We start from the raw sequence: 42,009 nt of genomic DNA, 5'->3' as shown, positions 1-42,009 counted from the left end.
GGGAGCAGGGGAAGATGAGGGAGATGGGGGAGGTGAATGATCAATGATTAGAAAAGAGTTTTATGTGTAGGGGCGGGTTTCACTACTATCGTTTTTTGCCCACCCTAATGTAACTAAACCCGCCCTGTCTAAATGATGAATTCCTGAATAAATGACAAATGACGAATGACGAATGACACATGACAAATGACAAAATTTTTGGCATGTTACCCGAAGACCAAGGGCAATCGTTACGGGAAATCTGGGATGAATTTGAAGCCGTAGCCACGCCGACAGCCCGATTTGCCGTCGCTCTAGACCGTTTACAACCCCTGCTGCTAAATTACCAGAATCAGGGTGGAACCTGGCAGCTACATGGTATTACTGAAGGTCAAGTGATGCAACGTATGGAACCTGTGCAAGAGGGTACACCTCAGCTATGGGAATTGGTTGAGCAAATTGTGGCGGACTGTATTGAAGCGGGTTATTTACAAAATGCGCGATCGCTCTCCACCAAGAGTCAAGTAGACTAGAATATTATGTCTATTGTTGTGGCTCAAAATCTGAGCAAAGTCTACCCCGTAGCGGTCAAACAACCCGGTATTAAGGGGACTCTCACCCACTTTTTGCGCCGAAAGTACCGCTCTGTCGTTGCTGTACAAAATGTTTCCTTTGAAATTGGTACGGGGGAAGTGGTGGGATTTCTCGGTCCCAATGGTGCCGGTAAAACCACGACGTTGAAAATGCTCACCGGACTGGTTCACCCTTCCGGGGGTGAGGTTAAGGTGGCGGGTCATCAGCCATTTCAGCGGGAATCCAACTTTTTGCAGCAGATTACCCTAGTCATGGGTCAAAAGCAACAACTGCTTTGGGACTTACCCGCCTTGGATTCCCTGAGAATCAACGCCGCCGTTTATGGAATTTCTCACAACCAGTTTCAACGTCGTGTCGGGGAACTGGCAGAAATGTTATCTTTAGAAGCCAAACTCACGCAACCCGTGCGGAAACTCTCCCTCGGAGAACGCATGAAAGCTGAATTACTGGCGGCGCTTTTGCATCAACCCCAAGTCTTATTTTTAGATGAACCGACGTTGGGATTGGATGTTAATGCACAATTAGCGGTGCGGAATTTCTTACGCGAGTACAACCAGCGCACGGGAGCCACGGTTTTATTGACCAGTCACTACATGGCAGATATTACGGCGCTGTGTCAGCGAGTGCTGCTAATTTATGAAGGACAGATGATTTATGATGGCAGCTTGGAGGGACTCCTCAATCGCTTTGCTCCCTATCGGGAGGTGAAAGTAGAACTGGCTCAACCCTTGTCAAAAGAGGAGTTATCAGGTTATGCAGAAATAGAAGCGGTGGATGGGTTAGCAGTACGTTTCCTCGTACAGCGTGAAAAGCTGACAAGTACCGTGGCTCGGATTTTGGCGGATTTAGAGGTGATAGATTTAACGGTTAGTGACCCCCCCATCGAAGAAGTCATCGGTCGGGTTTTCCGAGCCGGAGTTGTTTCGTGATTTTTGGTCATTGGTCATTGGTCATTGGTCATTGGTCATTTGTCATTTGTCATTGGTCATTTGTCCAGAAATTAATCATTTGGACAGGGCGGGTGTAGGGTGCGTTAGCGTTCGCGCAGCGTTCCCGTTCGCGAAGCGTTCCCGTTCGCGAAGCGTTCCCGAGGGGTAGGGTAGGGTAGGGTAGGGTAGCGTAACGCACCATTTCAAACGATAGTAGTGAAACCCGCCCCTACATAGAAAACTTTTTTCTAGTCATTAATTATTTACCTTCCCCATCTCCCCCACCACAATACTGATTCAGCAGCGTCTAATTACTATGAAGCGATTAATTTATACCAGTAAGATATTTCTATCTGTGTACTATGCTCACATGTTGGAATACCGAGCAGAGCTTTTTTTTTGGATACTGTCTAACAGCTTGCCGCTGATTCTTATGGGAGTTTGGATGCAGGCATCTCAAGCCGGGGAGTTTGAACTAACTCCTGAAGAATTTATGCGTTACTTCCTATCCGTTTTTATCGTTCGCCAGTTTACTGTGGTGTGGATGATTTTTGATTTTGAACGAGAAGTGGTAGAGGGCAGACTATCTCCTAAACTCCTGCAACCCATTGATCCTGTATGGCATCATGTTGCAGGTCATCTATCTGAACGCTTTGTTCGCCTACCTTTATCGGTTATACTTTTAGGTTTGTTCTTTCTCCTCTATCCCCCAGCCTTTTGGTTGCCTGGTTTGGGTGATATACTATTGTTTATATTCATCACGACAATGGCATTTGCCCTACGATTTTTAATCCAATATACCTTTGCCTTATTTGCATTTTGGACAGAGCGAGCCAGTTCACTGGAACAATTTTGGTATTTATTCTATTTGTTTCTGTCAGGAATGATGGCACCGTTGGAAGTTTTTCCCCCTACAGTCCGAGCCGTTGCCGAGTGGACACCTTTCCCTTACTTGGCTCATTTTCCCGCCGCGTTGTTAGTGGGGCTACCTGTTAATATTGTCCAAGGAATTTTGGTTATGGTGGGTTGGGGATTGTTATTTTTTGGCGTCAATCGCTGGTTGTGGCGCAAGGGATTGAAGCAGTATTCGGGAATGGGAGCTTGAGATGGGTGGAGGTGCAGCTAACTTTTCACGCCATTTAGAAAAATCGATATCAAACCTAACCCCCCAGCCCCCTTCCCTGCGAGGGAAGGGGGAGGACAGCGGATGCTTCGCTTTTTTTGCACGGAAGGGGAGAATTCAAAGCCTCTTTCCTTGTAGGAGAGAGGTTTGGAGAGAGGTTTTCCAGATCCCGTGAAAAGTAAAGGAGATGCAGGGGGGCTGGGGAGATGAGGGCGGGTTGAGTAACATTAAGGTAACAATATAATAGCCAAATCCGCCCCTGCACATCGGTCAGGGCGGGTTTTGAACAAACGTTCTTATCCACAGCTAAAAGAAAGTTCCTAAACCCGCCCATACAAACCATTTTCCCTGAGCAAAGTTAAGGGCTAGCTAATCTCCAATCACTATTTTTGATCAAATTTGGCAACAGCATTTTGGAAGGACTGCTGTAAATCCAGCCAAGCGGCTTCTACACCAATTTTGATATCTTCCCAAGCATCTTGACTAGCCGCCTGGAGTTCTTCCAGTTTCTTTTGTACGGCAACCTGTCTGGTTTGCAGTTCCTCAAGATGGCTATTGTACTGAATCTGAGCATCAGCCTGGGCTTGGGCTGCCTTGGCTTTCATTTCATCAACCTGAGCATTTAGCTTGTTTAACTCAGCTTGCACTTTGTCTCGGTATATCTGTTGCTGGTCTGGTTCGGTAGCCATAAGAATACCTCGTTAACGTCAAAAACTTAACCTAAATATACCTCGAAAAGGCTGGATTAAACCATAAATTTTTAATTCCTCACTCATTATTGAGGGATTCGTCGGGTTCATGCATCTATCTATTGAATGATATAATCCAGTTCTGTCTTCTATCTAGGGAGATAACTAATTTACTGTAGCGTCTGATACGCTCAGTTGAAATAGGGGTGATGCACTTGCCCCGATTTGTTTGCAGTGATTATTCAACGGGGAAATGGCAGAACAAGCTCTAACGCAGGAAACCCATGCCGATTCCTACAAAAACCGGGGTCGGAACTGGTGGAATAAGCTCACCGCCTTAATTGCATGGGCGAATATCCTGCTGGCATTATTCAATCTCAGCTATATCCCATTGCGGGATGTTTATGTGCGAGAATTTCCTAAGATTGTGACAGTCTATGACCCGGTTAAAAGTATTGAGCCTCATCCGGATACCCAACGTTACCTCAATACCGTTGATGCTTTAACCGTACAAATCTCCCAACAGGGACTGCAAGCACCGCCAATTGAACCAGTCTTGCAAGAGTTGCGCCAACAAAGTAATGACCTGATTGAAGAGAACCCATTTTTGGCAGCCAACAAGTTTGGTACATTCGCTAAACTGAAGCGGCGAATGCGCGATCATCTGAATACGGAATCAGCCAAGCAAGCCTTTGCAAGATTTTGGCGACAGGAGTATCTAGCGCAAGTAGGCTGGGAAAACGCCCTCTCATTCTTTAACAGCGATATTCGACCGCTACTAAACAGTAACTATTTTCGACCCACCGATGAAAATGGTCAACTCGTTGATAACTTCTGGCGTATTGACCTTTATTTTATTGCCTTTTTTGGGATTGAGCTTTTATTCCGTACCTTCTTTATTTCTCGACGCCAAGAGAAGTTGACATGGGGAGATACCCTCTGGCGGCGCTGGTACGACATGCTGCTACTCCTTCCCACCTGGCGCTGGTTACGGATTATTCCGGTATCTGTGCGATCGCATCAATCAGGATTGTTCAATATGGAGCGAATTTTAGCACAAGTCACCCATGAACCAGCAGCGTATTTGGCAGATCGGGTATCGATGTTTTTGATGGTGCGACTGATTAATCAAACCAAAGAATCTGTTGACAAAGGAGATATGGCGCGTGCCATATTGCAACCTGAGACGTATGTCCAAGTTAGCGATATTAATAAAGTCGATGCCATCACCGATCGCCTCTTAGAACTCTCTATTTATAAAGTTTTACCGCAAGTTCAACCCGATTTACAGGCATTATTACATCATAGTCTCAAAGGAGCGCTGCAACAATCAGATTTTTACACCGGATTGCGACAAGTACCGGGAATGAAAGGGTTGCCCAAAGAGGTTATGGAAAACCTTTCCAATTATTTAGCTAAGACAACCTACGAAGTCCTGGCTACCTCTTATTCTGATTTACAAGGGCGACAACTGTTTGACCAACTGAGTCACAATTTTAAGTACGCCCTGCGGGAAGAATTACAGGATGAGGCAACACAGCTAGAACTTCAGTCGTTGCTGTCTGACTTGTTAGAAGAACTGAAGATAAATTATGTACAACGTTCAACCGATGAAGATCCCGAAGCCACTTTAGAAGAAGCCGATCAACTGCGTCAAGAGATGGAAAATCCCAAAATTCAGTAGTTTTTCACATTCTACAGGTCAAATTCTTCCCTACGCCCAAATGGGCGTAGATGCTAGTATTTAAAAGGATAATAAAGGCAGCGATCGCGAGTGGTAACTATGACATCGACAAAACTCTCTCCTCGATTAACAATTCCCCGCTTAGAAAACGGCGACAAACTCAACCGTTTTGAATTTGAGCATCGCTATTCGGCTATGCCTGATCTGAAAAAAGCCGAATTAATTGAAGGAATCGTTTATATGGCATCTCCCCTCAGGATTACGCAACATGGCGAACCCCATGCTCATATTATGCTGTGGCTAGGCTTCTACACAAGTTTCACTCCTAATCTGCAATTGGGCGACAATTGTACAGTTAGGCTGGATCTGGATAACGAACCTCAACCGGATGCTATTCTGAGAATTAAAGTCGGTGGACAATCAACAATTAGCGACGATGATTATATCGAAGGTGCGCCTGAGTTGATCGTAGAAATTGCGGCTAGTAGTGTTTCCATTGATTTGCACCAAAAACTCAATGTGTATCGCCGTAATGGAGTACAAGAGTATTTAGTGTGGCGAGTTGAAAACGGTGAATTGGATTGGTTTAGGTTAAGGGAAGGAGACTATACTAAACTTAAACCTAATCGCGAAGGGATTCTGTGTTCAACTGTTTTTTCAGGATTGTGGCTAGATAGAGCCGCGTTATTAGCTGGAGATTTAGCCAAGGTTTTAGACGTATTGCAGCAGGGATTAGCCAGTCAAGATCATCAAGATTTTGTTCAAGACTTGGCATCACTTCAGTAGGTGTTAGGTGTTAGGTTTTAGGTGTTAGGTTTTATAAAGTAGAAACGCGATCGCAATGGATTATCCTGATATCGATATTGCACCTCTCATTGATCATGCCCTCCTCTCGCCCACGGCGACACCCGAACAGGTGGAAAAATGGTGTCGTGAAGCTGATCGATTTCAGTTTGCCACAGTCTGTGTCTATCCAGTGTACGTCAAACTCGCGGCTGAACTCTTACACAACAAAACGCCCAAGGTTTGTACCGTAATTGGCTTTCCCAGTGGTGCTACCACAACTGCGGCTAAACTCTACGAAGCCCAAGAAGCAGTAGAAAATGGCGCGACGGAATTGGATGTCGTGCTTCATTTAGGGGCATTAAAAACCGGGAACACCGACGCTATCTATCGCGAAATTGCCCCAATCTGCGAGGAAACCGGGCAAACCGTCAAAGTTATCTTAGAAACAACGCTTTTAACTGACACTGAAAAACAACTCGCCGCCGAAATCTGCATTGATGCTGGGGCGCAATATCTCAAAACCAGTACAGGTTGGCATGGAGGTGCAACAGTGTCGGATGTCAAATTTTTGAAAGACTTAACAAAAGGACAAATCGGGATTAAAGCTTCAGGAGGTATCCGCACCATCGAACAAGCGTTAGATTTAGTCATAGCCGGAGCAACCCGATTAGGAACCTCTCGTGGACCAGAGTTGTTGCAACAGCGTGAGGAAAAAGGCGAGGAATGAGGTTTAAGTATGTAGGGGCGGGTTTGACCAATAATGTGGCGACTCAAACCATTAACGGAACTAAACCCGCCCCCACCAAATCCGAGAGTCTTGACATGAATGACAAATGACAAATGACAAATGACAAATGACGAATGACAAATGACAAATGACAAATGACGAATGACAAATGACTAAAACCTATAACGCCACGGGGATTAATCTAAAAAGTATGCCGCTAGGTGAAGCCGATCGCCTAGTCACGATTTTAACGCCAGAGTGGGGATTGATTCGGGTAGTGGCACCAGGTTCCCGCAAACAGAACTCGAAATTGGCGGGTAGAATGGGCTTGTTTGTGGTGAATCAGTTATTGATTTACAAAGGGCGATCGCTTGATAAAATTACTCAAGCTGAAACCTTGGAATCCTATCCAGGATTGGCGAAGGATTTAGGGAAACTAGCTGCAAGTCAGTACCTAGCGGAATTAGTCTTATGTCATGCTCTAAGTGAGCAACCCCAAGCCGAATTGTACGCTTTGTTTAATGAGCATCTGCGGCGATTGGAACAGTTACCCCCCTTAAGCAGCAGTCCCTCCGGAACATCTCTCCTTTTGGCACACCTTTGCCAGGGGATTTTTCACCTATTGGCGTTAGCTGGGATTGCGCCGCAAGTGCAACAGTGTTGTATCTCTCAGCACCCGATTCAGCCTGATTTTACGGATCAGAATTGGCAGGTTGGGTTTAGTGTGGAGGTGGGTGGAACCTATCGTTTAGCGGTAGAGGCGTCTCAACCTCAGAGGGTACTCCATCCCGTTGCTAGCCGTAGCCATGGTGTCGATCAATCCCCTCTGCCACGGTTGACCTGTAAACTGAATGCCATTGAATTAACAATAGTACAACAGCTCGCGGCGGCTGAGTTATCCCCGTCATGCCTAGATGCGATCGCGCCCCTCTGGGTAAAAGTGGAGCGCATGTTACGGGATTATGCCCAGTATCACTTTGGTCGTTCCATTCGTTCAGCTACGTTAGTAGACGCCTTGGCGATGTCTGCCGAATCATAGACTCGCCATACATCATAATTTACCGGACACCGCGTATCTTTAGACAAGGGCGAGTCGAGACAGGTTAATTCTCACACCGCCATATTTGTGCAGCGACTCGCCCCTACAACCGCAATAATCCCGAACATCCTGCAAATCATGGCAATCGATTCCCAATAAATAATTTGTGGTCTAATTAGCATCTGTCTACAAACGAACATAGACGGTTTTTACGGCGAAAGCAGTCCTCCACGAAGTCAAAAGCCCACACTCTACCTGATTAGAGATTAGCGCTGGGTAGTTCACATGCGATGATAGAGAAAGTGTAGTTTCATACAAAACCGATCAAAATACCTGGAGTGGACGATTCACCCATTGGGGTTAATCAGCCACAGCAGCCAACTGAAGAGTAAAGAATGCGATTATCTGAATCTGAATCCAAACGAGTTAACCAACATCCTGCCCAAAAAAAGTCATCGTCTGCGACTAAGCGCAATTATCGAGAACCTCACCAGCCGCCGCGTCAAGCAGAGAACGTCCCGGCGAAAACGGCTGAACCAACTGCTGAACCAGGCAAACAGGGGTTTGTACCCGTTCTGAAAAATGGTAATTTCTTAACCTTGTGGAGTGGTCAGGTTTTTTCTCAGCTTGCCGATAAAATCTATCTGGTGTTGATGATTGCCTTGATTGCTAGCCACTTTCAGCAGGCGGGAACCAGCATCAGTGGTTGGGTTTCAGCCTTGATGATTGCGTTTACGATTCCGGCTGTCCTGTTTGGTTCCTTGGCGGGGGTGTTCGTGGATCGCTGGTCAAAAAAGGCGGTACTTGTCTCGACGAATCTGCTGCGAGGTGTCTTGGTTTGGTCAGTTCCGGCGGTGTTATGGCTGACTCAGGATTGGAGTCCCATCTATAAGTTGCCCGTCGGCTTCTATGGCTTGTTGATTATCACATTCTTAGTTTCGACCTTAACCCAATTTTTTGCCCCGGCTGAACAAGCGGTTATTCCGTTGATTGTCAAGCGTCGTCATTTGCTCTCGGCGAATTCCCTTTATACCACGACGATGATGGCATCTTTGATTATTGGATTTGCCGTGGGTGATCCGTTATTAGCCTTGACCGATAAATTAGTAGCGCAGTTAGGGATTGACTGGCAATTTGGCAAGGAATTCGTCGTTGGCGGGGGGTATGCGATCGCGGGATTGTTGCTGCTAGTGCTGAAAACGGGTGAAAACACGGAACCGACTGAAGGTGAAACCCCCCACGTATTTGCCGATATCTGGGAGGGACTGCTTTACCTCAAACGGCAACGGCGCGTCCGCAATGCCATGATTCAATTAGTGATTTTATTCTCCATTTTCGCCGCCTTAGCCGTGTTAGCGGTACGACTTGCCGAAACCCTTCCAGGGATGAAAGCCTCCCAATTTGGCTTCTTACTGGCAATGGGCGGTATTGGAATGGCTGCGGGTGCGGCGATTCTGGGACATTGGGGTCAGCATTTTACCCACAATCGCTTGAGTCTCTATGGATCAATCGGCATGTCAGCGGCGCTAGTGGGGTTATCAGTATTTACTCATAGTCTCTGGATGGCGTTAGGAATGACTGCCCTGTTGGGGATGTGTGGGGCGATGGTAGGGATTCCCATGCAAACCACTATTCAAGCCGAAACCCCGGAAGAGATGCGAGGGAAGGTGTTTGGACTGCAAAATAATGGCGTAAATATTGCCCTGAGTCTGCCCTTAGCCTTAGCGGGTTTAGCCGAAACCTGGCTGGGTTTAGCTCCCGTCTTATTCAGTTTAGCCATAATTGCGATCGCGGGAGGGTGCTTAAACTGGTATATTTCCGGTACAGGATCAGCGATGTTAACCCACGCTGACAAATAGAGACTCACGATTCAACTTGAATGCATATCGCCTGGATCGGAAAAAAATCACCCTTTTGTGGCAATGTCACTTACGGTCGAGAAGTTACTAATGCTTTACTCGACCGGGGATACCAAGTTAGTTTTCTCCATTTTGCCCACGACGAAACCGTCGCAGATCCCCTGTGTTCGGGTTGTCAGGAGGTATCCCTCCCTTGCTTGTATAAATCCCAAGTTTATACGATTCCCTCTCCTAAAGCGAGTAAGGTTTTAAAACAGGCTCTACAGCAACTGCGCCCGGATTTAGTCCATGCGTCTCTCACTTTGTCTCCCTTAGATTTTCTGCTTCCAGAAATCTGTGAAGACCTGAATTTACCCCTCGTTGCCACATTTCATCCCCCCTTTGATGGCAAACGCCGCAATTTTAAATCGGGAACCCAACTGGTTGCCTATCAACTCTATGCCCCGTTTCTGGCACACTATGATCGGGTGATTATCTTTTCTCAACTGCAACGGGATTTGCTGGTGCGTTTGGGAGTTCCTCGCCATAAACTCGCCGTAATTCCCAATGGAGTTGATGTGCAGAAATATGCTCCTGGCACATCGAATTTGAAAGTCCGATTTGATGCCCAACGTCTATTTGTTTATCAAGGTCGCATTGCTACAGAAAAAAATGTAGAGGCGTTACTCAAGGCGTGGAAACAGTCGGAAATGGTTGATAGGTGCAAGCTTTTGATTGTTGGGAATGGATCTCTGGTTCCCACGTTAAGACCTTTTTATGATAGATCCGATGGGATTCTCTGGTTAGGATTTGTGGCAGATGAACAGCAGCGGATTGAGATTCTGCAAGCCGCCGATGTATTTATTTTGCCGTCGTTATTAGAAGGACTTTCCTTATCATTACTCGAAGCCATGGCTTGTGGTTTGGCTTGTGTCGCCACCGATGCGGGGGCGGATGGTGAGGTTTTAGAAGGTGGTGCGGGTATTATTCTGAATACCCATCGGGTCACGTCTCAATTGAATACCCTTTTGCCCTTGTTACGAGATCATACGGAATGGACAACGCTTCTGGGTCAAAAAGCTAGAGCTAGAGTTTTAGAACGCTATACCCTGAGTGGGAATATTAGTCAATTAGAAATTTTATATAAAGAGGTGTTGAAAGGGACTCAGGCTTACTTTACTCATCCTAGTCCCTCGTCCTTATGAGCAATGCCAATTCGGGGGAGTGGGAGGGCAGAGGAAGCAGAGGAAGCTGGGGGAGCTGGGGGAGCTGGGGGAGATGGGGAAGCTGGGGAAGATTGTGTAGGGGCGGGTTTCACTATTATCTTTTCGGTTACACCCAGATGAAACTAAACCCGCCCCGACGTTACAAAGGACAAAAGACCTAAATCGAATGTTACTGACTTAAGCTGGGTTCGTAGTAGGCACTTTAGTGCCAGAAGCGCTTAAGCGCTTACTACAAACTCTAAAGTCAGTGGCATTCGACCTAAATCACTCTGTTGGATGAGTCTAATGGGTGATGTTGAACTCGTTACTTCTGCCATATCTTAAAGAAAGGTTACATCTTCCCCAGCTTCCAGACGTGCCGTGGCACTGCATCGCCTCCTCATAACAAATCCACCTTTATACATTTATACCTTGAGTCTTGTTGCCTGTTGCCTGTTGCCTGTTGCCTGTTGCCTTGTCCTCACCATAAAGGGAGATAGATGGTTGACCCGGATATAGTATCAACCAACCGCTTGGTCAAGATTGCGCTACAATGTAAAGTAGTGTTAAGTAAAGTAACCAGATATTTATTAAATTAGTCTTTACAACACCAGTACCCTCGATCCGTCCAAGAGGAATAACCGTGACTCAGACAGCACCAAATCCCAAGAAAAGCCAGTTGAATCGTTCTTCTATCGCCAAGCCTGCCGAACTAAAACAGGATGTCGATGTTGTCTTCTATCTACCTGACGCTGAAGCCGACACTTATGAACAGGATGCAGGTTCCTCTCCCCAATCTGGAACCGAGAACGCAAAAAAAGGCTGGCTATCTGGTGGAAAAGGGCTGTTTTTGGGTATCGGCATTGGTGTCCTCTTAGCGTTAGGGGCGACGCGCTTAGTCTCGTCTCAACAGTCAGACGCCCCAATAGCAGAACCTCCCGTCGCCACATCATCTGCCCCGAGTCAAAGCGTAACTGTAGCCCAAGTTACATCCGAGAGTGTCAACCGCCGCTTAGACGCCACCGGAAGTGTCGCTGCTTTTGAAATGAGTCCCGTCTTGTCTCAGGCGACAGGCTTACAAATTCAACAGGTGTTGGTGGAAGAAGGACAGGTTGTCAAAGCTGGACAGTTATTAGCCCGTCTGGATGATTCGGTACTCCAGGCACAATTACGCCAAACCCAAGCATCTGTGGCTCAAGCCGAAGCCCGCCTCGCGGAACTTCGGGCGGGTTCCCGTAGTGAAGAAATTGCCCGTGCTAAAGAATCCGTCAGCAGCGCTGAATCTGCCGTTGCAGCCGCCGAGTCAGACTTAGAATTAGCTAGAACCCGGGTCGATCGCAATAAAATACTCCAAGCTGAAGGTGCTATTGCCCGCGATCGCTTAGATGAAGTCTACAATCAAGAACGCAGCTATCGTTCCCAACTCGAACAGGCACAAGCCCGGTTACGAGAAGCCAACCAGCAACTTGCTCAACTTCAGGCTGGACCCCGGCGGGAAGTGATTACCCAAGCCGAAGCCCAACTCGCCCAGGCACAGGCGCAGGTGCAATCGACGATGGCACAACTCAACAACACCCGCATCGTTGCCCCCGTGAGTGGTAAAATAGCTGAACGGAATGCCCGTGTGGGAGATGTCACCTCTGGTTCCCAAACCCTATTCAAAATCATCGAAAATGGACGTTTAGAACTGATTGTTAACGTCCCCGAAACCCAACTTCCCCAAATTAAACCGGGACAATCGGTAACGATTACCTCAGATGCGGATAGTAGCTTGCAACTGTCGGGTAACGTTCGGGAAATTGACCCGATGATTGATGAAGCATCCCGTCAGGCGCAGGTGAAGATCGATTTACCCGCCTCAGCATCATTAAAACCGGGTATGTTTTTACGGGCGTCAATTACCACCTCAGCCGCCCAAGGGTTAACAGTACCCGCCAAAGCTATTTTGCCTCAAAGTGATGGTAGTGCGATCGCCTATATTGTGCAACCCGATAATACGGTTAAAGCCCAGTCTGTAGAGGTGGGTGAACTTCTAGGTGATAATCGGGTGGAAATTAAAAGTGGGTTGTCTCCTAGCGATCGCGTTGTGGTTAAAGGTGCAGCTTATCTCAAAGATGGCGATAACGTGAATGTTGTCAACTGATTGGGTAAACAGTCCCAAACAAGTACGGGAGAACATTCTCATCCCGTAACCATCCCGTCACTCTATTTTTATGATCGTATCGTACTGGCGTGACCCACCTAAAATGGTGAAATAGATTTGGTTCGTAGTGAGGGCTTTAGCCCTCTCCAGCTAGGCGTTAAAGCACGCTTTGTGCTTACTACAAACAAAGTCCTATTTTAACCCGGTCACGCCAGTACTAAACTTTAGACTCAATCCAAAGCGGAGTTTGGGTTATACTCAACGTAGGAGGACTAAGCTGTTTTTCCTGGACACTGATCATGAGATTTATTAGTCCCAAAACTGACTTTGCGTTTAAGAAAATTTTTGGCTCAACACGCAGTCAAAAAATCCTCATCAGCTTTCTTAACGCTATCGTTTATGAAGGCAAAAATACTATAAAATCATTAGAAATAATCGATCCCTATAATCCGGGGAGTACCAGCACGCTTAAAGATACTTATCTCGATGTGAGGGCAGTTTTAGATAATGGCTCTACAGTAATTATTGAAATGCAAGTCTTAAACGTTGAAGCATTCGAGAAACGAGTGATTTACAATATTGCCAAGGCTTATGCAAACCAATTAGATATGGGAGAAACTAATACAACCTTACGACCATTTATTGCTTTGAGTATTGCTGATTTTTTGCTGTTTAAAAATAGCTCACAAATGATTAATCGGTTTCGACTCAAGGAAGAAAAACAGCTATTTAACTATCGAGACGAGTTAACATTGATTTTTATAGAGTTGCCAAAATTCAATAAAGAACTATCAGAATTAGAAACCCTTAGTGATAAATGGATTTATTTTCTCAAAGCTGCCCCCAGTTTGGAGAGGGTTCCCGAATCCCTAGGGGAAGTACCGGAAATAGAAGAAGCGTTAACTATTGCCAGTCGTGCTAATTTAAGTAATCAAGAATTAGAGGAGTTGCACAAGCAGGAAGTATTTATCGGAGATAGGAAGGGTGAGATTGCTCTTGCAAAAATTGAGCAGAATTTAAAATTTTTTTCCCTGGTCATCGAACAGAAATTTGGAGCAGTTAATCTAGAAGTAATGACTACTATAGAGAAATTGTCGTTGTCAGAATTAGACTGTTTGGTTGAGACGATTTTGACATTTAAAGCCATGGAAGACTTGGAACGTTGGTTAGATAATTAATTTCAATTACAACAATTACACTCACCTTAAACTTGATGGCGCTAAAGCGCAACTACATACAAACGAAGTTTATGTCTTTTAACCTATCCGCTTGGTCAATTAAAAAACCTGTTCCGACGATTGTCTTATTCCTAATTTTGGGCATCTTTGGTTTGGTGTCCTTTTTTCGCTTAGGAATTGACAGTAATCCGAATATCGATATTCCCGCCGTGATGGTAACAGTTACCCAACCCGGTGCGGGACCAACAGAACTAGAAACCCAAGTCACCAAGAAAATAGAAGATTCCGTGGCGGGGTTGGGAAATATTGATGAACTCACCTCCACGGTGACGGAAGGGAGTTCCACCACTACTGTTAGTTTTGTCCTCGGAACGGATAGCGATCGCGCCACGAATGATGTGCGGAATGCGGTTGCCCAAATTCGTCAGGATTTACCCCAGGATGTGAATGAACCGATTGTTAAACGCTTGGAGTTTGCGGGCGGTTCGATTATGACGTATGCGGTGGCGTCTGAGACGCGATCGGTTGAACAATTAAGCGATTTAGTCGATCGCACAATTAGCCGCGCCCTGCTGAATGTACCGGGTGTGGCGCAAATTGACCGTTTGGGGGGTGTGGATCGGGAGATTCGGGTTGATCTTGATCCGAGTCGTTTGCAAGCTTATGGGATTACCGCCACCCAAGTGAATGATCAAATTCGGAATTTGAATATTGACTTACCCGGAGGGCGGGGAAATGTCGGCGGAAGTGAGCAAAATATTCGGACTTTGGGAAGTGCAGAAACGGTTGAGGAATTACGAAGTTATCGGATTGTTCTGCCCAATGGTGCGACGGTTCCCTTGTCCAGTTTAGGGGAAGTAGAGGATAGTTTTGCTGAACAGCGACAGGCGGCGTCTTTGAATGGGGAATCCGTGGTTGCTTTTTCGGTGCGGCGGAGTACGGGTAGCACCTTAGTCACGGTGGAAGAAGGGGTGCGCGAAGCTGTTTCAGAATTGGAAAAAACCCTCCCCGATGATGTGACTCTGGCACTCATTTTTACCCGTGCCGATGCAATTCGGGATTCCTATCAAGCCACAATTGATGCCTTAATTTTAGCCTGTATTTTAACAGTGATTGCCGTCGGTTTGTTTTTGCGGGATTGGCGAGTCACACTGATTACGGCTACAGCGTTACCCCTATCGATTATTCCTACATTTGGGGTGATGAAACTCTTGGGGTATACCCTCAACGGGATGACATTATTGGCGTTAGCTTTAGCCGTGGGTAACTTAGTCGATGATGCGATTTGTATGATTGAAAACATCGACCAGCACTTAGATATGGGGAAAAAGCCCTTTAACGCCGCATTGGATGCTTCACGGGAAATTGGGTTAGCGGTGGTGGCGACAACGGCAACAATTGTGGCGGTGTTTCTTCCGGTGGCATTTATGGGGGGTGTACCGGGTCAGTTTTTCCAACCGTTTGGCGTCACTGTTGCTGTTTCCACGATGTTTTCTACATTGGTGGCTTGTACAATGACACCGATGTTGAGTGCTTATTTGCTGAAATCAAAAGGGAATAGGCAACAGGCAACCCTTCAACTTCGTTCAGGGCAGGCAGGCAACAGGCAACAGGGGCAAAAACGAATTCACCCTTACCGCAATCTACTCACTTGGGCATTACGTCATCGGATTACAACTTTATTAATTGCGGTTGCTTTCTTTATCGGTAGTTTACAACTGGTGCCGTTAATTCCCAAGGGGTTATTTGATAGCGGGGATACGGGGTTGAGTACAGTTATGGTTGAACTTCCTCCTGGATCAACCTTGAGTGAAACTGAAGCGATTATGCAACAACTCAACCAATCGTTGCAAGAAAATCCGGCGGTTGAAAAAGTTTTTACTACGGCGGATAAGATCAATTCGGGTACAGTCTACGCCAACCTGCTATCCAAGGATGAACGAGAGATTTCCCAGCAGGAATTTGAACAACAAATGCGCCAGGTGTTTCAAACCATTCCGGGGGCGCGGATTAGTTTCCAAAGTCAAGGTGCAGGGGGAGGAGGTAAGGATTTATCGATTGTTCTCAAGAGTGAAAATGCCCCAGCGCTGACGCAAACAGCGGAAACCTTGGAGAAGCAAATGCGCGATATTCCGGGATTGGTGGAAGTGACATCCAGTACCAGTTTAGTTAAGCCGGAAATTGTGATTCAGCCTGATCCAGAACGGGCAGCGGATTTGGGCGTTTCTGTAGGCGCGATCGCACGCACGGCATCGTTAGCGTTAATTGGCGATAATGAGTCGAATCTGGCGAAGTTTGATTTAGCGGATCGGCAGATTCCAATTCGGGTACAACTTGATCCAGAAACTCGCGCCGATATTAGTACGCTGAAAAATTTACAGGTTCCCAGTCAAACCGGGAATTTGGTTCCGATTAGTGCGGTGGCGGATATCCGTTTAGGAAGTGGTCCAGCGCAAATTGACCGTTTTGATCGCAATCGTCAGGTATCGGTGGAGGCGAATTTAGAAGGAATTTCTCTGGGGGATGCGTTAGAAACGGTTAAAGCATTGCCCGCAATGAATCCCCTCCCACCCGAGGTATCCGAGGAACCGGCTGGGGATGCCAAGATTATGCAGGATATTTTTACCCGGTTTGCTACCGCATTAGGGGCGGCGATTCTCTCGATTTATGCGATTCTGGTGTTGCTGTATAGCAATTTCTTGTATCCGTTTGGGATTTTAGTTGCCCTACCGTTATCCATTGGTGGGGCGTTACTGGGGTTGTTAGTCACGCAGAAAGAGTTAGGCTTGTTTGCCCTAATTGGTATTGTTTTGCTGATGGGATTGGTGACTAAAAATGCGATTTTATTAGTAGACTTTGCTTTAGCTGGGATAAAAGAAGGAAAACCCCAGTTTAAGGCAGTTGTTGAGGCGGGGGTGTCTCGGTTACGCCCAATTCTAATGACATCGGTGTCTACAATTGCGGGAATGATGCCCATTGCCTTAGAATTAGGGGCGGATGGTGAGGTACGCAGTCCGATGGCGATCGCGGTAATTGGTGGGTTTACGACTTCAACTTTGTTAACGTTGGTGGTGGTTCCCGTGTTATTTACTTATGTGGATAACTTATATCGCTGGATTCGGGGATTATTTGGGGGAAAGAAAAAGCAGGTTCAGTTATAACTAGGGGCTGCTGAATAAGTGTTGTGGTGGGAATAGGGAATAGGGAATAGGCAATGGTTTTGAGTCCCTGTTGAGTCAGGATTCTTCTGCGATCGCGGGATAGGGAAATAATTCGCGAAATCCCTGCCTTCGCTGTTGCGGAGACTCCGGAGTCAAATAACTCCACAGGGTTTCCCAATAAAAAAAGGATACACCATCAAAGGCGCGATCGCGAACCGCGTCAACTTGGGCTTGAATTTGTTCAAAGGGAATTGGATCACCTAAGGTTCCTGTTAAAATCCCCACACTTACCGGAATTGTTCGCCGCGCCATGCGTACTGCGGGTTGATTAAGTTCCGCCGTAAAACGACTCAACTCATCCCGATAAACCTGTAACACTAATTCATCCACCCAACCCCGTTGTACCCAGGTTTGCCAGTCTTGGAGATAATGTTGATAAGCAAAGGCTTGGGGATTGGGTGAAAGCGAGATGATACAATCCGGTTTAATTGATTTAACCGTCTGGACAATCTCTCCCATAAACTCGCTAATCTTATTCGCCCGCCAGCGCATCCATTCACTATTTAATGGTGAATTTGGGGGAGGATTCCCATAATGTTCTTGCTGATAACGCTCAATGGTATAGGGATCATAACCCAATTCCACAGGCATCCCAAAGTGATCATCCAACTGAATCCCATCCACATCATATTGGCTGATTACTTCCTTAATTAGATCCAGGATAAGCTGTTGTACCTCTGGATGTAACGGATTCAGCCATAAGAGTTGGGGATTCTCCGGATCAGATTTTTGAGTTAAACTCTGAGTTATCCAGGTGGGATGACGCCGCGCTAATTCAGAATAAATCGGTGTCATAAATCCATACTCAAACCAAGGAATTATCCGTAACCCTTGGCGATGTCCCTGCTGTACAATTTCTTCTAAAACATCTCCATTGAGGCGCATAATTGCTAGCAAAGGTTCTTGTGTCGCCACCGCACTCGGATAAAACGTATGTCCCCGATTCCAAACCACCGGATAAACCGTGTTAAAGTTCAGTTTAGACAATTGCGCGATCGCTCGGTTAATTCCCCACGGCGAAAATAATACACCACTGGCGACATTTGTCAACCAAACCCCTCTAATTTCTGTTATTTTTGTTGGCGTTTGGGAACGCGCCAAAGATGGGGAAAATACAATCGATTTAGCAACCAGTAGGACAATACTGAATACCAGCCCTAATGCTAGAAAAACCCTGAATCTACGTTGACGTTTGTCATTCGTCATTTGTCATTTGTCATTTGTCATTTGATGGGCTTTTGTGTTTCTCTAATATTTTCCCTACACCCTACACCCTACACCCTACACCCTACACCCTACACCCTACACCCTACACCCTACACCCTACACCCTACACCCCACACCCCACACCCCATACCCCACACCCCACACCCCACACCCCACACCCCACACCCCATACCCTGGGGTCAAATCAAAGTATTGCTTTCTTTTTGAAGCTCAAGTTGACATCAATGAAGGCTTGCGCCCGATTCTATAGGCATCAATTTTCGTTAAACAGCCGTTGAGTAAACAAATTGGTTATTAGCTTGAAATCCAACGCCTTGGTTACTAGCTGGAAATCCTCCCCCTTTACTCCCCTGCATCTCGTTAATATCTAAACCATAGAGTTTTGCACCTTCCAAATTGGCATCCAGTAACTCAGCTTTTCTGAGAATTGCCCAGGTTAAATTCGCATTCTCCAGATTCGCATTCTCCAGATTAGCGCCCGTCAAATCTGCGCCTTGGAGATTCGCCCAATCCAATTTAGCGGATTCTAAATTCGCGGCAATTAAATTTGCCCCTTCTAAATTCGCCCGACTTAATCTCGCGCCACTGAAATTAACCCCTTCTAAATCAGCGCCCGCTAAATCTAAATCTTTTAACCAGGCGTAGCTGAGATTGACAAAACTCAGTGCTGACCCATAAACCCTAGCACCAATCAACCGTGCTTCCGATAAATTCGCCCATTTAAAATTCACGCCCGTTAAATTTGCATCTCGCAAATTCGCCCGTTCTAACTGTGCTCCGCAAAGATTTGCACCCCATAAGTTAGCCCGTCGGAGGTTTGTACCATTCAATATTGCCCCACTGAGTTTAGCACCGGTGAGCTTTGATTTGACCATAAAAGCACCATTGATATTGGCTTTAGTCAAATCAGCGTCAACAAGTTTGGCATCGCTCATTTTAACGTAATTAAGATTCGTCCAATTCATCTGAGCGCCACTCAAATCTGATTTGAGTAAAAATGCTCTGGTCAAATCAGCACCTCTGAGATTCGCCCCTGTTAGGTTAACTCCGATTAACATAACTCCCCTGAGGTTAGCCCCACTGAGGTCAATCCCGGTGAATTCTCGATTTCCTTGTTCGTACAGTTTGAGAAGTTGTCTAACGTTCATAGCTACAACGTCCACTAAGTATTTATGACTTGGGCAAAGTTGAATGATTGATAATTTTAATGAAATTCTCTTTCTACTTTAATCCTGATAGTTAATGAATAAACCTTCTTTGAAAAAATTTACGTTTATGCCGAAAGTCCTTAAAGTGTAGTATAATCCATCCTTTATCTCTGAGCCTATTCCTAGAAACCGGGTTTCTCGTCAGGATAACAACGCAATATCAACCTTTCACCCAAAGAAACCCGGTTTCTTGACCGATGTCCTAGGACATCGCCAAAATGTTCCTGTCTGACTTTACTAATAAAGATTATACTGCTATACGATTGCCATTTCGCCAAAATCGCCGCCTTCTTTATCAAGCTTAAAGAAATTGTTTAGTAATATTAATTTCAACCCTGTCCGCCTAATAATTCAGATTACACTGCCATACTTGTCATACACCCTATACCAGTTAAATTTGCAAGTAATGGGCTGATATAGTGATGATTAGAAAAAACTAAATAATTGTATGACAAATGACGACTGATTTTTAAGCCAGGGTGTGAATTTGACCCGCTTGAACAGAAAGAATTTGGGAGGAGTTCAACCACTGAGAATCAAATGCGCCTAAGTGAGTGGTTGTAATCAGGGTTTGAAACCGATCTTGAATCGCATCCAAAAGCTGATTTTGGCGGTTAGGATCAAGTTCTGCCAAAACATCATCTAGTAATAACAGGGGCGGTTCACCCACAACTTCTTCTATTAGTTTTAACTCTGCCAATTTTAGTGCCAAAACCAACGTCCGTTGTTGTCCTTGAGAACCATAGGAACGGGCAGGGGTTTGGTTAATTGTAAATTCCACATCATCTCGGTGTGGACCAACCAGAGTTATTCCCTGACGCTGTTCAGGAAAACGACGATGGTGGAGTTTATCTAAAAATGCCTGTTGAACACCTTCTGGGTCATCCTTCTCTAGGTTGACATTTGGCGCGTAGGTCACTTCAAGTAACTCTGTTTTACCACTAATACTACTATGCCAAGATTGAGCAAGTGGCGCTAATCGTTGCAACACTCTAGCACGACGCCGAGTCACACGCGACCCAGCCGTTGCCAGTTGTGCATCCCAAAGCGCCAGTTCTGCCTGGGGCTGCTTTGATATTACCCCCTCTGGTGTCCTCTCTTCTTCCTGCTTCCGGATGGTTTTGAGCAAGGCATTACGCTGGCGCAGGACTTGATTATATTGCTGCAAAATATAAGCATAAATCGGTTCAAGTTGGGTGAGAATAGAATCCAACCAATTCCGGCGTCGTTCCGGACTTCCACGAACTAAATCCAAATCCAGACTGGAAAACTGTACCGCATTCAAAATCCCCAAAAAATCAAGCTGGCGACGTAAGGATTCACGATTTAAAGCAACAGTGCGACGTCCCTGACTGCGAAGGGTTAAACCTAGTTCAATAGAACCATACGCCCGTTCCAGGATAGCCTGAATCTGACCCATCGAGGCATCCTCCAACACCATTTCGCGATCGCGCCCTGACCGATGACTTTTCAGCGTCGAGAGTAATTCTACCGCTTCTAGCAGATTAGACTTCCCCTGAGCATTATTTCCCACCAAAATCGTTTTCGGTGCCTCAAAATTAACCAAGCAATCCCGATAATTCCGAAACTGGCGCAACTTTAAGCATTTTAAGTACATTGGTCATTTGTCTTATGTCATTTGTCTTATGTCATTTGTCAGAGTTTGAGGACTATTTACGGCACGTAAGACTTTGGGATTTATTTTCACAAACTAACTAAGTGTTAAATCACCTGATAAATCCCCCATCTACCGATTCATGCCTAATGACAAATGAAAAATTATCGATTTTTGTACCAACGAATAAACAGTTTCTCCAACTCAACCCAAATAAACAATGACGTACTAAACCCTATGCAAATAAGCAGTTCAGTAAGCGTGAGCGGTTCTGTACCAAAGAAATTTTGTAAAAATGGCACATAAACCAATGCCAATTGCAAAATCGTCGTGACGCTTACTGCCCAAATTAAATAGGGATTCGAGAACAGATTTATCTCAACCGTTAAACGAGTATTGGAACGAACCGCGATCGCATGTCCCATCTGAGCCAAACATAACGTGGTAAAGACCATCGTCTTCCAGTGGAGTGGATAATAGTCATAAGCCAGCGCCATTAAAATAATCGTGACAATGGCGAAAATAATCCCAATCCGCACCATATAGGCACCCAGCCCCCGGGCAAAAATACTCTCACGGGGACTAAAGGGAGGACGCTTCATCACATCCGGTTCAGCCGGTTCTACCGCCAACGCTAAAGCAGGTAAACCATCAGTCACTAAGTTCATCCAGAGAATTTGTAACGGGGACAGGGGAACATCTTGGAGTCCCATAATCGGTGCTGCGGCAATCGTTAACACCTCACCAATGTTACTGCCCAAGATATAACGAATAAAGCGACGGATATTATCATAAACCGTGCGACCTTCTTCAGTCGCCGCAACAATCGTGGCAAAGTTATCATCCAGCAGTACCATATCACTGGCTTCTTTACTCACATCTGTCCCCGTAATCCCCATAGCAATCCCGATATCCGCTTGCTTTAGGGCGGGAGCATCATTTACCCCATCCCCCGTCATCGCCACGAATTCACCTTGACGCTGAAGCCCTTGTACAATCCGCAGCTTATGTTCAGGAGAAACACGAGCATAAACGCTCACCTCTTCCACCTGTTTATCCAGATCCCCTGGGGAAAGCTTTTGCAACTCCTGACCCGTGAGAACCCGATCATGTTGATCCGCAATACCCAAAGCATGAGCGATCGCTCTGGCGGTAAGCTGATGATCTCCGGTAATCATCACCGGGCGGATACCCGCATTCCGACAACGGCGCACGGCATCCATAACTTCTGGACGAGGGGCGTCTAACATCCCCACCAGTCCCAACCAAACTAATTCTTGCTCAGTGGTTTCACTAGCATCTACCCCGTCATCAGGTGCAGCATCTAGAGGCTTATAGGCAAACCCCAAGACCCGCAATCCCGCCCCAGCCATTTGATTATTGTGCCGCAAAATATCCGTCCGTTGCTCATCGGTCAATACCTCGGTGCGATCGCCCGCCTGTAAAGAATAGCAACGCTCTAAGACTAACTCAGGGGAACCCTTGGTAAACATCAGGTAGGTTCCTTGTCCATCATTCGTTCCCACTGAGCCATTTGACCCTTGACAGATTACACTCATGCGCTTTCGCTCTGAGGAAAAGGGAATTTCACCGACCCGAGGAAACTGACGCCGCAACGGTTCTTTATCAACACCCCCCTTCCCGGCTAGGGTAATTAATGCCCCTTCAGTGGGATCTCCTAAAATCAGCCAATCATCCTGTTCATACTGCAAAATAGCATCATTACAGAGGGCGCACCCTTGAAGTAAGACCTGTAATTCGGGATATTCTGGGGCAGAAACCGCTGCCTCAGCGATGAGAAACTCCCCGTTAGGCGCATACCCTTCTCCCGTAACTTGGAACGTGTGCTGGGGCGTGATTACCCATTGCACGACCATCTTATTTTGAGTCAGGGTACCCGTTTTATCCGAACAGATCGTCGTCACACTCCCTAAGGTTTCCACGGCTGGAAGTTTACGGATCAGCGCATGGCGACGCACCATGCGTTGAGTTCCCAGTGCCAAGGTAACGGTAATTACAGCAGGTAAGCCTTCTGGCACCACCGCTACCGCCATACTCAGGGACACTTCCACCAGTTGTTGCAGAACACCTAAATCCCCGCCACTTTGAATTAAGCCACCAACAACAACCAGCACCACCAAGATCAGAGAACCACTGACCAAGACATTTCCCAATTGGGTCATCCGCTGTTGCAAGGGCGTCGGTTCACTTTCCACCCCTTGCAGCATTTCCGCAATCCGTCCCAGTTCCGTCTTCATCCCTGTGGCTGCAACTAGGACGGTGCCTCGACCTTGAACGACTTCGGTACCTTGAAAGACTAAATTAATGCGATCGCCTAAAGGGGTATCCTCCGCTAAAGTGAGGGCAGCTTCCTTATTAACCGCGTTCGCTTCTCCAGTTAAAGCAGATTCCCGGATCTGGAGGTTTGATTCCTCAATTAACCGTCCATCAGCCGCAATTTGCACACCCGCTTCCAGGAGCATAATGTCTCCAGGGACAAGCTGTTTGCTATCCACCTCCATCGGTCTACCCTCGCGGAGGACACGGACTTTGGGAGAGGCGAGATTTTTCAGGGCGGCGAGGGCTTTTTCAGCCCGACTTTCTTGGAGATAGCCCAAGACACCATTAAGAATAACGATTAATAGAATCGCGATTGTATCCTTGAATGGAACTTGACCCGCCTCTAATCCTCCTTGTCGCCAATCGATCAGATCAATGACTCCGGAGATGATTGCCACCACAATCAGCATAATCAGCATGATGTTGGTGAACTGATCCAGAAGAATCACCCAAGAACTGCGACCCGCAGTTTCCTCGAGTTCATTTAATCCGTAGTATTGCGATCGCTCTTGGACTTGTTCAGAGTTCAAACCCGTCTGGGGATTGCTATCCAGTTGGGTAAGGGACTCGTCTATGGATTGGGTATGCCATGCATTTAACGGATCAGGCAACGAATGGGAATGATGAGATGAAGTCACGGGGCAGGTTTGCATAAACACGATACCCAATCAATCATAGTCTTTTCAGAGAACAACTGTAATTGGTCATTGGTCATTGGTCATTGGTCATTCGTCATTCGTCAGGGAACAGTGAACAGGATCAGGTAGTAGAGACGTAGCATGCTACGTCTCTACACCCCCGCTTAAAACTGATAGCGAACTGAAAAGTGAAATCCCTCATCTTGAGCATTTTCACCTTGATCCTCCAGTTCCACTAAGGGCAAACCATAGTCAAGGCGCAAATTTAATCCGGGTAGCGGTTGCCAAAGTATCCCCATACCCAGACTGGCTAAAAACTGCTCTTGAGGTAGAGGGTTCTGATTATCAGGATTATTCCACACCCAACCCGCATTGAAAAATGGCGCAATTTGGAACGTTGACGCACCGGATGCATTTTTCTCTAAGGTGATCCGGTCTTCTAAGAATAATCGCATGCCATTATCTCCAATTCGAGCATTCTGTCGATAGCCTCGCACGGATTGAGCGCCACCAATGACAAATTGCTGAGACGGTAAAAGAGTATTGGGAGTCAGTTGAATGTCAGCCCCCATAATTAAAAAATGACCATCACTGAGAATTTGGACTCGTTGGATCTGACCCAGCCAGCTCAAAAAACGTCCATCCGGATCAGGATCGGGATTAACAGTCGCATCCAACCACCCTGTACCCAGACTAAAGAGCGATCGCACTGACCACGCTCCCCCAGAATCACGACGTAGGTAGTCTTGTCCAAATTGAATCACACTGGTGCGCGTTATCCCGTCAGCATCAGCCCCAGGACTTAACGGGAAGGGTTCATTAAAAAAAAATGTCTGACTGTCTCTCAAGCTAAAACCCAGGGATAGGGCTAATTCTTCGCGGGAGGTGCGAATTAAGGGTTGATTAAAACTAATCTCATACTGTTCAGATTCTCCCTCAATACCGAATTGAGCAAAAGGTTCGGCTGTGACTTGATTGCGATCAACGCTGGCTTGCACTTGCAGGGTGCCATTTTTTGGATTCAGGGGAAGGCGATAGCCCATATTGATCACCTTTGAACCACCAGTGGTGGAATAGAAGTAACTCGCCGTCAGTTCATCCCCATACCCGGTCAGATTACGATAGCGTCCATTTACGCCCAATCGTTCTGAACCTACACTCGGCGGTGAATAGTTATCGGTGGTGAGGCTACCTTCAAAGGGATTGGCTTCAACGACACGAATAATTAAATTGCTCTTTCCCGGTTGACTACCAGCGCGAAGACTGGCGTCTACAGATTCAAATAAGGGATTCGCCCGCAGTAGCCGCAATTTATCTTCCAAGCGAGCGGTATTTAGGGGGGTGCTGACACCTAGCTGAATCCGATTTTGGATGTAACTGGGTTTAAGGCGGCGAATCCCCTCAATTTTAATCTCCTCCAGACTCCCTTCTAGGACAAAAATCTCTACGACACCATCAGTAATCACCTGGTCTACTAGAATGGCTCTTGAGGTGATGTAACCACGATTTAAATAGAGTTGAGTGATGGCATCGGCAGCCTGTTGCAATTGTTGTAGGGTCACCGCTTCTCCTTCCAACGGTTGGACAATGGGAGCGAAGTCCTCGGGTTCAAAGATGGTGCTACCTGTGACATTAATTTCCTCGATTTGAATAGCCTCCACGTTAGAATTTGTGGGACGAGAGGGAGTGGGTTCGGGTTGGGTCAACGGTGGGGACTCATCAGGACGTAAGGGTTCAGGACTAGGCGTGGGTTGAGGAAAACGATCGTCTGGACTGGGTTGGATGGTTTCGGGGTTGGGAATCGTGGGCGGGGTTTGTGCGATCGGAAGATCATCGAAGTCAGCGTGATCTGGAGTAAAAATAGGGTTGAGTGATGAGTGTATAGGGATGGGTTTAACATCTACCGTTTCTTGGCTTATCCCAATGTGATGCAACTCGCCCTGACTGAGTGAGAGAGGGTTGATCCTTAGCGACTCTTGATCCCATGGTTTGGAGTGAGACGCTTCTGGATCAAAAGAGCGATCGCAAGATTCGAGTTCAGCACGATTGGGCTGCTCTCTACAGGCTTCCTCAGCTTCTCTCTCCCCGTACTGGAGATCCTTAGTTAGCTCCTGTTCGTTTAAAGCGTGATTATCTCCGTCTACTCTGCCATTTAACTCTTGTCCTGGGAGCCAGTCCTCCTCTGTCCTAAAGTCATTTTCTGCCTTCTGAGAGCCTTCTACCTTCTGAGAGCCTTCTACCTGCTGAGATTGCTGGTGAGAGAGTTCCATAAGATTAGGGAAATGAACAGGGTTTTGGCTCACTTGTGACACAGACATTGGAGTTGTACCCAGCGCCGTTGGTGCATTTAAACCCATAATACCCACCCAAACAGGTGTCAGTTGTCCCAGAATCTGCCCCTTTAAAAAAATCTTCACTAAAAGCTTACTCTCCGACTCTTTCATCGTTGAGCGCCCCCAGTGACTAATTGTTCTGGAATAACTGCTCCTAAGCTCATACTATAGATTCCAGCGCCTGAATATCGCGTCTGATTTCCTACTCTACTCTTCGAGGAGGGTTTAGCCCAAGCAGGAGCAGCTTGCGCGTCTATTGTCATGTGTACGCACAGTTTTTTACCGATGCCAAAGTGCAGACACGCCCTGGTGCGTCTCTACTGACGGTGGTATTTTCATCCCTTCAGGAGCAAGGAATTTCTCCCATACCCGATACCCTACACCCAGTCTCCCTTTTAGCTTTCTTGTCACTCCTTCAGGGTTCTACTTCTGACCAAAGACGTTCTAAGCGCCGTTGCCATTGTGCCAAGACTTCTTCTGTTTGTTCTCTGGATTCCATCTCACCCATCAAACCTTCCCGATAAAAGCGATCCAGAGTTTGCAGGGTTGTCTCAAAGGATTGCCCTTGCTGCTTTGCCGCTCTAATGATTTGACGAATTTGACGATCTACAAACTGGTCAAAGCTGGACTCTAAACCCTTTTGACATAAGGCAACCAATCGTATGACTGCGTAACCAAAATCATCAGGGTCAAGCGTCTCCCGCTTATGTTGAAAGACGCCCCAAAGCACATTTTGATTCAGGGCATAGCGAGTGTCCTGAGTTTCATCAAAATTGGCTTCTAGGAGTTGTTCCAGAAAGGGTTGAGCCTCTTGAGCCGATGCTATGGGAACCAAAATTCTTAGCCAAGACTGGTCGGACGATAGCAGGATTAACACTCTCAGTTGAGGTGTTTCCACCTGCCACGTCCCTGATTCTACCTGTTGAACCGCCTGGGAATTAAAAAGTTCTGTCAGCTTGACAGTAATTTCTTCGGGTTTCATCTTGTTTTTTCCAGAGAATTTCGTAAAAAAATCCCCCGACAGTTGTCAGGGGACACTTCTAGAAGTATGAAAGATTCGGGATGAAGTGTGAAGTGGCAAGATTGATGATAGTTCTTCGTTATCCTTTGTGCTTCACCCTGTAATCGTTAGAGCCATTCGGGAACCATTTCTTCTTTGGTGTTGGTATTGCGTGAGGGCGTCTCGCGGGTAAATTTCATCTGAATCGAGCGAGTTTGTTCGCCATCTGCTGCTACTGCCATAATCGGGTAGTCGATTAAACCATCTTGGAAGGACATCTGGAAGCGGAAGGTTCCGTCTGGATTCAGTTTAATCGGACGCCCGCCAATGGTTACGGTGGCATCCGGTTCGGTTGCACCGTAGACAATCAACTCAGCATCGGCAACCAACCAGAACTGACGAGGACGAATGGGGGGCATAGAGGCAGACATCCCCATCCCGACTCCGGACATGCCAACACCGGACATGGTTAAGCCAGACATGGTGGGTACAGCCCACATCCCTACCCCAGAGGGGAAGATGTAGGAACTGACGGATTGAGACGGAGCCATCGATCCGGGAACATGCTGCATTGAGCCGTACATAGAACCTGCGACACGCTGAGCTTCGGCAGATTTTGCCATGCCAAAGATTTCGTCGTAGATGGGGTTCTCGGTATGGGCGGTATCTGGGGTAACAGGTTGGCGCTTGCTGGGAGGAACCAACTCGTATACCGTCTTGCCTTGGAGTTCTTCCTCCCAGTTAACGGTGATGAATTGGTCTTCAATCCAGTCACTGGGATAAACAGGGGGAACACGGACAGGTGTAGAACGGGCTAGGATTAACCAACGACCATCGGCACAACGATAACCGATATCTACTGTATAGTCGCGATCGCTAACGGGTAGAGGTAAGTACCATTCCCGTGCTAGTTCGTCACAGGGATATTCCTGAATGCTATGGGCGCTTTGGTATTCCAGGTTAATATCGGTGACATCATAAATCCGCAGTGCTAATTGCTGTCCCCCCTGACGCCGCAGATCTTCCTTGTGTTCGTTCGGAATATCCCAGTAGGTATACGCCCATTGAGGATCGCGGGGCATGAGGACGATCCGACTTTCACCATACCCGGCGGGTAAATCAGGTAATCCTTCGTCTACAGATGCTAGATCACCGCCAGTGCGATCGTCTTGACCGAGTTCAAATTTAGATGCTTCCACTTCTGGTTGTGCCTCCACTGTGCTAGTTGGACTGAGCGAGATTTTGGTATGTTGGACTTTTTGAATTTCTGCCAGTAACTGCGCTTTACGCATCCGGCTATACCGTGAGATGCCGTACTCACTGGCAACTCTACGCAGTTGCCGTAAGGTCATCTCTTCTAAAGGTGGGCGTTCTTTTGCCATGAATATGCTCTCCAATTGTTAGGTCGGTAGGTTGTATCTCTCCTGGTGAATCAAAAAATGGGGATCATAATTTAACAACATCGCATCTGATATTTGATAAAAGTTGATGATTCCTACCGCCTTGGAGTAAGTCAATCTCGGTGACGTATTGCATTCGTCTTTCGTTTGGGCAGGTACAAACTCACGCACGACTTACTCTTTAGGCAGACGTTGGGATTACTCCCGATAACACTTAGATTTCTCCAGTAAGGATCACAGAAATACTGATTTGAGTATTTCTTTGGGATCGCTTTATTTATCTATGTACCAGAAAAGCCTTAGGTATGGTCAAGGGGATCAAGACGCTAATTTTCAAGAATTGACGAATTTACAAGCTTATCGGGGATCGCAATGTCATAGTTTCATGACATTTACGAGGAAAGGGGGATCGCTTAGTGGTGAAGGGGAGCTGGGGGAGCGGTGTAGAGACGTAGCATGCTACGTCTGGGAGATGAGGAAGATGAGAGAGATAGAGGAGTCATGTTCCAGGCGTGATTACAGAAGCATCTGTCTGTAGGGGCGGGTTTAGGGACTAATATTGATTGTTATCCCTAGCTTGGCAGCAAAACCCGCCCCGACCAAATGACAAATGACCAAATGACCAATGACCAATGACCAATGACCAATGACCAATGACCTAGAAATTAAAAAATCCCTCATCAGAGAAATCCTGCTGTTCCAGCCAATCTTGACCCAACTGAATGGTCACATCAGAGGCTAGAGAACCCGTACTCTCGACGCGCACCTCACCAAATCCCAAATCAGCGCGGATAGCCGCAGCGCTGGCTTCGTCTCCTTGTTGGGCAATGATGCGGGTGACGCGCAAGGGTTCTGCCCAGGGTTCACCGACATAATTATTTCGATAACCTGCTTCTCTTAGGGTACTGATTAGGGATTGAACGGCTTCTGGATTATCGGTACTATCTTGAATCGCCACCCGCAAATAAGCTGGATCAATATCGGAGAGTTCGCTATAACCTTGATCGAAATGTTGAGCCACCATTTGCCGAATCTGGCGGTGATTGGGTAACCAGTAACTGACTTCATTTTCGCCCGTGCCGTTAAACCGCCCCGGAACCATTAACATTTGTACGTCAGACCGTTTACTATCAACAGCAAATCCGATTAGAGCGACCAATTCTTCAACGCTTAAGTTGGTGTCAATGTGAGACTGAATCACCGATAAAATTTTAGGCAGTCGGGCTAAAGTTGTAGGATTGAGCGCTTGCTCTATTAATGCCCGCATCAGTATTTGCTGGCGCTGTACTCGACCCACATCCCCATATTTGTCATAGCGAAACCGCAAAAATTGCATTGCCTGCTCGCCATTAAGATGCTGTTTGCCTTGCTTAAGGTTGATATAGAGATGTTGAGAATCATCTTGATATTTCATGTCCTGGGGAACATACACAGTGACGCCACCCAAGGCATCCACGAGCTTTTCCACACCTTGTACATTCACTCGGACATAACGGTCAATTCCTACACCGTCGAGGAGTTCACTGGCTGCCTTTGCCGTTAATGCTGGTCCACCATGGTAATTAGCCGCGTTGATTTTAGTCACACCATACCCTTCAACGTAGGTTTGGGTATCGCGGGGAATGGAGAGAACATTTAATTTTTGGTTATTGGGGTCAAACCGAGCCAACAGCATGGTGTCGGAATGCCCATCAAAGGAATTGACCAGTGCATGATAACCTAAGTCGTCCTCTGTCGGTTCATCTAAGTCAGAGGTGAGAACTTTTGTCCCCAAAATTAATATATTGACAGGTCGTGTTAATTCGGGCAGTCGCATACTATTGCGGGTCATACTACCCTTTTCGCTAAAGATGGCTGCCTCATCATCACTCAGTTGACTTTGCAGTAAAGGCATACTCGATAGCGAAACAGCAAGCATTGCCCCGGCTGTCGCGGATAACATGGCGACGCCAGTAAAGCCTAACCAAAGCCAAAGCCAATGTCCTCGTTTAGCTTTAGCCGATTTCTTTTTCGGCGGTTGAATCCTCTTTTTCTGTCCTGGGCGGGGTTTTTCGTAGGTTTTTCGAGCTGGCACTTGGTTTCCTCACACACACATAAGCGATCAGGATGGGTTTGGGCAGATGATACACGCCGATGCCCTCATTGCTTACCCTGAGTCTGATTTAGAGCGTTTGACAAAAACACTCATATCAGGTTTTCTCACCGTTTGGGGTAAAACCAGGCAAATACGGCAAAAGATGAGAACAGTTGATCAACTTCAGGCAAAAAGCCCGTCACCATTTTCCTATAACCGGACAACCCAAACGCTGAAATCGTTTACTCGGACAGATGCTTTCGCACTTTCCCTTCCGCCACCTGGCTAATCCCAGGGAGACGGGGTAACTTCCCTTGCCACAAGCGCACCATGAGCCAAACACTGGCTAAAAAATACCCAGAGGTGAGCATGGTATTCATAAATAACAGGCGGAAGCTCCAGAACTCGGTGAGCTGCGCCCCTGACAATAATAAAATGTAGCCTACTAGCCAAGCGAAAGCCAAGGTTACGGACAAGCGACTCGCCGCTTGCTGTTCTCGTGTTCCTTGGCGACGGTAGAGTGTCCACAGTGCCGGAAAAAAGCCGATCACAGGCAGCAGGTAGGCAAATAGCTGTAAACGTTGGAGGTTTTGATTGTCCAATGGGTCGAGGTGATTCATGGTGCTTTGGTTTAAGGCACAAAAACCTGATCAGGTGGGAATTTGCTCATCAGTGCTAAAAAAGGGAATAATATCACAACCGCATACCAGGTGGCACACAAACTGATGGGTATTCAATTCAATTTCATTGTCAAAGTCTTAATTCTCTCCCTTAGCATTTCCCTGCTGATCAAGTACGCCAGTCCTAGTTTACCCTCTATTCCAGCAACATCCGGGAATGCCCTGATTGCTGTACTCACACCCGCTATAATTTTGGCGATCGCTCTTTTGTGGCGCTTCTGGACATTTCAAAAGCATCCGGTTGAGTAGTAAGTAGGTAGAGACAGTTAAAGTTAACGGTGGTGATCGTCATTCGTCATTCGTCATTCGTCATTCGTCATTCGTCATTCGTCATTCGTCATTCGTCATTCGTCCTTTGTCCTTTGTAAGGGTTTGAGGGTTGCTTACATAACTTCATAAGTTGAGCTTATTTCCGCTAACCTACTTAGTCAATACTTAGGCAGGGCGGGTTTTGCACAAAGGTTATCATCAATAACCAAACGAAAGTCCCTAAACCCGCCCCTACACATTTAAAACCAATGGCACTGAAAATCTGGATTTTGGCAATAGGCAACACCTCGGCTTCGCTCGGTGTTTCATAGGCAATAGGGGAAAGAGAGAGGAAGTGGACAATGCCCGCCAGTAGAGACGTAGCATGAGGAGTCTCTACACCATTACCAAGGACTTCCTACTAATGTAAATGCACTCCAAAAATAAGGATGAGTAAACGCCTTATCCTCAATTCCCGCTAATTCTTCAGGTAAATCAATCGTGCTATTGGGAGTAATCAATTGCCCATTTTCAATCCTCACCTGACCCTGAATCATCGCCAATTGAGTCTCTCGCAGTGCTTCGGCTTTAATCGGGACTTGCTTTAAGTTTTGATAAAACGTGGTCATTAATCCCAATGTCCCCTCATCACTGACATACCAGAGGCTTCCTAACGCTGATTTTACCCCGGCTTGTACCGCTAATCCGGTAAATCCTAACTCAGCTTCTTCATTTCCTAATGCGGTTCGACAAGCACTTAGTACCATTAGTTCTACAGGTGGATTATGTAGTCCAAGTTGGCGAATTTGATCCAGGGATAGTCTCGTATTCCAAAACTGGATATAGGAATTTTCTGGTTTACCTGGTTTAAATTCACCATGAGTTGCCAAATGGACAATACCAAAGGGTTGATTCGCCCGTGCTGCTTTAAGATTAGCGGGAGTAAACGTAGAATTGAGGAAGGATTCACCTTGCCATAGTTTATCTGCGATCGCGGATAATTCTACAGGTACAGCAGGTAAGGGATTTTGATTCGTAAATTCCGACGCCCCCATTGCCAAAACCTGTAAATCACTCACATCTACATAACGAGTATCGGTTAGCGATAAAGAAGGCATAAACCCAATACTATAGCGTTCAACAATAAAGCCATTCCCATCATGAAGCGCCGCCACAGGTAAAGAACGCAAACCCTGATCCATAATAAAAGCCAGATTATTAATCTCTCTCTGTTGTAACTCCTCCTCCAAAGGAGCAATTAACCACTGATATAATTGTTGGGCGTTGGGAAGATACGGACGAGGAATACGAATATCCGTAACCGCACGACGGAAACTTTGTAGCGTTTCCATCACCATTTTCCGACTTGCACCCGGTACAATATATCGAATTGGTTCTCCCTCAGCGGTGACGAGGATGAGTTCCAGTTGATCGGTATCTTGCTTTAATTGTCTAGAAGATACAGGTGATTCTTGACTAGACGAAATACCCAAGGAATTGAATTCCCAGAGAGTTTGGGCGGGTTTAGAGAGAGTCTCGGCTGGAGACTTTGTACCATTGGCTGGCGGTTGAACAGGAACCTGGGTTGGTACAAATACTGCATAAATTAGAGCGGGTTTTACCCCAGCCGCCTGTTCAATCCTTTGTAAAGTCCTTTGTGCTTGTGTCAGCGTAATAATTGGCGTCTCAGTTAACCCCCAATACTCTTCATATTCATTCGTGAAGGCGGCTTCAGTTTCCGCGATTGGATTAAACACTGGAGAATTATCAATCACAACATCTTCAGTGATATCGCAGTCGCCAAAGTTATTAGGACATATTGATGAAGAGTATGTACGGTTTTGAAATCGACTTACTGTCCTAACCGTTGTAGCGGTTACTATATCCTCAAATTCATCTATCTCAGATTGTTCAGTGTCTAAACAGTCAGGAGGGCAGGAACCTGTGATAGTTTCATCCGTAATAATCCGAATATTACCTTCAGTTTGATTATCAGGAAACGATTGGAACGGTTCAAGGTTAGACTCGCCACTCGTAATCGCACCTGCTGTACCGTTAATGGAGGCATCACCCACATTAAAAGGAATCAAACCTTGACCGCCATGTTCGATAGTAATCACACCTCCGCCGTTACCTCCGGCTGTAGAAATACTGACATTTTTTCCATTTTGATCGATGAATGTGTCGGTTATCTGGACGAACCCGCCAGCGGTAATATCAACATTTCCTCCTGTACCATTACTTCCCCCTTGAGTATTAATTGAGGTGACTTGAACATTATTTCCTGCATTAAGGGTAATGGAACCGCCATCACCTGAACTGGAACTTGTGTCTAGGGATTGAGTCGTAATATCTTGACTGGCTGTTAGGTCAATACTATTGGCAGCTATTGTCTCATTGGCTATGATATTTGCACTATTGACCGTTAATCCACCAAGTTGCCTTGAGGTGGCTGTACCTGTTCCCGTGGTGTATTGAGCCGCCACCTCGGAAGGAGATAAGGCAGAATCGTAAATGGCTACTTCGTCAATACTGCCCCGGAAAAAATTATCACTTGCGTCACCCCCTCTACGTGCTAGAAAAAGTGGAGAATTATTTTGTGTCGGGCTATTTATAGTATCGGTATTCGTATCTTCTAGAATTCCATCAACATATAAAGAGAGTGTCGAACCCTCTTTGATGAAAGCAATGTGATGAAACTGTCCATCATTTATGGATACTGTTGAGTTAACAGTAGGAGTCGGAATTTCAGGAAAACCATGATATCGTGCAGCAAGGATTTTTCCTGATTGGTCGAAATACCGAATCACATAAGGGTATGGCTCGCCTCCACTCCATTTTTCAATGACATCCTTATCACCAAATTCCGTATCTACTTGTTCAGGCGACACTTTAATCCAAGCCGTTATTGTAAAATCCTCATTCGTGCCAAAATCAATAAAATCTGAATCCGGAATTTCTACATACCCCGTTGTACCATCAAAAAATGGGGCTGGATTAGCATCATCCACTAACGCCCCCTCTTGATTACGATTTACCCCACCAAAATAAGTGCCATCTATATTGTTTCCAGACGAGTCAAAAGCCGTTTCCCCCTCTTCATCCAGACGCCAATATCCCACCGGATCATCTAACAGTACCGCCACATTATAAGGTAACGCTCCACCTACAGCACCATTAAACGTAATATTCCCGGTTCCAGCTTCTAAGGTTAACGTATCCGTACCTGGATTAAACGCATGAAGACTACGATTAAATATAATATCCCCGCCAACTGTAGAACCTGTGCTGAGTGTCTGACTACTGCGAAGAATTACAGGTGCTTCAAAGGTGAGATTACCACCATTCAAGTAAACTGAGGCATCTAAATTGATAAATGCCGCCTCAAAAGTTAAATTGTTGCTACTGTTGGAGTTAATATCACTGTTAATATCAATGTTTTTGCTGGCAGCAATTGAAACATCCCCTGAGTTTAATGCAGTTAACAGTGAATTAGCAGAAATCAAGAAACTCCCACTACCGTCTCCCGACAAGATTTGATTATCGTCGAGTGCTGTATCATTAGTTCCAGTTGTGCCAATAATCACGCTAGTGGGATCTAATAATAACTGTCCCGCTTCACCCGCACTGCTACTTACATCGACAAAACCGTCAAAGGCTAACTGTTGCTGACTGGATATTTCGACAAAACCGCCGTTGCCAGAATTATGTCCGCCACGAGTGCTAATGTTGCCATAAAATGCAGTTTGCTCATCTGCCCAGATAATTACAGTTCCACCCTCGCCTGCGGTTATAGCATCGGCTTTAATCGTAGAATTTTCATTAACTAATGTGATATCAGCATTCGGAATTATTCCTGCACCTTGATAGTCGCCACCAATGCGAATAGTGCCGCCATTATTTGTACCGGATGCGTCAATATTGGCGCTGATTAATCCTACAGTTTTGCCAATAACATTTATCTCGCCGCCAGTTGCAGATGAAGGCGCATAGACGTGCGCCCCCACTGGTGTTCCAGCATTTCCGATCTGGGAAACATCAATAGTGCCAGAGATAATCGTAACCTCTGTTTCATTAGGGAGAATTAATTCCGAATCCGTTAATTTCACCGTTTCGGCTGAATCCACCTCAACGCCTGTCTCCAGGTTTTCCTCTGTCCCCGTCAACAATTCAGCTAAATCTAATGGTGTAAAGGGGATAACTTCTCCCGAACTATTCACCAATGGTTCAACTTCCAAAGACAGCAATTGTCCCGGCTGAGAAATCTTGACCCGATGAGAACCCGGAACGGCTGCAATCGTAATCCGTCCCCCTGGTGCTGTCAGTTCTCCCGTATTAATCACTGTACCACCGAGTAAGGTTAAACTCTGACCTTGGGGAACTGCTAAATTTCCAGCATTAACAATACTTCCAGGCTGAGATACATCAAAAATAAACTGTTGCGGATTTCCGACTAATTGCTGATACTCATTTGTGCCAAAGGCATTGAACCAAAGATTCTCGCCAAACCCAATCCCTGTCGCTGTTGTCACCATAAAATCAGCCGGGACATTTAACTGGGCATTTTGCCCAAACACGATTCCCGCCGGATTCATTAAATATAAATTGGCATTTCCCCCCGTCACCTGAATCAAGCCATTAATCAGCGATGGATTTCCCCCCATCACTCGTCCGAAAATAGTGTTGAGGTGAGGATTTGCCAAAAAGTTAGCGGTTTCACCTGCATCTAAACCCAACTCCTGGAAACTGTGGAATAGATTGGTTTCGTCGCTTGACAAACTACCGCCATTAATGTTATGTATATTTCCCTGTTGGTCAATAATCGTACCCGTTCCATCGGATGCTGGGATAATTGATTGCGCCAGTGTTTCTACACCAATAAGACTCACCACTATTGGAAAAAGAATAGCTGGAGTAACAGACAGCAATCTCAAGTACCATTGAGCAGATTTCATGAGATACACCGAGACCTATTCAGTTGAATTTTACTCCCTGCCGTTCAAGGGTTGAATCAACAAGCAATAAAACGCTAGAAAACGATAAGATACTTGAAATTTTGTGATTTTACGATACTTTGGGGGGGTTGGTGGAAATCAACTCAACACCCGACAAGTTCTGTAAAGCCTCTCCAACCCTTACATATAGCAGATTGCTTCTCGCTGGCGCGAGTATGACAAATGACGAATAACGAATGACGAATAACGATCGCAAACGAGTACAATAACTCTTGTCTTGTGATCATCCTGCTTTATTTTGACCACCTGGATCACCCTAAAAACAACTCATACCCGCTGGGAAGCCGAGCTGATGCAGCAGGTTCTGGCAGCTCACGACATCCCTAGTCGGATTATTGACCAGGGTATCCCATCCTATTTTGGCGCGGGAAGTCCGGCTGCGTTGCAAGTTCGCTCTTATGATCAATGGACAGCTTTGCTATTACTCAGTTCTCCAGACGAGGAATAAGCAGAAATATCGGATAATTATTAAGGAATTAAAAACGTTTCATGTCTTTATTTGACTGGTTTGCCAATCGACGAAAATCAGAACCGATGCCCCAACAACGACGGGAACGGGAGATTGCTGATGGATTGTGGACAAAATGTGAGGCGTGCGCGGTTCTCACCTATACTAAAGACCTGAGAGCGAATCAAATGGTCTGCTCTGAATGTGGTCATCATATCAGGGTATATAGCGATGAACGGATTCGCCAGCTTATTGATGGGAATACCTGGATACCCCTGGATGAGCAAATTCGCCCCACTGATCCGCTAAAATTCCGCGATCGCAAATCCTATACAGATCGCCTACAAGACTACCAAGACAAGACTAAACTAACTGACGCCGTGCAAACGGGGATCGGACAGATTCATGGATTACCCATCGCCCTAGGCGTCATGGATTTCCGCTTTATGGGCGGGAGTATGGGTTCAGTCGTGGGCGAAAAACTGACCCGCCTGATCGAACAAGCCACCCGCCAACGCTTACCTGTGGTGATTATCTGCGCGTCTGGGGGGGCGAGAATGCAAGAAGGCATGTTAAGCCTGATGCAGATGGCGAAAATCTCTGGGGCGCTGGAACAACATCGTCAAGCTAACCTACTCTATATCCCTGTATTAACCCATCCCACCACCGGAGGCGTTACGGCTAGTTTTGCCATGTTAGGGGACATTATCCTGGCTGAACCCAAAGCTACCATTGGTTTTGCGGGACGCCGAGTGATTGAGCAAACCTTGCGAGAAAAACTCCCCGACGACTTTCAAACCTCTGAATATCTACTCCAGTACGGCTTTGTCGATGCGATCGTTCCTCGCACCCAGTTGAAAAAGACGTTAGCGCAGCTTATCCGCCTCCATCAACCTTTTCCCATCTCACCTACTGTGGTTTCCCATTCGGAACCGATGACGTTGATGGCGAAAGGCGCTGATCATACAACGGAGTTTTGAGGGGGAGAGTTTTGTGAGTTTTTACCTATAAATCATTGATCCCCAGAAGTGGTTGACGGCGATGCCCTTCAGGTAGAGTATAAGCTACAGGTTGAGCAATTTTCATGCATTTAAAACGAATGAGCCAAATTTTCCAAGGAGAACCCCGAATGAAACGATTGATCTTGCTGGCTGTGGCAATGGTATTCTTTGTATTTCAAATAGCGGTGAGTAGCGCCACTGCTCTTGAACTCAGTGAAGACATTCGCACCGTTCCCGTGAATGAACAGGGTAATACCACTGTTCTCAGCCTAGAAGAAGTCGCCAAAGGCAAACGCCTGTTTAACGATAGCTGTAGTCAATGTCATATCGGCGGCAGAACCAAGACAAACCCTAACGTAACCTTACGTCTAGAAGATCTGAAACTGGCATTCCCGCCTCGGGATAACATTGCCGCTCTCGTAGACTATATGAAAAACCCAACAACCTACGATGGATTTACGGAGATTTATGAATTCCACCCCAGCACTCGCAGCGCTGATATCTTTCCTGAGATGAGAAATCTGACGGAGGATGACCTCAAAGCGATCGCGGGTTATATTCTAGTCCAGCCGAAAGTCCAAGGTATCATGTGGGGAGGCGGCAAGGTTTACAATTAAATTCGGATTTTTCTGAATGAGTCGTTGAAGGGTTGAAAGGAGACGATTAAAAGGTTGGAGTTGAAAGCATTCAACGTTTAATTGGCTATTATTCAACCCTTCATAAACCAAAAACAAAAGACAAAAAACTAAAAACTAATGTTGACTAATTGGATTAAAATATTTCGTCTTAGCCATTCCTACCGATATAAATTTTTTTCAGTTCGCGGTCTTTTCGCTACGTTGATGGCTATCTCTATCGTCTTTATAGCCAGCTCTCCGGCTTATGCGATAGATGACTACGTTAAACGCTTCTTAAAGGTGACTGAACCCATTGCGTTAGATGTAGATGGACAGGGACAGACTAAGGCATTTACCCCAGGCGATTTGGCGGAGGGGAAAGAATTGTTTAAAACCCATTGCATCAATTGTCATGTTGGCGGAACCACCCTCCAAGATCCCAGAGTATCCCTAGGATTGGAAACATTAGCGGGAGCTACCCCACCTCGCGATAATGTTGATGGAATTATCTCTTTTCTCAGAGAACCCATGACTTATGATGGCAGCGCCCCGAGTTTTTGGTGTCGCCAAGTGCCAGACACCTGGATGCCACGAGAGCAAATTGAAAAGTTAGCTGCATTCGTCCTGAGAGCGGCTCAAAAGGCTCCAGGTTGGGGTGGGAAGGCTTCATCTTAAAGCAGGGGAGCAGGGGAAGCTGGGAGAGCTGGGGGAGATGGGGAAGCGATAGAGATAATTGATTCGGTAGGGGTACGATACTATAATATCCACCCGTGTCAACTTAAGCTCCAGCCCTCACCCCCAGCCCCTCTCCCAAGCTTGGGAGAGGGGAGCAAGAGGGGAGTAAGAGAATCCAGTTTCCCTTCTCCCGTGCAAAAAAAGCGAAGCATCCTATGGCTTCCCCCATGGAACAAAAAGCGAAGCATCCTATGGCTTCCCCCTTTTTAAGGGGGACGGAAGGGGGATCTAAAAAGGGGGACGGAAGGGGGATCTAAAAAGGGGGACGGGAGGGGGAGCTATAAGGGGGGAACGAGGGGGGAGGGAGAAGGGTTTAGGGGATGAGGGAGAAAATGTCAAGGAGTAGATAGTTTGGTAACCAAACTCCTACTTAAAACCTTGCCAGCATTGGTTTTCTCGCCTGTAGTTGACACGGATGGATACTATCGTGCCCTGATCTCGCTTCTTCCCCAGCTCCATTACTAATACGTCATAATGGGGTGTAAATTTTGAGAGTAGCGCTCAAGCTTTGAGCAAATGAAAACAGCGACGCGCCCAGAGGAATTAACAGATTTAGGCAACTGCTTACAGGAGGACTTGCAGTCATACCTGCATGAGAGCATTCCTGTTCAAGTTCGGTGTCGGCGAAGTGAGGAACGGTTAGCGATTTGGGTACAGCATCCCGCCGAGGCGACGCTGGATCAAGATGAGATTCTCGCCTTTTTAGAACAAAAGATCCGCAGCCAATATCCATTGGTGGCTCAACAAGTAAAAGTTAACCTGCTCAGAGTTGGCGAAAAGAAACCTTACATTTCGCGATCGCTCTTCCTAGATTTGCCTGAACCTGAACCCGGAACCCCAACCCCCTCTGAGGCGGATTCGGTAGAAACAAACGAGACAGAGGAGACTAACTCCTCCTCTGAAACGGAAACTCCACAAAACTCAGACTCGGACGAAACACAAGCCGAGTCATCCCATCCGTGGGATCAACCGATTCCGGAGGTAAACGATGAAGCCGATGAGTCAGAATCCGAACAACCGCCGTCAGTCAAGCTCAGGTTAAAATCATCCTGGCTACCTTTGGTAGTAGCGGGTGCTGGGTTGAGTTTGGTGGTTTTCTTTAGTACGCTTTATGTCCTGACTCGCCCTTGTGTCATGGGTAAATGCACGGTTTTGCCAGAAGCGGAACAGTTAAGCCAAAAATCAGCAGAAACCCTGCAAAACCCAGAATCGGGAAAAGCGGTTTTGGAAGCACAAGAACAGTTACAAGAAGCGATTCAATTAGTAGCGGCGATTCCCCCTTGGTCCAGTTACCGCCGCCAAGCGCAACAAAAACTCCAAGTCTATCAGTCTCAATCCGAAACCGTGGCGGATATGGTAGAGGCACTGAAAACGGCGGCTAGAGCCGGGTATGAGAGCCAAAACCCGCCGCATCCGGAGTCGAAATGGCGAGAGGTTCAGAACCTCTGGCGAGACGCGATCGCGAAATTGGAACAGCTTCCCACCGATAGCAATCTTCAACCTTTAGCCAAAACCAAAATTAAGGCGTATAAGACGAACTTAGAAGAAATTAATCAGCGACTGCTCAAAGAACGAAAAGCCCAGGAACATTTAAAAGCGGCTCAAGAAGCGGCGCGGATGGCGGAAGTGCGTCAAGGAATTGCCCAATCCTTACCAGACTGGCAATTAGTTTATGCCACTTGGCAAGCGTCGATGCGGCGTCTGAAACAGATTCCCCAAGGGACAACTCCTTATGAGGAAGCCCAAGAGTTATTGGCGCTGTATTTACCAAATCTTGCCAAAGCCCGCGATCGCAAAACTCAAGAGCAAATTTCTGCTAATGCCTATAATCAAGGCGTGCGGTTAGCTCAACTGGCTACGAATTCTCAAAGCGATAAGCAATGGTCAGTCGCTCTAGTTCACTGGCGCAATGCGTTAACCTATGTCAATCAGGTACCCCAAGAGACCTATTACTACGCTAAGGCACAATCTTTGGTTGAACCCTACCGAGGTGCGCTTAAACAGGCTCAAAACCAGCTTCAGTTAGCTGTCAAGATGCAACAAGCCCGTCGGGATCTTAATCAAACCTGTTCAGGGACACCCAAAATCTGTACCTATACAATTGACAATCAGATGATCAAGGTGCGGTTAACCCCTGCTTACGTCCAGATGGTGCAAAAAGGGGCAATGATAGCTAAAGCCCAAGGCGACTCAAATGCTCATGCAGGTCTTGTGAATCACATTTTGACCTTGGGAGAAGCGTTGGAAGTAATTAGTGATAACGCCCAATTGCGAGTGGAGGTTTATACGCCAGA

31 protein-coding genes (1 of these 31 running past the window's edge) are annotated in these 42,009 nt (G+C 46.4%); 19 read left to right on the top strand and 12 right to left on the bottom strand.

Annotated features, from left to right (window positions below; all coding sequences use genetic code 11):
• Positions 1–179: 179 nt before the first annotated feature.
• The 3 genes from RIG66_RS30380 (at position 180) to RIG66_RS30370 (ending at position 2,607) form a co-directional block, all read left to right on the top strand.
• A complete protein-coding gene (locus RIG66_RS30380; protein ID WP_446383319.1) occupies positions 180–512 on the top strand; it encodes an HD domain-containing protein in 333 nt (110 codons plus the stop codon).
• Positions 513–518: 6 nt separating this feature from the next.
• Entirely contained in the window at positions 519–1,502 is a 984-nt protein-coding gene (locus RIG66_RS30375; RefSeq protein WP_446383317.1) for an ABC transporter ATP-binding protein, read from the top strand.
• 316 nt (positions 1,503–1,818) lie between these two features.
• Complete coding sequence (locus tag RIG66_RS30370) at positions 1,819–2,607, top strand: ABC transporter permease (protein WP_446383315.1); 789 nt, start codon at positions 1,819–1,821, stop codon at positions 2,605–2,607.
• A gap of 401 nt (positions 2,608–3,008) precedes the next feature.
• Here RIG66_RS30370 and RIG66_RS30365 read toward each other — a convergent pair whose 3' ends face one another.
• The gene (locus RIG66_RS30365; RefSeq protein WP_446383313.1) at positions 3,009–3,314 is read right to left on the bottom strand and encodes a hypothetical protein; all 306 of its coding nucleotides are present in this window, start codon (positions 3,312–3,314) and stop codon (positions 3,009–3,011) included.
• Between the two features lie 253 nt (positions 3,315–3,567).
• Between RIG66_RS30365 and RIG66_RS30360 the strand changes: the two genes are divergently transcribed.
• From RIG66_RS30360 to RIG66_RS30315, 10 genes are all read left to right on the top strand, one after another.
• Positions 3,568–4,998, top strand: coding sequence for a hypothetical protein (locus tag RIG66_RS30360; protein ID WP_446383311.1), 1,431 nt, complete (start codon positions 3,568–3,570; stop codon positions 4,996–4,998).
• Between the two features lie 99 nt (positions 4,999–5,097).
• A complete protein-coding gene (locus RIG66_RS30355) occupies positions 5,098–5,784 on the top strand; it encodes a Uma2 family endonuclease (protein WP_446383309.1) in 687 nt (228 codons plus the stop codon).
• A gap of 49 nt (positions 5,785–5,833) precedes the next feature.
• Complete coding sequence (gene deoC / locus RIG66_RS30350; protein WP_446383327.1) at positions 5,834–6,511, top strand: deoxyribose-phosphate aldolase; 678 nt, start codon at positions 5,834–5,836, stop codon at positions 6,509–6,511.
• A 169-nt stretch (positions 6,512–6,680) separates the two neighbouring features.
• Positions 6,681–7,550 carry a DNA repair protein RecO gene (recO, locus tag RIG66_RS30345; protein WP_446383307.1) on the top strand — a complete coding sequence of 290 codons (870 nt, stop codon included), beginning with the start codon at positions 6,681–6,683 and terminating at the stop codon, positions 7,548–7,550.
• 395 nt (positions 7,551–7,945) lie between these two features.
• On the top strand, positions 7,946–9,409 hold the full coding sequence (locus tag RIG66_RS30340) for an MFS transporter (protein ID WP_446383305.1): 1,464 nt from the start codon (positions 7,946–7,948) through the stop codon (positions 9,407–9,409).
• A 20-nt stretch (positions 9,410–9,429) separates the two neighbouring features.
• On the top strand, positions 9,430–10,593 hold the full coding sequence (locus RIG66_RS30335; RefSeq protein WP_446383303.1) for a glycosyltransferase family 4 protein: 1,164 nt from the start codon (positions 9,430–9,432) through the stop codon (positions 10,591–10,593).
• 3 nt (positions 10,594–10,596) lie between these two features.
• On the top strand, positions 10,597–10,734 hold the full coding sequence (locus tag RIG66_RS30330; protein ID WP_446383301.1) for a hypothetical protein: 138 nt from the start codon (positions 10,597–10,599) through the stop codon (positions 10,732–10,734).
• Between the two features lie 553 nt (positions 10,735–11,287).
• Positions 11,288–12,736: an efflux RND transporter periplasmic adaptor subunit gene (locus RIG66_RS30325; RefSeq protein ID WP_446383325.1), complete on the top strand. Its 1,449-nt coding sequence runs from the start codon at positions 11,288–11,290 to the stop codon at positions 12,734–12,736.
• 299 nt (positions 12,737–13,035) lie between these two features.
• On the top strand, positions 13,036–13,914 hold the full coding sequence (locus RIG66_RS30320; protein WP_446383299.1) for an Rpn family recombination-promoting nuclease/putative transposase: 879 nt from the start codon (positions 13,036–13,038) through the stop codon (positions 13,912–13,914).
• A gap of 71 nt (positions 13,915–13,985) precedes the next feature.
• On the top strand, positions 13,986–17,075 hold the full coding sequence (locus tag RIG66_RS30315; protein WP_446383297.1) for an efflux RND transporter permease subunit: 3,090 nt from the start codon (positions 13,986–13,988) through the stop codon (positions 17,073–17,075).
• A 75-nt stretch (positions 17,076–17,150) separates the two neighbouring features.
• Here RIG66_RS30315 and RIG66_RS30310 read toward each other — a convergent pair whose 3' ends face one another.
• The 10 genes from RIG66_RS30310 to RIG66_RS30265 form a co-directional block, all read right to left on the bottom strand.
• On the bottom strand, positions 17,151–18,341 hold the full coding sequence (locus RIG66_RS30310) for a glycoside hydrolase family 10 protein (RefSeq protein ID WP_446383295.1): 1,191 nt from the start codon (positions 18,339–18,341) through the stop codon (positions 17,151–17,153).
• Positions 18,342–18,625: 284 nt separating this feature from the next.
• The gene (locus RIG66_RS30305; protein ID WP_446383293.1) at positions 18,626–19,510 is read right to left on the bottom strand and encodes a pentapeptide repeat-containing protein; all 885 of its coding nucleotides are present in this window, start codon (positions 19,508–19,510) and stop codon (positions 18,626–18,628) included.
• Between the two features lie 529 nt (positions 19,511–20,039).
• A complete protein-coding gene (gene recF / locus RIG66_RS30300; protein ID WP_446383291.1) occupies positions 20,040–21,188 on the bottom strand; it encodes a DNA replication/repair protein RecF in 1,149 nt (382 codons plus the stop codon).
• Positions 21,189–21,349: 161 nt separating this feature from the next.
• On the bottom strand, positions 21,350–24,178 hold the full coding sequence (locus RIG66_RS30295; protein WP_446383289.1) for a cation-translocating P-type ATPase: 2,829 nt from the start codon (positions 24,176–24,178) through the stop codon (positions 21,350–21,352).
• Between the two features lie 149 nt (positions 24,179–24,327).
• On the bottom strand, positions 24,328–26,607 hold the full coding sequence (locus RIG66_RS30290) for a ShlB/FhaC/HecB family hemolysin secretion/activation protein (protein WP_446383287.1): 2,280 nt from the start codon (positions 26,605–26,607) through the stop codon (positions 24,328–24,330).
• A gap of 304 nt (positions 26,608–26,911) precedes the next feature.
• A complete protein-coding gene (locus tag RIG66_RS30285; protein ID WP_446383285.1) occupies positions 26,912–27,478 on the bottom strand; it encodes a hypothetical protein in 567 nt (188 codons plus the stop codon).
• Between the two features lie 146 nt (positions 27,479–27,624).
• Positions 27,625–28,878 (bottom strand): DUF4912 domain-containing protein, encoded by a 1,254-nt coding sequence (locus RIG66_RS30280; RefSeq protein WP_446383283.1) that lies wholly within the window; start codon positions 28,876–28,878, stop codon positions 27,625–27,627.
• Positions 28,879–29,442: 564 nt separating this feature from the next.
• A complete protein-coding gene (locus RIG66_RS30275) occupies positions 29,443–29,577 on the bottom strand; it encodes a hypothetical protein (RefSeq protein WP_446383281.1) in 135 nt (44 codons plus the stop codon).
• Entirely contained in the window at positions 29,555–30,970 is a 1,416-nt protein-coding gene (locus RIG66_RS30270; protein WP_446383279.1) for an LCP family protein, read from the bottom strand. The genes RIG66_RS30275 and RIG66_RS30270 overlap by 23 nt, the downstream gene beginning before the upstream one ends.
• Before the next feature lie 242 nt (positions 30,971–31,212).
• Positions 31,213–31,590, bottom strand: a complete 378-nt coding sequence (locus RIG66_RS30265) for a hypothetical protein (RefSeq protein WP_446383277.1) — start codon at positions 31,588–31,590, stop codon at positions 31,213–31,215.
• 90 nt (positions 31,591–31,680) lie between these two features.
• Between RIG66_RS30265 and RIG66_RS30260 the strand changes: the two genes are divergently transcribed.
• Complete coding sequence (locus tag RIG66_RS30260) at positions 31,681–31,899, top strand: hypothetical protein (RefSeq protein WP_446383275.1); 219 nt, start codon at positions 31,681–31,683, stop codon at positions 31,897–31,899.
• Between the two features lie 404 nt (positions 31,900–32,303).
• Here the strand turns inward: RIG66_RS30260 and RIG66_RS30255 are convergent, their stop codons facing one another.
• Entirely contained in the window at positions 32,304–36,854 is a 4,551-nt protein-coding gene (locus tag RIG66_RS30255) for a CHAT domain-containing protein (RefSeq protein WP_446383273.1), read from the bottom strand.
• Between the two features lie 298 nt (positions 36,855–37,152).
• Between RIG66_RS30255 and RIG66_RS30250 the strand changes: the two genes are divergently transcribed.
• The 5 genes from RIG66_RS30250 to RIG66_RS30230 form a co-directional block, all read left to right on the top strand.
• Positions 37,153–37,362, top strand: coding sequence for a hypothetical protein (locus RIG66_RS30250; protein ID WP_006100380.1), 210 nt, complete (start codon positions 37,153–37,155; stop codon positions 37,360–37,362).
• Between the two features lie 41 nt (positions 37,363–37,403).
• Positions 37,404–38,342: an acetyl-CoA carboxylase, carboxyltransferase subunit beta gene (accD, locus tag RIG66_RS30245; RefSeq protein WP_446383271.1), complete on the top strand. Its 939-nt coding sequence runs from the start codon at positions 37,404–37,406 to the stop codon at positions 38,340–38,342.
• A 149-nt stretch (positions 38,343–38,491) separates the two neighbouring features.
• A complete protein-coding gene (gene psbV, locus RIG66_RS30240) occupies positions 38,492–38,980 on the top strand; it encodes a photosystem II cytochrome c-550 (protein ID WP_044206775.1) in 489 nt (162 codons plus the stop codon).
• Between the two features lie 225 nt (positions 38,981–39,205).
• Positions 39,206–39,655, top strand: coding sequence for a photosystem II cytochrome PsbV2 (gene psbV2, locus RIG66_RS30235; RefSeq protein WP_446383269.1), 450 nt, complete (start codon positions 39,206–39,208; stop codon positions 39,653–39,655).
• Positions 39,656–40,231: 576 nt separating this feature from the next.
• Positions 40,232–42,009, top strand: partial view of a hypothetical protein gene (locus tag RIG66_RS30230; RefSeq protein ID WP_446383267.1) — the 5' portion only. It continues 37 nt past the right edge of the window; the window shows 1,778 of its 1,815 coding nt (coding positions 1–1,778); its start codon is at positions 40,232–40,234; the stop codon falls past the right edge of the window.

Origin of the sequence: Coleofasciculus sp. E2-BRE-01 (genome assembly GCF_040221695.1) — a bacterium.
Classification (GTDB): Bacteria; Cyanobacteriota; Cyanobacteriia; order Cyanobacteriales; family Coleofasciculaceae; genus Coleofasciculus.
This window is presented reverse-complemented; position numbering and strand designations above follow the sequence as displayed.

Coding starts and splice junctions, on each gene's coding strand:
- RIG66_RS30380 (WP_446383319.1), top strand. CDS start 180: ATGACAAATGACAAAATTTTTGGCATGTTACCCGAAGACCAAGGGCAA.
- RIG66_RS30375 (WP_446383317.1), top strand. CDS start 519: ATGTCTATTGTTGTGGCTCAAAATCTGAGCAAAGTCTACCCCGTAGCG.
- RIG66_RS30370 (WP_446383315.1), top strand. CDS start 1,819: ATGAAGCGATTAATTTATACCAGTAAGATATTTCTATCTGTGTACTAT.
- RIG66_RS30365 (WP_446383313.1), bottom strand. CDS start 3,314: ATGGCTACCGAACCAGACCAGCAACAGATATACCGAGACAAAGTGCAA.
- RIG66_RS30360 (WP_446383311.1), top strand. CDS start 3,568: ATGGCAGAACAAGCTCTAACGCAGGAAACCCATGCCGATTCCTACAAA.
- RIG66_RS30355 (WP_446383309.1), top strand. CDS start 5,098: ATGACATCGACAAAACTCTCTCCTCGATTAACAATTCCCCGCTTAGAA.
- recO (WP_446383307.1), top strand. CDS start 6,681: ATGACTAAAACCTATAACGCCACGGGGATTAATCTAAAAAGTATGCCG.
- RIG66_RS30340 (WP_446383305.1), top strand. CDS start 7,946: ATGCGATTATCTGAATCTGAATCCAAACGAGTTAACCAACATCCTGCC.
- RIG66_RS30335 (WP_446383303.1), top strand. CDS start 9,430: ATGCATATCGCCTGGATCGGAAAAAAATCACCCTTTTGTGGCAATGTC.
- RIG66_RS30330 (WP_446383301.1), top strand. CDS start 10,597: ATGCCAATTCGGGGGAGTGGGAGGGCAGAGGAAGCAGAGGAAGCTGGG.
- RIG66_RS30320 (WP_446383299.1), top strand. CDS start 13,036: ATGAGATTTATTAGTCCCAAAACTGACTTTGCGTTTAAGAAAATTTTT.
- RIG66_RS30315 (WP_446383297.1), top strand. CDS start 13,986: ATGTCTTTTAACCTATCCGCTTGGTCAATTAAAAAACCTGTTCCGACG.
- RIG66_RS30310 (WP_446383295.1), bottom strand. CDS start 18,341: ATGACGAATGACAAACGTCAACGTAGATTCAGGGTTTTTCTAGCATTA.
- RIG66_RS30305 (WP_446383293.1), bottom strand. CDS start 19,510: ATGAACGTTAGACAACTTCTCAAACTGTACGAACAAGGAAATCGAGAA.
- recF (WP_446383291.1), bottom strand. CDS start 21,188: ATGTACTTAAAATGCTTAAAGTTGCGCCAGTTTCGGAATTATCGGGAT.
- RIG66_RS30295 (WP_446383289.1), bottom strand. CDS start 24,178: ATGCAAACCTGCCCCGTGACTTCATCTCATCATTCCCATTCGTTGCCT.
- RIG66_RS30290 (WP_446383287.1), bottom strand. CDS start 26,607: ATGAAAGAGTCGGAGAGTAAGCTTTTAGTGAAGATTTTTTTAAAGGGG.
- RIG66_RS30285 (WP_446383285.1), bottom strand. CDS start 27,478: ATGAAACCCGAAGAAATTACTGTCAAGCTGACAGAACTTTTTAATTCC.
- RIG66_RS30280 (WP_446383283.1), bottom strand. CDS start 28,878: ATGGCAAAAGAACGCCCACCTTTAGAAGAGATGACCTTACGGCAACTG.
- RIG66_RS30275 (WP_446383281.1), bottom strand. CDS start 29,577: ATGAGGGATTTTTTAATTTCTAGGTCATTGGTCATTGGTCATTGGTCA.
- RIG66_RS30265 (WP_446383277.1), bottom strand. CDS start 31,590: ATGAATCACCTCGACCCATTGGACAATCAAAACCTCCAACGTTTACAG.
- RIG66_RS30255 (WP_446383273.1), bottom strand. CDS start 36,854: ATGAAATCTGCTCAATGGTACTTGAGATTGCTGTCTGTTACTCCAGCT.
- accD (WP_446383271.1), top strand. CDS start 37,404: ATGTCTTTATTTGACTGGTTTGCCAATCGACGAAAATCAGAACCGATG.
- psbV (WP_044206775.1), top strand. CDS start 38,492: ATGAAACGATTGATCTTGCTGGCTGTGGCAATGGTATTCTTTGTATTT.
- psbV2 (WP_446383269.1), top strand. CDS start 39,206: ATGGCTATCTCTATCGTCTTTATAGCCAGCTCTCCGGCTTATGCGATA.